We start from the raw sequence: 57,312 nt of genomic DNA on the forward strand, positions 1-57,312 counted from the left end.
GAAGGGCTGGAAGACCGAGCTGCTCGAGCGCAACGAGTCCGACCTCGGCGGCTACAAGGATGTCCAGGTCGCGATCAAGGGCACGTCGAGCGACCCCGCGCAGGGCGTCTGGGCGCACCTCAAGTACGAGGGCGGCGTGCACCGCGTGCAGCGCGTGCCCGCGACCGAGTCGCAGGGGCGCATCCACACCTCGACCACCGGCGTGCTGGTGTTCCCCGAGGTCGACGAGCCCGAAGAGATCCACATCGACCCGAACGACCTGAAGATCGATGTCTTCCGGTCGTCGGGTCCCGGCGGGCAGTCGGTCAACACGACCGACTCGGCGGTGCGCATCACCCACGTGCCGACCGGCATCGTGGTGTCGATGCAGAACGAGAAGTCGCAGCTGCAGAACCGCGAGGCCGGCATGCGTGTGCTCCGGGCACGCCTGCTCGCCAAGCAGCAGGAGGAGCTCGAGGCCGCGGCATCCGATGCCCGCAAGTCGCAGATCCGCGGCATGGACCGGTCCGAGCGCATCCGCACGTACAACTTCCCCGAGAACCGCATCGCCGACCACCGCACCGGGTACAAGGCGTACAACCTCGACCAGGTGATGGACGGCGCGCTCGAGCCGCTCATCGAGTCGGCGATCACCGCCGACGAAGAGGCGCGCCTCGCCGCCCTCGGCTCCGACGACTGACCGCCGCCTTCGTCCTCCGTCGCCCCGCGACCCACCCTCTCGAACCCTCGGCGCCGTTCCATTCCGTTCACTTGCGCTAGATGTACGCGTGAGCCGCCGTTCGACGTACATCCAGCGCAAGTGAACCGATTCAGCGCGAGGCGCGAGTGGAGGCTCGCGGGGCGGACCTGGGGATAACTCGACGGACGCCTGGCAGCGACCTGCGACAGTTCACGGGTGCCTACGAACGACGATTTCGCTTTCCGCGTCGCCGATGCCCGCCGTGCGGGGATGTCGCGTCGTGCGGTCGATGACAGCGCGCTCGACCGCCCGTTCAACGGGCTGCGCGCGCTTCGCGTCGAGGACGAGAACGAGAACGCGGGGCAGCGGCACCCGCTCGACCTGGCGCGGGATGCGCACGTCCGCGCCGCCCGCCAGTTCACGGTGCATATGCACGCCCACGAGTTCTTCTCCCACTCCACGGCCGCGCTGCTGTGGAACCTGCCTCTGCCCGCGCCGGTCCCTGATCGCATCGACGTGTCGGTCGCAGCCCCTCACCGGGCCCCGTCCGGCCGAGGCGTGCGAGGCCGCCAGCTCTCGGCTGCCCAGGTGTCGATCGTCGCGCACCCCGAAGGCTTCTCGATCACATCGCCGGCCTCGACATGGGCGCAACTGGGGACGGTGGTGAAGCATCCGTACGACCTCACCGCGATCGCTGACGCCGTCACCCGCACGCCCCGCATCGCCGGGCCGAATGGGCGCGTCCTCCGCCCGGCCTACGCGACGGTCGCGGAGCTCTCCGTCGAACTCCGACGCGGACGAAGGATCGGCGTCCGCGCCCTCGAAGAGGCTCTCCGCCGTACACGCGCCGGTTCGGCATCGCGTCCGGAGACGTGGACGCGGCTCACGATCGTCGACGCGGGGCTTCCTGAGCCCGTCCTCGACCATGATGTGTACGACGACCGTGGCAGGTTCATCGGCTGCGTCGATCTCGCTTACGTCGACCTCGAGATCGCGATCGAGTACGAGGGCGACCATCATCGTCTGGACACTGCGCAGTGGAACCGCGACATCCAGAAGCACGACGATCTGGCGGCCCTCGGGTGGCGGATCATCCGCGTCACCAAGGCGGAGCTCTTCGACAACCCCGGTGAGCTGATCCGCCGCGTCCGAGGAGCCCTGCGTTCACGCTCGTGACGCAGCGCGGCGCGTTGCGTTGTCGCCCTGCGCCCCCGGTTCACTTGCGCTAGATGTACGTCGATGTCGCGGATCGGCCTACATACAGCGCAAGTGAACCCTTTCAGGGAGGCGCTGCGCGGAGGACGGATGCTGCGCCGCTAGGCTTCGAGCGTGCTCACGCTGCTCATCCGCGCATTGATCTTCCTCGTGTCGGCGGCGCTCGGCCTCATCGTGGCCGACCTGGTCCTGGAGGGGTTCTACCTCCACTGGAACGACTGGTGGGGGATCGTGCTCGCGGTCGCTATATTCGCGGTGCTGCAGAGCGTGCTCGCGCCGTGGCTGTTCAAGATCACGCGGCGGCACGCCCACGCGCTCCTCGGCGGCATCGGACTGCTGTCGACGTTCGTGGCCCTGCTCATCGCGGTGCTCATCCCGGCGGCGGGCATCGGCATCGACGGGCCGGTGGCGTGGATCATCGGAACGCTCATCGTGTGGCTCGTGACCGCGCTCGCGACGTGGCTGCTGCCGCCGCTGTTCATCAAGAACAAGGTGCAGGACCGCCGCGGCTGACGTCCCGAACATAGGGATTCCTCCCGATCCGCGGCGACCGCCTCACCCCTGAGGCTGGTGGGATGATGGGCGGTATGCAGATCGGCCGGGTGCCCCTCGTCGGCCGCCAGGCGGACCTCGACGCGCTGCGCGACGAGGTCGACGCCGTCGGCGCGGAAGGTCGCGCCGTCGTCGTGTCGGGCGACGCGGGCATGGGCAAGACCCGACTCCTGCGGGACTTCACCGAGAGTCTCGACGACGCGGTGGTCGTGCGCGGCGCATGCGTCGACTCGGGGTCGGGCCCGGCGCCCCTGACGGCGATCACGGACCTCCTGCGCGACCTCGTCGACGCGCTCGGCGTCGACGCCGTGCGCGAGGCCGCAGGCCCCGGCGCCGATGCGCTCGGTGTGCTCGTGCCCGCTCTCGCCGACAGCCCCGGCGACGCCGAGCGCCTCGCCGACGTCGTGGTCGAGCTGTTCTCGCAGCTGGCCCGCACGCAGCGGCTCGTCGTCATCATCGAGGATCTCCACTGGGCCGACAGCACCACGTGCGACATCACCGCGCGGCTCGTGCGCCGGTCGGCGGCGCTGCCCCTCTTCGTTCTGCTGTCGTACCGCACCGACGACGTCGGGCGGGCCCACCCGCTGCGCCCCGTGCTCGCCGAGCTCGACCGCGCGCGCCTGCTCACGCATCGGCCGCTCGCACGCCTCAGCCCCGCCGAGGTCGGCGCGCTCGCCACCGCCGTGCACGGTGACACACTCGCACCGGGTGTGCTGAACGACATCGCCGCCCGCAGCGAGGGCATCCCGTTCTACGTCGAAGAGCTCGCGAGCTTCTCCGGTGCGCGGCTTCCGGTATCGCTGCGGGATGTCCTCCTGCTGAGATACGAGCGATTGGATGCTGAGACCCGCCGCTTCGCGCGCGTGCTGGCGACCGGCGGGGTCGAGGTGGCGCACCCCGTTCTCCGCGATGTGTTCGACGGCGACGAGGCGACCCTCGAGGACGCCGTGCGCAGCGCCGTCGACGCGCAGGTCGTCGTGATCCGCGACGATGCGTACGCGTTCCGCCACGCGCTCATGCAGGAGGCGGTGTACGCGGAGCTGCTGCCGACCGAGCGGACACGGCTGCACACGGCGTACGCCGTGGCCCTCGAGAACTCAGCCCCCTCCGCCCGCGTGCTCGCTGACGTCGCCCACCACTGGCGCGCGGCACGCGTGCCCGACCGGGCGCTGGCGGCGGGTGTCGCGGCGCAGCGCGCCGCGAGCGACGCGTCGGCGTGGTCGACGGCGGCCGAGGCGGGGGAGCGGGTGCTCGAACTGTGGGACTCTGTTCCCGACCCGGAGGGGATCTGCGGGATGCCGCGCGCCGAGGTGCTGCGACGGACCTCCGCCGCCCTGGTGTCAGCGAACCGGAATGATCGCGCCCTGGCGTTCGCGCGAGAGGCGGTGGCCCTGTGGCCCGAGGACGACGTCGTCGGGCGCGCGGCGATGCTCGGCGACCTCGCGACGATCGAGTTCCAGGCGGGAGTGTCGGACGGCGTCGCGAGCATCGAGCAGGCGCTCGCGATCCTCGGCGCCGACCCGCGCCACGACGTGCAGCGCGCCGGCCTCCTGCTCAGCTCCGCGCGCGTCCACATGCTGAACGGGCGGCAGGGACGCGGCGCCGAGGTCGCCGCCCAGACACGCGCGACCGCCGAGGCGGCGGCCGCCGCAGGAGACCCGGCCGCCCGCGAGATCCTCGCGCAGGCGCTGCTCATCGCCGCGACCTGCCGTGCGAGCGTCGGCGACGTCGGTGGCGTCGCGCTGTTCGAGGAGGCCCGTGCGCACTCGCTCGGCTTCGTCCGCGCCATGATGCGCTACTACATCAACTACTCGAACACTCTCATGCAGGTCGGCCGATACGACGATGCGCTGGCCGTGGCGCAAGAGGGCATGCAGTACGGGCGCACCCATGTGGCCGACCTCGGCCCCCTCGTCATGATCGAGGCCAACGTGATCGAGGCGCACATCTACGCTGGTCGGCTGAGGGAGGCCGAGGAGCTGGGTGGGCTGCTGCCGCTCGTCGAACCGGGTCTGTACTCGGCGTTCCTGAGGGAGCGGCTGGTGTGCCTCGCGATCTGGCGGGGCCGCATCGACGGCGCGGAGGCGGCCCTCGAGGCCGCCCGCCTCGAGCTCGACAGGTTCGGCGCCTACGAGTACCAAACGCGGTTCGGCATGGCCTACGACCTCGGCGAGCTGGCCCTCGCCCGCGGAGACGCGCACGAGGCGCTGTCGCACGCCCGCCTGGCGTGGGAGACGCCCGCCGGCGGCGTGCTCGCGCTGCCGCTCACCGGGATCGCGGCCCGGGCGGTCGCGATGCTGCGCGAACGCGGAGAGGACGCCGACATCGAGCCGTACCGCGCCGTGCTCGCCGGGTTCGACGGCTGGCCGGTGACGCCGCTCTGGGCTGCCGTCTTCGCCGCAGAACTCGGCGAGGGCCCATGGACCGTCGCGATCGATGCGGTGGGCCCCGCCTATGTCCGGGCATACGCCCGCGTGCGCCACGGCGAGTCGCTGCTGGCCGACGGCGACCGCACCGGCGCACGAGAGGCGCTCGCGGCCGCCGCGTCGTACGCCGAGGGTCTCGGCGCCGACGGCCTCGCCGCGCGCGCCCGCGCCGTGATGACGGATGCCGGACTCACCGGCGATGCGTCCCGCTCGGTGCTGACCGCCCGCGAGGAGCAGGTGCTCGAGCTGGTCGCCGAAGGGCTCAGCAACGGCCAGATCGCCGAACGGCTCTACATCAGCGTGAAGACCGTGTCGGTGCACGTGTCGGCGATCCTCCGCAAGCTGGAGGCGCCGTCACGGACGGCCGCGGCCGCGATCTACCGCCGCAGCGCGGCGTAGGCCCGGCCGGACCCGGGCAGCGACGTGCAGCCGCGGGCTGCAGCATCCGTGTCCGGACCGTCAGATGTGGTACTCGGGCGTCGTCAGCAGCGCACGGGTGTCGTCGCCCATGCGGCGGGCGCGCGGCTTCGCGGGCACCCCGACCAGCACGCTGTCGGCGGGGGCGTCCTTCGTGACGACCGCGTTCGCGCCGACGACCGATCCCGCGCCGATCGTGATCGGGCCGAGGATCTTGGCGCCGGCGCCGACCGCGACGCCGTCCTCGATCGTGGGGTGGCGCTTGCCGCCCTCGCGCTGCCGACCGCCGAGCGTGACGCCGTGGTAGAGCATGACGTCGTCGCCGACCTCGGCGGTCTCGCCGACCACGACGCCCATGCCGTGGTCGATGAAGAAGCGGCGGCCGATGGTCGCCCCAGGGTGGATCTCGATGCCGGTGAGCCAGCGGGTGATCTGCGATCCGGCGCGCGCCACGAAGCGGAAGTCCCGCGTCCACAGGGCGTGCCACACGCGATGCGCCCAGATCGCGTGGAGGCCCGGGTAGAGCACGGCGATCTCGAGGCCGCCGCGGGCGGCGGGGTCGCGCAGCTTCGCCGCGGCGACGTCCTCGCGGGCCCGGGCGAAGAAGCCGATGCGTTCGTCGGTCATTTGGTCTCGGCCTCCGGCTCGCGCAGGTGCTCGTACAGAGCGGTGGACAGGTAGCGCTCGCCCGAGTCGGGCACGATCACGACGATCCGCTGCCCTTCCGCCTCGGGGCGCGCCGCGATCTGGAGCGCTGCCCACACGGCGGCGCCGGCGGACATCCCGGCGAGGATGCCCTCGCGGGTGGCGAGCTCGCGCGCGACCGCGATGGCGTCGTCGAACTCGACGTCGAAGATCTCGTCGACGACCGAGCGGTCGAGCACCTCGGGGACGAAGTTCGGTCCGATGCCCTGGATGCGGTGGCCGCCGGCGCGGCCTTCGGTGAGGACGGGGGAGTCCTTCGGCTCGACGAGGACGATCTTGACGTCGGGGTTCCGCTCCTTGAGCACCTGGCCGACGCCGGTGATCGTGCCGCCGGTGCCCGAACCCGCGACGAACCAGTCGACGCGCCCCTCGGCGTCGCGCCAGATCTCCTCGGCGGTGGTCTTGCGGTGGATGGCGGCGTTCGCCTCGTGCTCGAACTGGCGCGCGAGGATGGCGCCGGGAGTCTCGGCGACGATGCGCCGGGCGGTCTCGACCGCCTCGGTCATGCCCTTGTAGGGGTCGGTGAGCACGAGCTCCGCGCCGAACGCCTTCAGCAGCGTGCGGCGCTCCTTGGACATCGAGGCGGGCATCGTCAGGATGACGCGGTACCCGCGTGCGGCGCCGATCAGCGCGAGCGAGATGCCGGTGTTCCCGCTCGTCGACTCGACGATCGTGCCGCCCGGCGCCAGCTCGCCGGCCGCCTCGGCGGCTTCCACGAGCGCGTAGCCCAGGCGGTCCTTGACCGACGAACCCGGGTTGTAGAACTCGAGCTTCGCGAGCACCTCCGCCCCGAGGCCCTCGGTGAGCGCGTTGAGCCGGACGAGCGGCGTCTCGCCGAAGGCGGTGGTGATGTCGGAATGGATGCCGGGCACGTGGTGCTCCCTCGATTCAGTCGGTACGGAAGACGACGGCGCGCCGGCGCCCGAACGGGATTGCCGGCGCGCCGTCGTGACGACTCAATCTTCGCGCAGATCCTCGTACAGAGCGGTCGACAGGTAGCGCTCGCCGAACGAAGGGACGATGACGACGATGTTCTTGCCCGCGGCCTCGGGGCGCGCGGCCACCTGCAGTGCCGCCCAGATGGCGGCACCCGACGAGATCCCCACGAGGATGCCGTCCTGCGCGCCGACGGCACGCGCGGTCGTGATCGCATCGGGGAACTCGACGTCGATGACCTCGTCGATGACGCCCTGGTCGAGGATCGCGGGAACGAAGTTCGGCCCGATGCCCTGGATCTTGTGGGGTCCGGGCGTGCCCTTCGTGAGCAGCGGCGAGTCGGCGGGCTCGACCGCGATGACCTTGGCGCCGGGGACGCGCTCCTTCAGCACCTGGCCGACACCGGTGATGGTGCCGCCCGTGCCGATGCCCGCCACGAAGTAGTCGATCTGGCCGTCGGTGTCGCGGATGATCTCCTCGGCCGTGGTCTTGCGGTGGATCTCGACGTTGGCCTGGTTCTCGAACTGGCGCGCGAGGACGGCGCCCGGGGTCTCGGCGAGGATCTCGTCGGCCTTGGCGAGCGCGCCCTTCATGCCGCCGGCGGGATCGGTGAGCACGAGCTCCGCGCCGTACGCCTTCAGCAGCAGGCGGCGCTCGATCGACATCGAGGACGGCATCGCGAGGATGACGCGGTAACCGCGCGCGGCCCCGACCATCGCGAGCGCGATGCCCGTGTTGCCGCTCGTCGCCTCGACGATGGTGCCGCCCGGCTTGAGCTCACCCGAGGCCTCGGCGGCGTCGACGATGGCGATGCCGAGACGGTCCTTCACGCTCGAGGCCGGGTTGTAGAACTCCAGCTTCGCCAGGACGTTCCCGCCGGCGCCGTTGGTGACGCGGTTCAGGCGCACCAGCGGCGTGTTGCCGAATGCGGACGTGATGTCGGGATGAATGCCGGTCATATCGGGCCTTTCGCGGGTTCTCGGCTGATCGAGCACCAGCCTAGGGTCAGCCTTTCGCTGTGAGTCCTTCTGTGACGAAGGCACGGCCGCCCCCCGGTACCCTGCCCGCCGCCGTGCCGGGCCTAAAGTGGATGCGGTCATGGCTTCTCCCGACAAGTCCCCCCTGCTCTCCGATGCCCTCCGCCGCGCCGCCGCGCGCCTCGCCGAGGGCGGTATCACCGACCCACCCGTCGACGCCGAGCTGCTGGCCGCGTTCGTGCTCGGCTCCGGGCGCGGGGGAGTCCAGGCGGCGGCGATCCGCGGCGACCGCCTCACCGCGCAGGACGCCGCTCGCCTCGACGAACTCGTCGCACGGCGGGTGACCCGTGAGCCGCTTCAGCACATCACAGGCACGGCGCCCTTCCGCCATCTCGAGCTGCGGGTCGGCCCCGGTGTCTTCGTGCCCCGCCCCGAGACCGAGATGGTCGCGCAGCTGGCGATCGACGCACTGCGGGCGGCAGCATCCGTGTCTCCCATCGCGGTGGATCTCGGCACCGGCAGCGGCGCGATCGCCCTCGCCATGGCGACCGAGGTGCCGCACGCCCGGGTGTTCGCGGCCGAGAACTCGGTCGACGCGTTCGTGTGGACGAAGGAGAACTTCGCGCACGTCGGCGCCGACAACGCGACGCTCGCCTTCATCGACCTGGCCCACGCCTTCCCCGAGCTCGACGGCACGGTCTCGGTCGTGGCATCGAATCCTCCGTATGTTCCGGATGCTGCGATCCCGCGCGATCCGGAGGTGCGGTTCTTCGACCCGCCCGCGGCGTTGTACGGGGGAGAGGACGGTCTCGACGTCGTCCGCATTCTGAGCGGGGTGGGGCTGCGCCTGGCGCACCCCGGCGGGATGATCGTGATCGAGCACGGCGAGTGGCAGGGCGAGGCGATCCGGGGGATCCTCGAGGCCGACGGATGGCGCGCCGCCGCGACGCACCCCGACCTCACGATGCGCGACCGCGCGACCACCGCGCTGCGGCCGTGACGCCGCCGCCGGTTCGGAGCGTTCGTCCGGGGCTTCACAACTAGACTGGCGGGCGACATGTCCCCCATCTACGACTGCCGTGACGAGGCGCAGCTGCTCACCGGCATGCGCCAGGCGCGCCAGGCCATCGGCCGCGGCGAGCTCGTCGTCATCCCCACCGACACCGTCTACGGCGTCGCCGCCGACGCCTTCGACCACGCCGCCGTCGCGCGCCTCCTCGCGGCGAAGGGCCGCGGCCGCCAGTCGCCGCCCCCCGTGCTCGTGGCCGGGCTCACGACGCTGCGCGCGCTCGTCGCCGAGGTCCCCGAGCCGATCGAGCGCCTCGTCGAGGCCTATTGGCCGGGCGGCCTCACCATCGTGCTGCCGTCGCAGCCGTCGCTGTCGTGGGACCTCGGCGAGACCCGCGGCACCGTCGCGGTGCGCATGCCCGCGCACCGCATCGCCCTCGAGCTCCTCGAAGAGACCGGGCCGCTCGCGGTCTCGAGCGCCAACCTCACCGGCATGGCGGCCGGCATCACCGCCGAGGACGCGGAAGGGATGCTGAAGGACAGCGTCGCCGTCTATCTCGGCGACGGGCCGTCGAAGACCGGCGTCCCCTCGACGATCATCGACGCGACCAGCCTCGTCGTCGGCGACGAGCCCCGCGTGCGCGTGCTGCGTGACGGCGCCGTGAGCCGCGAGCAGCTCCGGGACGTGCTGGGCGACCTCCTCGAGCCTGATCCTGTCGCGGAGCCCGAGGCTGAGCCCGACGCCGTGGCGACGGATGCGGCGGCGACGGATGCGGCGGCCGACGAGGCTGCGGCGTCCGGGGCGCCGGAACCCGACCGCTCGTGAAGCAGTACGTCTTCACGATCCTCCTCACGGCGGCCGTCACCTTCGTCCTGTCGTGGGCGGTGTGGCGGCTCAGCCTGAAGTACAAGCTGTATCCGGGCATCCGCGAGCGCGACGTCCACAAGACGCCCACGCCGCGCCTCGGCGGCATCGCCATGTTCATCGGCGTGCTCGCGGCGTTCGCGGTGTCGTCGCAGCATCCGTATTTCTCCATCGTCTGGGCGCAGCCTCAGCAGATGTACGCGCTGCTCGGCGCGACCGCGCTCATCGTCGTCATCGGCGTCCTCGACGACCTGTGGGACCTCGACTGGATGATCAAGCTCGGCGCGCAGTTCCTCGCCGCCGGCGTCATCGCGTGGTTCGGGCAGCTGCAGATCTACACGCTGCCGCTGGGCGGCATGACGATCTTCTCGAGCTGGGCGAGCTTCACGCTCACCGTGTTCTCGATCGTCGTCGTCATGAACGCTGTGAACTTCATCGACGGACTCGACGGGCTCGTCGCCGGGGTCTGCCTCATCGCGAACGGCGTGTTCTTCGCCTACTCCTACATGGTGTTCCGCGACATCGGCTCGAGCACCTACTTCACGCTGTCGTCGCTGATCGCCGCCGTGCTCATCGGCGCGTGCATCGGGTTCCTGCCGCTGAACTGGAGCCCCGCGCGCCTGTTCATGGGAGATGCGGGCGCGCTCATGCTCGGTCTCCTCATGGCGTGCTCGGCGATCTCGATCACCGGAAACTTCGACCCGGCGATGATCGCCGACAACGACGCGTTCGGCCGGTCCCAGCTGCTCGGTGCGTTCATCCCGATCCTCTTGCCGGTCGTCGTCGTCCTGCTGCCGCTGCTGGACTTCGGCCTCGCCGTCGTCAGGCGCATGAGCCGGGGGAAGTCGCCGTTCTCGCCCGACCGCAAGCACCTGCACCATCGCATGCTCGACATGGGCCACACCGACCGCGACGCGGTGCTCATCTTCTACGCGTGGACGGCGCTGGTGAGCCTGTCGGTGCTGCTGATGTACATCGGCACGACGCTGCAGTGGCCGGGAGACTACCTCTTCGGCGTGTTCTACGGCATCGTCGGCATCGCCGCATGCCTCGTCGTCACGCTCCTTCCCTCGCGCCGCCGCCCGGTCGCGGCGGCACCAGGCCCCACCGAACCCGAACCCGAACCCGAACCCGAACCCCAGCCCGATCCCGCGCCCGCACAGGAGGACGCCCGATGAGCCCGAGCCCGAACCCCCGCACCCCGATCTCCAGCACCCCGATCCTGCGCACCGTCCTGGTGTGGTCGGGCACGGTCACCGCGGTCCTCGCCGTCGTCGGCGCGATCGTCGGCTTCCTCGTCGCGGGGACGACAGGCCTGTGGAGCGCTCTGGCCGGCGTCCTGGTCGCCGCGGTGTTCCTCGGCATCACCGGCGCGAGCATCCTCATCGCGAACCGGTGGTTCGGCGACCCGCTCTACGTGCCGATCTTCTTCGGCATCGTGATGGGCGGGTGGATCCTGAAGTTCGTCGTGTTCATCGTGATCCTGCTCGTGCTGCGCGGTCAGCCCTGGGTCGAGCCCACCGTGTTCTTCGTCGCGGCGGTCGTGAGCGTGCTCGCGTCGCTGGCGGTCGACGTCATCGTGATGGTGCGGATGCGCGTCCCGCATGTGAGCGACGTGGAGCTTCCGACCGACCCCGACGCGGGGGACAAGCGCGACGACGCGTCCGACGGATCCTGATCCGCCGTCCCGCGGATTCAGCGACCTCACAAGTTTGATAGGCTGAACGAGCGCCCGCCCACTCGCTCAGCGAGTACTTGCGGAGTGACGCTCATCGACCATCGTCGCAACGGTTCTCGACCGGTGCCCCGAAGCTGGAGCCAGCGCTGTCTATTCATGCTGCGACCCTGATCGCCCCCTTTGCCACGGATGAACCGCCCGTTTTCCACGGGCCCTCGATCGATGAGTTCTTCCCTGAGGTCCTCTTCGATCTGGCCGGTGTTCCGATCACTCGGATCCACCTCATCCAGTTCCTCGCCACGATCGCCGTCGTCGTGATCTTCTGGCTCGGTACGCGCCGCATGCGCGTCGTCCCGGGCCGGTTCCAGAGCCTCGTCGAGATGGGGCTCGACTTCGTGCGCGTCAACATCGGCGAGGACCTGCTCGGCAAGAAGGACGCCCAGCGGTTCCTGCCGATCCTCACGACGCTGTTCTTCATGATCCTGTTCATGAACATCACGGGCATCATCCCGTTCCTGAACATCGCCGGCACGAGCATCATCGCGGTGCCGTTGACCCTCGCGATCGTGAGCTATGTCACGTTCATCTACGCCGGCATCAAGAAGAGCCCGAAGAACTTCTTCAAGAACTCGCTCTTCCCGTCGGGCGTGCCGTGGCCGATCTACATCATCGTCACGCCGATCGAGCTGATCTCGACGTTCATCATCCGCCCGGTGACGCTGACCCTCCGACTACTCATGAACATGATGGTCGGCCACCTGCTGCTGGTGCTGTTCTTCGCGGCCACGCAGTTCTTCATCTTCGACATGGGCGGCTGGTGGTCCATCCTCGGCGCCGGCAGCCTCGCGTTCGGCTTCGTCTTCACTCTGTTCGAAATCCTGGTGGCCGTCCTCCAGGCCTACGTCTTCGCCCTTCTCACCGCGGTCTACATCCAGCTCGCGGTCGCCGAAGAGCACTGAAAGCGGGACGGCCCTGCTTCTAAGACAACGCAGGGCCGCCCACAACTGAAAGGAAACACCCCCGTGGACGCAACTACGGTTCTCGCCGAGGTCTCCGGCTCCATCGCCACCGTCGGTTACGGCCTCGCCGCGATCGGCCCGGCCATCGGCGTGGGCATCGTCGTCGGCAAGACGATCGAGGGCGTCGCCCGTCAGCCCGAGCTGGCCGGCCGCCTCCAGGTGCTCATGTGGATCGGTATCGCCTTCACCGAGGCGCTCGCCTTCATCGGCATCGCGACCGGCTTCATCTTCGGCTTCTGATCGCCACACTCTCGTCTAAGGAGACAGGATGCTGAACGCTCTTGTCACGTACGCCGCGGAAGAGGGCGCAGAAGCGCACAACCCTCTGATCCCCGCGTGGTACGACATCATCTGGTCGTCGGTGTGCTTCATCGTCATCCTGATCATCTTCTGGAAGGTCGCCCTTCCGCGGATGAAGAAGCTGCTCGACGAGCGCTCCGCTGCCATCGAAGGCAACATCGCCAAGGCCGACGAGGCCCAGCGCAAGGCCGAGGCCGCCCTCGAGGAGTACACGGCGCAGCTCGCCGATGCCCGCAAGGAGGCCGGTGAGATCCGCGACGCCGCCCGCGAGGACGGCAAGAAGATCGTCGCCGAGGCCAAGGAGACCGCTTCGGCGGAGGCCGCGCGCCTGACCACGACCGCGCACGCGCAGATCGAGGCGGAGCGCCAGACGGCCCTCGTGTCGCTGCGCAGCGAGGTGGGCACGCTCGCCCTCGACCTCGCCGGCGGCGTGATCGGCGAGACGCTGTCCGACGACAAGAAGGCTCAGGCCGTCGTCGACCGCTTCCTGGCCGAGCTCGAAGAGTCCGAAGGGGCGAAGGCGTAATGGGCAGCGCGACCACTCAGGCCCTGGCGGCGACGACCGCGGCGCTGCGCGCCGCGTCGGGCGTCGACCTCGACGTGGCCGGCGAGCTGTTCGCCGTCGCGCGCGCCGTGGGCGACTCGTCGCAGCTGAGCGGCGCGCTCGCCGACTCCGCCGCGTCGGCCGAGGCCCGCCGCAAGGTCGTCGCCGACGTGTTCGGCAAGGCCGTGAAGCCCACGACGGCGTCGCTGCTGACGACCGCCGTCGCTCAGCGGTGGTCCTCGTCCGACGATCTCGTCGACGGCATCGAGGAGCTCGCGGTGCGTGCCGTCGCGGTCGCCGACGCGAAGGCCGACGTCGAGGCCGAGCTGTTCGCGTTCTCGCGGACCGTGGCCGACAACCCCGAGCTCGAGCTCGCGCTGGGCAGCCGGCTGGGCGACGCCACCGCGAAGGGCGCGCTCGTCGAGAAGCTCCTCGCGGGCCGCGCGAGCGCAGGGACGACGCTGATCGCATCCTCCCTGATCCGCCAGCCACGCGAGCGGCGCGTGCGTCAGCTGCTGTCGCGCGCGACCCGGCTCGTCGCCGACCAGCGCGACCGCGCGGTCGCGACCGTCGTGGCCGCGGCACCGCTCAGCGCGGCGCAGAGCGAGCGCCTCACCGCCGCTCTCACCAAGCGCTACGGCACGCCGGTCTCGCTCAACACCATCGTCGACCCGACCGTCGTCGGCGGCGTGCGCGTGCAGATCGCGGACGACGTGATCGACGCGAGCGTGTCGTCGCGCCTGGCCGACCTCCGTCAGCGGCTCGCCGGCTGACACAGACTTCCCGCCTACGCGGAGATTTCGGGGCCGAGGCCCCTTGAACGAAGGAAAACAATGGCAGATCTCACTATCAGCCCCGATGTCATCCGTGACGCGCTGAAGGACTTCGTCGCCGCCTACGAGCCCACCGGGGCTGCGGCCACCGAGGTCGGCACGGTCGTCGACGCCGCTGACGGCATCGCCCACGTCGAGGGCCTGCCCGGTGTCATGGCGAACGAGCTGGTGACGTTCGCGGACGGCACCCAGGGCCTCGCGCTGAACCTGGACGAACACGAGATCGGTGTGGTCGTCCTCGGCGACTTCGCCGGCATCGAGGCCGGGCAGCAGGTCACCCGCACCGGCGAGGTGCTCTCGGTGGCCGTCGGCGACGGCTACCTCGGCCGCGTCGTCGACCCGCTCGGCAACCCGATCGACGGTCTCGGCGAGATCGCCACGGTCGGTCGTCGTGCCCTCGAGCTGCAGGCGCCCGGCGTCATGCAGCGCAAGTCGGTGCACGAGCCGCTGCAGACCGGCATCAAGGCCATCGACGCGATGATCCCCGTCGGCCGCGGCCAGCGCCAGCTCATCATCGGCGACCGCCAGACCGGCAAGACGGCCATCGCGATCGACACGATCATCAACCAGAAGGCCAACTGGGAGTCGGGTGACGCCACCAAGCAGGTGCGCTGCATCTACGTCGCGATCGGCCAGAAGGGCTCGACGATCGCGGCCGTGAAGGGCGCCCTCGAGGACGCCGGCGCGCTGGAGTACACGACCATCGTCGCCGCTCCCGCCTCCGACCCCGCCGGCTTCAAGTACCTCGCCCCGTACACCGGCTCGGCCATCGGCCAGCACTGGATGTACGAGGGCAAGCACGTCCTGGTCATCTTCGACGACCTGTCGAAGCAGGCCGAGGCCTACCGCGCGGTGTCGCTGCTCCTGCGCCGCCCGCCGGGCCGCGAGGCATACCCGGGCGACGTCTTCTACCTGCACTCGCGTCTGCTCGAGCGTTGCGCGAAGCTGTCCGACGAGCTCGGCGCCGGCTCGATGACGGGTCTTCCGATCATCGAGACGAAGGCCAACGACGTGTCGGCGTACATCCCGACCAACGTGATCTCGATCACCGACGGCCAGATCTTCCTGCAGTCGGACCTCTTCAACGCCAACCAGCGTCCCGCGGTCGACGTCGGCATCTCGGTCTCGCGAGTCGGCGGTGACGCCCAGGTCAAGTCGATCAAGAAGGTCTCCGGCACGCTCAAGCTCGAGCTCGCCCAGTACCGCTCGCTCGAGGCGTTCGCGATGTTCGCCTCCGACCTGGACGCCGCCTCGCGTCGCCAGCTCGCCCGCGGTGCGCGCCTGACCGAGCTGCTCAAGCAGCCGCAGTACTCGCCGTACCCGGTCGAGGAGCAGGTCGTCTCGATCTGGGCCGGCACCAACGGCAAGCTCGACTCGATCGAGGTGGAGGACGTGCTGGCGTTCGAGCGCGAGCTGCTCGACTACCTGCGTCGCAACACCACGATCCTCGACACGCTGCGCGACACGAACGTCCTCGACGACGACACCGTGGCGGAGCTGACGAAGAAGACCGACGAGTTCATCCTCGAGTTCCAGGCCGGCAAGGGCCAGTCGATCGTCAAGCCCGGCCACGAAGAGGTCGCAGCTGCGCAGGCCGACGACGTGAACCAGGAGAAGATCGTCAAGGGTCGCCGCTAAGGCGGGCCTGGGCTAGCAGACATGGGCGCACAACTCCGGGTCTACAAGCAGAAGATCTCTTCTGCTCAGACGACCAAGAAGATCACGAAGGCGATGGAACTCATCGCGGCTTCGCGCATCCAGAAGGCGATGGCGCGTGTGCGCGCGTCGTCGCCCTTCGCGCGGGCCGTGACGCGTGCCGTCTCCGCCGTGGCGACGCACTCGAACGTCGACCACCCGCTGACCGTCGAACGAGAGACGATCCGCCGCTCCGCGGTCGTGATCTTCTCGTCCGACCGCGGTCTCGCGGGCGCGTTCAACTCGCAGATCCTCCGTGAAGGCCTCGAGCTCGCGCAGCTGCTGCGCGAGGAGGGCCGGGAGCCGGTGTTCTACCTCATCGGCCGCAAGGCCGTCGGGTACTTCCAGTTCCGTCGCATGGACAGCGCTGCGGAGTGGACCGGCGACACCGATACGCCGCACTTCACGACGGCGGAAGAGATCGCGGCGACCCTGCTCGACGCGTACGACCGTGGCGGGGAGGAGAACGGCGTCGACGAGATCCACCTCGTCTACAACCGCTTCGTCAGCATGATGACGCAGACGCCCGAGACGGTGCGCCTGCTTCCGCTCGAGGTCGTCGAGGCCGAGGAGGCCTCCTCGGCCGCGGTGTACCCGCTGTACGAGTTCGAGCCGGACGCGGAGACGGTGCTCGACGCGCTCCTGCCGGTGTACATCCAGAGCCGCGTCTTCAACGCCCTCCTGCAGTCGTCGGCAGCGAAGCACGCCGCGACACAGAAGGCGATGAAGTCCGCCAGCGACAACGCCGACAAGCTCATCACCGACTACACGCGCCTGCGCAACAACGCGCGCCAGGCCGAGATCACGCAGCAGATCGCCGAGATCGTCGGCGGCGCCGACGCCCTGTCCTCGGGCAAGTAGCCGGAACGCCCGCCGGGCGTCCGGCCCTACAAGCACTGCGCAGACAGACCACACGAAAGAGAAGAAGCCATGAGCCTCACCGCTGACAAGACCGAGACGGCGGTCGTCGGGCGCGTCGCCCGCGTCACCGGCCCCGTCGTCGACATCGAGTTCCCGCACGACTCGATCCCCGACATCTACAACGCGCTGAAGACGACGATCGTGATCGGCGACGACGCGTCCGAGATCACGCTCGAGGTCGCTCAGCACCTCGGTGACGACCTCGTCCGCGCCATCTCGCTCAAGCCGACCGACGGCATGGTCCGCGGCCAGGAGGTGCGCGACACCGGCGGCCCCATCACGGTCCCCGTCGGCGACGTCACCAAGGGCAAGGTGTTCAACGTCACGGGTGACGTCCTGAACGCCGCTCCGGGCGAGACCGTCGAGGTCACCGAGCGCTGGGGCATCCACCGCAAGGCGCCGTCGTTCGACCAGCTCGAGTCCAAGACCGAGATGTTCGAGACCGGCATCAAGAGCATCGACCTGCTCACCCCGTACGTGCAGGGTGGAAAGATCGGCCTGTTCGGCGGTGCCGGCGTCGGCAAGACCGTCCTCATCCAGGAGATGATCCAGCGCGTCGCGCAGGACCACGGCGGTGTGTCGGTGTTCGCCGGTGTCGGCGAGCGCACCCGTGAGGGCAACGACCTCATCGGCGAGATGGAGGAGGCGGGCGTCTTCGACAAGACCGCGCTCGTCTTCGGCCAGATGGATGAGCCGCCGGGGACGCGTCTGCGCGTGGCCCTGTCGGCCCTGACGATGGCGGAGTACTTCCGCGACGTGCAGAAGCAGGACGTGCTGCTGTTCATCGACAACATCTTCCGCTTCACACAGGCCGGTTCCGAGGTCTCGACGCTGCTCGGCCGCATGCCGTCCGCAGTGGGCTACCAGCCGAACCTCGCCGACGAGATGGGCGTCCTCCAGGAGCGCATCACCTCGACGCGCGGTCACTCGATCACGTCGCTCCAGGCGATCTACGTCCCCGCCGACGACTACACCGACCCGGCGCCGGCCACGACGTTCGCGCACCTCGACGCGACCACCGAGCTGTCGCGCGAGATCGCGTCGAAGGGTCTGTACCCCGCCATCGACCCGCTCACGTCGACGAGCCGCATCCTCGACCCGCGCTACATCGGTGAGGACCACTACCGCGTGGCCACGGCCGTCAAGCAGATCCTCCAGAAGAACAAGGAGCTGCAGGAGATCATCGCGATCCTCGGTGTCGACGAGCTCTCGGAAGAGGACAAGATCGTCGTCTCCCGCGCGCGCCGCATCCAGCAGTTCCTCTCGCAGAACACCTACATGGCGAAGAAGTTCACCGGTGTCGAGGGCTCGACGGTTCCGATCAAGGAGACCATCGAGTCGTTCGACGCCATCGTCAAGGGCGACTTCGACCACGTCGCCGAGCAGGCGTTCTTCAACGTCGGCGGCATCTCCGACGTCGAAGAGCAGTGGGCGCGCATCCAGAAGGAGAACGGCTGACATGCCGCTCAAGGTGAGCCTCGTCTCCGCGGACGCGGAGGTCTGGTCGGGGGAGGCGTCGCTCGTCGTCGCCAAGACCGTCGAGGGCGAGATCGGCTTCATGACCGGCCACGAGCCGGTGCTCGCGATCCTCGCCGAGGGTCAGGTGCGCATCACCGAGACGTCCGGCACGAAGATCATCGCCAACGCGCAGGACGGGTTCCTGTCGATGGAGGGCGACGATCTCACGATCGTGGCCGGAAACGCCGCACTGATCTCCTGATCGACCATCATTCGCACTCGGCCGGTCCCCTCGGGGATCGGCCGAGTCGTTTCATCCGGCGACGTCGCCCCGAGCCCCGCCACGGAGAGTCATGCTGATCCTGCTGCCACCGTCCGAGACGAAGCGCGTAGGCGGTCGCGGCACGCCGCTCGATGTGACGCGGCTCGCGCTGCCGCAGCTCGCGCCCCAGCGCGAGGCCGTCGTCTCCGCGCTGGTCGCCCTCTCGGCCGACGAGGACCACGCCGCACGCGTCCTCAAGCTCGGCCCGAAGCAGCGCGGCGAGGTCGCCGTGAACGCCGCGCTGCGCGACGGCCCGTCGATGGCCGCGATCGACCGTTACACCGGAGTGCTCTTCGACGCGCTGGATGCAGCATCCGTCTCCGCCGCCGGCCGGCGCTGGCTGGGAGCCCACGTCCTGGTGCACTCGGCCCCGTTCGGACCGGTCGGTGCGCTCGATCCGATCCCCGCCTACCGACTGGGCGCCGCGACGTCGCTTCCGGGCGTGCCCCCGCTCCGGCGCCTGTGGAGCGCCGACGTCACCGCTGCCCTCGCGGCACTCGAACCTCGTTTCGTGCTCGACCTGCGTTCCGAGGCGTACGTCGGGCTGGGCCCCGTGCCCGCGGAGGTCGCATCGCGGTACGTCCGCGTCGTGAGCGAGGGCGCCGACGGCGCCGTGCGCGCCCTCAACCACTTCAACAAGCACGCGAAGGGCGCGCTCGTTCGCCGGCTCGCCGAGGATCGCCCGCGTATCGGGTCTGCCGCGGCTTTCGTGACGTGGGCGGATGCTGAGGGCCTTCGTGTGCGCGAGACCGGCGCCGGCGAGCTCGAGCTCTTCGCCTGAGACCTATGCGGTCGGCGTGCGCACCGCCGAGAAGCGGTTGCGGCGGCCTCGTCAGTGCTTGGTGTGCTCCGCCGTTCGCTCGGTGTTCTCGGCGATCGCGATGAGGGCGACGACGGCTTCGATGATGAACCGGAGCAGGATGATCGCGAGGAAGGTCACCACCGGTACCACGATGATCGTCGCGATGAGCCCGGTGATGCCCGCCCCGACATTCAGCCACATCAGCGAGATCGCGTTCAGGATCCCGCCGACGAAGTAGACGATGAAGCCGATGGCGATCGCGATCAGCCCCACGAAGTAGAACACGCTCGCCAGCCGGCGCGTGATGAAGGTGCGGAACGAGAGGTCGAACAGCGCGGAGAAGAAGCCTCGGCCGATGTCATCGACCTCGCCCCGGACCGTCGGCACGCCCGTGTCGTCGGGGTCGGCCGCGCGCGCGGCGTCGGCGGCGGACTGCGGCGGGAGCGGCGGGGGAGTGGGGGAGGACGGAGTCTGGTCGGTCATGGCAGCCCTTCGGTCGGGAGTTCTGCTCAGGCTATCCACCCGACGTATCGGGAGGCCATCCCCCGGATAGCGGCGCCAATGCTGACAGTCGGCTGAGAGCGTCGCTAGCATGTGTCGAGCGGAGCAGGGGCTCCGCGGGCGCGTGCCGACGTGTCCGAACCGACTCTCTCGGAGGTCGCTCCAATGCTGATGGACTACTACGACGACGGCGGCGGAGCCGGGGCGCTCATCGCCTGGCTCGTCCTCGCACCGTTCTTCTTCCTGCTCGCGATCGCCGGATACGTCATCGGCTCGTGGTTCCTCATGAAGGTCTTCGACAAGGCCGGCGTGCAGGGCCGCTGGCGCGCATGGGTGCCGGTGTACAACACCCTGATCTTCGTCAAGCTCGGTGATCTCAACCCGTGGTGGCTGCTGGCGTTGTGGGGCGGCGCCCTCGTCCTCGGGTGGGTCCCGGTCCTCGGCTGGCTGATCGGGCTCGCCGCCTTCATCTACACGCTCCTGGCCGCGTGGCGCGTGGGCCTGAAGCTGCAGAAGGAGGCCGTCTGGCTGATCCTGTACTTCTTCCTTCCCATCGTCTGGCTGGGCATCAACGCGTTCGACCGCTCGCGGTGGAACCTCGCGATCCCCGCGGCGCCATGGGCCGGCAACTTCCTCGCCGACAAGACCGTGTGGTCGGGCGTTCCGGTCCAGGCGCCCGTCGGCGGCTACCCGGCGAACCCCGCTACGACGCCCGGCTACGGCGCCCCCGCGGGCTACCAGCCCCCGGCCGGGTACACCCCGCCGCCGGCGCCGCCCGCCGGCTACACGCCGCCGCCCGCGCCCTCGGCTGCGCCTGCTGCTCCGGTGCCGCCGCCCGCCGCGCAGCCTCCGGTGACGCCGCCGCCCGCGGCCGAGCCTCCGGCCGGGCAGCCTCCGGTGACGCCACCGCCCGCGGCCCAGCCCCCGGCCACGGAGCCGCCGGCGACCGAGCCGCCCACCACCGAGCCGCCGGCGCCCGACGCGCCCAAGCCGTAAGAACCGATCGACAGCCCCTCGCCGCGCGGCGAGGGGCTGTCGTGTGCCGCGGGGGCGATGCATGTTGCAGCGAGCGGGACCCCGGCCGACGCACTCCGGCGCCGCGGCTAACGTGGAGGCATGACCTCGACTGTCCCCCTCCGTCGCGTCGGCGCGTCCGGCCTCCTCGTGTCCGCTGTCGGCCTCGGCTGCAACAACTTCGGCCGCCCCGGCACCCGCACCGAGACGCTCGACGGGACGCGGGAGGTGCTCGACGCCGCGATCGAGGCGGGGGTGACCTTCCTCGACACCGCCGACATGTACGGCGGCGATCCCGGCCAGTCCGAGACGCTCATGGGGGAGGCGCTCCGGGATCGGCGGGACCAGGTCGTCCTCGCGACCAAGTTCGGTCACCCCGGTCGAGACATGGGCTACCCGCCGTCGGGTGCGAAGGGCTCGCGGTCGTACATCCGGCGTGCGGTCGAGGCATCCCTCACCCGTCTGCAGACCGAGTGGATCGACCTCTACCAGCTGCACGTGCCCGACAACGACACCCCGATGGAGGAGACGCTCGACGCGCTCGGCGACCTCGTCCGCGAGGGCAAGGTGCGCTACATCGGGCACACCAACTTCTCGGGCTGGCAGATCGCCGAGGGCCACTTCACCGCGCTGATGCGGCACGGCGTGCCGTTCGTGTCGGCACAGAGCGAGTACAGCCTGCTCGCCAGGGGAGCCGAGCGGAACGTGCTGCGGGCCGTCGAGCGCTACGGCCTCGGCTTCTTCCCGTACTTCCCGCTCCACAACGGGCTGCTGACCGGCAAGTTCACGCGGGATGCCGCGCCGGCCGACACCCGCATCATCCGCCAGCGCCGCCACATCTACGACGACGCGCCGTGGGACGCGCTCGAGGGGTATCAGGCGTTCTGCGACGAGCGGGGCATCACGATGCTCGAGGCGACCTTCGGGTGGCTGCTGTCGCGTCCGGCCCTGTCGAGCGTGATCGCCGGCGCGACAAGCCCCGACCAGGTGCGGGCGAACGCCGCGGCCGCCTCGGCGTGGACGCCCACGGCCGCGGATCTCGCGACGATCGACGCGCTGTTCCCGCCGCCCGAGGCGGCTCTCTGACGGCTCGCGGCCGAGCGCCGAGGAGTTCGCCGACGGCGTAGGCGCCGGGCTGTCGGCGGCGCGCACGCAGGCGTAGCGTCGCTATCCGTGCGCGGTCCGCGGGAGCGGACGACTCCGCGCGCCGGAAAGGACCGTCGTGCTCGGCAAGCTCCTGGTGCGGTATCTGAGTCCCGCGTGGCCGCTCATCGTGGCGGTGGTCGTCTTCCAGCTCGCGCAGTCGATCGCGTCGCTGTGGCTGCCGACCCTCAACGCCGACATCATCGACAACGGCGTGGTGACGGGCGACATCCCGTACATCTGGTCGACCGGCGGCGTGATGCTGATCGTGAGCCTCGTGCAGGTGGTGTGCGCGATCGTCGCGGTGTACTTCGGGTCGCGCCTCGCGATGGGCATGGGCCGCGACCTCCGCGGCGACCTGTTCCACCGTGTCGTGGCGTTCTCGCAGCGCGAGGTCGGTCAGTTCGGCGCGCCCTCGCTCATCACCCGCAACACGAACGACGTGCAGCAGGTGCAGATGCTGGTGCAGGTCTCGGCGACTCTCATGATCTCCGCACCGATGCTCGCGATCGGCGGCGTCATCATGGCGATCAGTCAGGACGTCGGGCTGTCGTGGCTGATGGCCGTCGCGATCCCGGTGCTGCTCATCATCGTCGGGCTCATCGTGTGGCGGATGGTCCCCGCGTTCACGCAGATGCAGAAGCGCATCGATCGCGTGAACCAGATCATGCGCGAGCAGCTGAGCGGCATCCGCGTCGTGCGGGCGTTCGTGCGCGAGCGCCAGGAGCGTGCCCGCTTCGAGGCCGCGAGCGACGACGTCAAGGCGACAGGGCTGCGCGCCGGCAACCTGATGGCCCTCATGTTCCCCGCTGTCATGCTGGTCATGAACCTGTCCAGTGTCGCGGTCATCTGGTTCGGCGCCTTCCAGGTGCAGAACAGCGGCGTTCAGATCGGCACGCTGTTCGCGTTCCTCACCTACCTGATGCAGATCCTCATGGGCGTGATGATGGCGACGTTCATGTTCGTCATGATCCCCCGCGCCGCCGTGTGCGCGAACCGCATCGGCGAGGTCCTCGAGACCGACCCCTCGGTGTCGGCGCCCGGGGCCGCAGCATCCGCTCCCGCTCCCACCGGCCGGATCGAGTTCGACCATGTCGACTTCGCCTACCCGGGTGCCGATGACGCGGTGCTGCACGACCTCACCTTCACGGTGGAGCCCGGCACCACGACGGCGGTCATCGGCTCGACGGGCGCCGGCAAGACGACGCTCGTGAGCCTCGTGCCGCGCTTGTTCGACGTGACCGCGGGCAGCGTCCGGGTCGACGGTGTCGACGTGCGCGAGTACGACCCCGACGAACTGTGGACGCGCGTGGGACTCGTGCCGCAGCGCGCGTTCCTGTTCTCGGGGACGATCGCGTCCAACCTGCGGTACGGCGATCACGACGCGACCGACGAGCAGCTGTGGACGGCGCTCGAACTCGCGCAGGCCGCCGACTTCGTCCGCGCGATGCCCGAGGGGCTCGAGGCGTCGATCGCGCAGGGCGGCACCAACGTCTCGGGCGGGCAGCGCCAGCGCCTGGCGATCGCCCGCGCGTTGGTGAAGCGGCCCGAGTCGTACATCTTCGACGACTCGTTCTCGGCTCTGGATCTGAGGACGGATGCTGCGCTCCGCCGCGCGCTCGATACGCACCTGCCCGACGCGACCCGGCTCGTCGTCGCGCAGCGCGTCTCGACGATCCAGCACGCCGATCAGATCCTCGTGCTCGATCACGGACGCATCGTCGGGATCGGCACCCACGACGAGCTCGTCGAGAGCAACGAGACGTACCGCGAGATCGTGGAATCCCAGCTCGCGGCGGAGGCGGCGGCATGAGCGGGCCGGGGCGGCCGGTGCAGCGGATGCCGCTCGGCCGCGGGCCGATGGGCCAGGCGACGGGCGGCGAGAAGGCGCAGAACTTCGGTCCGAGCGCGAAGCGCCTCCTTGCCACCCTGCGCCCGGACAGGCTGCTGCTGGTCGTGGTGCTCGTGTTCAGCATCCTGTCGGTCACCCTCTCGGTGATCGGCCCCAAGCTGCTCGGCGAGGGCACCAACGTGGTGTTCGCCGGCTTCATCTCGCTGCAGGTGCCGGCGGGCATGACCAAGCAGCAGGTCGTCGACCAGCTCGTCGCGTCGGGCAACCAGGACCAGGCGAACATGATCGCTGCGATGGACTTCGTGCCCGGCTCCGGCGTCGACTTCGACCTGCTCGCGCGGATCCTCACGCTCGTCCTCGTCGTGTACGTGCTTTCCAGCCTCTTCGGGTGGCTCCAGGCGCGCATCCTCAACGGGGTGGTCCAGCGCGCGATGCACCGGCTGCGCCTGCAGGTCGAAGACAAGGTGCACCGCCTGCCGCTGTCGTACTTCGACCGCGTGCAGCGCGGCGAGCTGCTCAGCCGCGTCACCAACGACGTCGACAACATCGGGCAGACGATGCAGCAGACGCTGTCGCAGGTCGTGATCTCGCTGCTGACCGTGATCGGCGTGCTGACGATGATGTTCCTCATCTCGCCGCTGCTGGCCGTCATCGCGCTCGTCACGATCCCGCTCACGATCCTCATCACGGTGCTCGTCGCGAAGCGCTCGCAGAAGCTCTTCGTTCAGCAGTGGAAGACGACCGGAGTGCTCAACGCCCGCGTCGAGGAGACGTTCTCGGGCCACTCGGTCGTGAAGGTGTTCGGCCACCAGAAGGAGGTCGAGGCGGACTTCCGCGCCGAGAACGACGAGCTGTACCGCTCGAGCTTCGGGGCGCAGTTCCTGTCGGGCGTGATCATGCCCGCGATGATGTTCGTCGGCAACCTCGTCTATGTCGCGATCGCGGTCGTCGGCGGGCTGCAGGTGGCCGCCGGGCTCATGTCGATCGGCGACGTGCAGGCGTTCATCCAGTACTCGCGCCAGTTCACGCAGCCGCTCAGCCAGTTGGGGTCCATGGCGAACCTGCTGCAGTCCGGTGTCGCCAGCGCGGAGCGCGTCTTCGAGCTCCTTGACGAGGAGGAGCAGACGCCTGACGACGACCCGGCCGAGTCCGCCCCGGACGCGGCGAGTCGCCTCGAATTCGAGGATGTCGCGTTCCGCTACGTGGCCGACAAGCCCCTCATCGACGGGCTGACGCTCGCGGCGCGGCCGGGCAGCACCGTCGCGATCGTCGGGCCCACCGGCGCCGGCAAGACGACGCTGGTGAACCTGATCATGCGCTTCTACGATGTCGACTCCGGCCGCATCGTGCTGGACGGCGTCGACACGCGCCGCATGACGCGCGACGACCTCCGCGCGCGCACCGGCATGGTGCTGCAGGACACATGGCTGTTCGCCGGAACGATCCGCGAGAACATCGCGTACGGGCGCCCGGAGGCGTCGGAGGAGGAGATCGTCGCCGCAGCGACGGCGGCCTACGTCGACCGCTTCGTGCACGCGCTGCCCGACGGCTACGACACGACGCTCGACGACGAGGCCACCAATCTCAGCGTCGGCGAGCGGCAGCTCGTGACGATCGCCCGCGCGTTCCTGGCGGACCCGCGCATCCTGATCCTGGACGAGGCGACCTCATCGGTGGACACCCGCACCGAGCTGCTCATCCAGCGCGCGATGTCGCGGCTGCGCGAGGACCGGACCGCGTTCGTGATCGCCCACCGGCTGTCGACGATCAGGGATGCCGACCTCATCCTCGTGATGGAGAACGGCGCGATCGTCGAGCAGGGTTCTCACGCCGAGCTGCTCGCGCAGAAGGGCGCGTACTGGCGTCTCTACAACGCGCAGTTCGAGGGCGCGGCCGAGGAGGAGGAGGTCGTCTCGGTGCCGAGCGTGCCGCTGGCGCCGCCCCCGACGACGGCGCAGATCGTGGTCGACGCCCTCGCCGAGACCGAGGACGCCGTCGAGTAACCCACTAGGATGTGAGGACGCGGGGGCGAAGGGCTCCGGCGTATTCCGACGGGGAGGACAGGGCGTGCCCGAAGTTTCCACCCAGTCTCTCGCCGTCCCGGTCCCCAATGGCGTGCTCGAGCTCTCGTGGGCCGCTGTGACCGACACCGGCCGCCGGCGCGAGGTGAACCAGGATGCGGTGTTCGCGTCGTATCCGCTGTTCGTCGTCGCCGACGGCATGGGCGGACACGTCGGCGGAGAGATCGCCAGCGCCAGCGCGATCGAACGCCTCCGCGCCGTCGCCGAAAGCGGCACGGTGACGCCGAAGACGATCGAGAAGGCACTCGCGCACGCGGTCAAAGACATCGCGTCGCACCCGGAGGCCACCGACGACGGAACCGGTACGACGGTGACCGGCGTCTTCCTCGACACATCGGGAGATGCGCCGCACTGGGTCACGCTGAACATCGGCGACTCGCGCGTATACCTCGTGCGCGACGGCGCCATCGTCCAGATCACCACCGACCACTCCGTCGTGCAGGAGCTCGTCGCTGCAGGACGACTGAGTCCGGAAGAAGCCGAGAACCACCCCTACGGCAACGTCATCACCCGCGCGGTGGGTCCGAGCGACGGCGTCACGCCCGACTACGTGCGGCTGGATGCGCTGGACGGCGACCGCTTCGTGATCTGCTCCGACGGACTGACGAAAGAGCTCACGGACTACGGTATCCGCCACTTCCTCGAGGAGAACGCCGACCCGGCCGACGCGGCCTCCGCCATGCTCGAGGCTGCGCTCGAGAACGGCGGCCGAGACAACATCACGATCATCGTGCTCGACGTGGGTCTACCTGCCGACGACGATTCCTCCACAGCCAAGGACTGACCCCGGCTCTCCACAGATCCGGGTCGCCGCGATCTGCCGCGCGCGGGTGCGCGCTGGACTGGGCGCATGCGTTCGCCCGTTCCTTCGACCATCGTGACCGGCGCTGTGCTCGACGACGAGCCGCTCGCCCTTCCGCCCGCCTGGACTCCTCCGCCTCGCCCGCCGCTGCCGATCGTGGCCGCCATCGTCCCGGTGGTCGGGGCCGTCGCGTTGTGGCTGGTCACAGGCTCGCTCTTCTCGCTCTGGTTCGCGCTCCTCGGCCCGCTGATCGCGGCGGCGACGATGCTCGACGCGCGACGTGCCGCCCGCCGGGACGGTCGGCGGGCCGCGGCCGACGCGGTGCGGGCACGCGACGAGGTCGCGGCGGCGGTGGCGGCGCGACATGACGGCGAACGAGCACAGCTGTGGGCGCGGCATCCCGATGTCGTCCGCCTCGTCACCAGAGAGGGCGAGATCTGGCGCGGCGGGCGCGACGCGCGGCTTGTGGTCGGAGAGGGCGAGCGGGCGAGCGTCGTCCGCGTGACCGGGGGAGACGGCGATCCGGATGCTGCGGGGCTGCGTCGCCGCGCGGCTCGCGTCTCGGGGGCACCGGTGACGCTCCCGCTCGCCGCGGGTGTCGTGGTCGTCGGCGGGGAGACTCTCGCGACCGCCGTCCAGCGGGCGCTCGTCCTGCAGGCGTGCCTCGCCTTCGCACCGGACGAGTTGCGCGTCGTCGGGCCGCTCGGCCGGGGCCTCGACTGGATGGAGGCGCTGCCACACCGGGAAGGTCAGGGCGGATCGGCGCTGGCGATCGTCGGACCCGGCGATCTGGTCCCGACCGACGCGGATCTCGTGATCGCACGGGCCCGTCCCGGCGAACCGCTGCCGCCGCGGTGCCAGGCCGTGCTCACGATCTCGTCCCCCGACGTCGCACGGCTCGAGCACGCCGGCGAGGTCGTGCCGGTGCGCGTCGAAGCGGTCTCCCGAGGTCAGGCGGAGGAGATCGCGGCCGAGCTCTCCGCTCGCGCCGAACACAGCCTCGGAGTGCAGCGCGGGGCGCCCGAGCCGATCGCGCTGGGTCCGCTCCTGGCCGCTGTGCCTGCGACCCCGGGCGGGATGCCCGCGGCCATCGGCGCGAGCCGCGGCGAGCCCGTGCTCGTCGACCTCGTCGCCGACGGACCCCACGCCGTCGTCGCGGGAGTCACGGGGTCCGGCAAGAGCGAGCTGCTCATCACGTGGATCCTCGCGCTCTGCGCGACGCACTCGACCGACGAGGTGACTTTTCTGCTCGCGGACTTCAAAGGCGGAACGGCTTTCGACGGGCTCGCCGGGGTGCCTCACGTCAGCGGGGTCATCACCGACCTGGACGGCTCGGGCGCCCGCCGCGCGATCGAGAGCCTGCGTGCCGAGCTCCGCCGCCGCGAGGCGGCCATTGCCGCGGCCGGCGCCCGCGACATCGGCGATCCCCGCGTGCGGCTGCCGCGGCTCGTCGTGGTGGTCGACGAGTTCGCCGCCCTGCTCGGCGACCACCCCGAGCTGCACGGGCTGTTCGCCGACCTCGCGGCGCGCGGGCGCGCCCTCGGCATCCATCTCATCCTCGGCACGCAGCGCGCCGCGGGGGTGATCCGCGACAATCTGCTGGCGAACTGCCCGCTGCGGATCAGTCTGCGCGTGACCGACGCGGCCGACAGCCGGGCGCTCCTCGGCACGGATGACGCCGCCCGCCTGCCGGGCGGGGTCTCGGGGCGCGGAACGGCGTTCGTCCGCCGCGCCGGCGACGCGAGCCCGCAGCAGGTGCGCATCGCGTTGTCCGGCCCAGACGATGTCGCGGCCGCGGCGCTGCGGATCGGACACGGCGCACCGAGCAGGCCCTGGCTGCCCGAGCTGCCGAGACTGCTGGCCCTCGACGAACTCACCGCGCACTCGACGGCGGAGCGGGAGGTGCCTCCCGCAGGCACGGTGCTGCTCGGCCTGGCAGACGAACCGGAGCGCCAGCGGCAGCCCATTGCCTTCCTGAGGGCGTCCGACCGCGGCCTGCTGGTGCTCGGCGGGCCGGCGTCCGGAGTGTCGAACGTGCTCGATCTCATCGCGGCCCAGTTGCGGGGGACGGCGCAACGCCTTCCGGCTCACCCCGAGGGGCTGTGGGACGCGGTGGCCGCGCTGCACGAGGAGCTGCCGCACGCCGGATCGGCCGTGCTCGTCGATGACCTCGACACGGTCGCGCTGCGTCTGCCCCCCGAATACGCGCACGTCGTCATGGAGCGGATCGAGGGGCTCGTTCGCCGTGCCGCCGCCGCAGGCGTGCTGGTGGTCGCGGGTGCACACCGGCTGACCGGGCCGGTATCCCGCGTCGCCGAGCTCTTCCCGCGACGGCTCGTGCTGCCCTATCCCACGCGCGTCGACCACGCGTCGGCCGGGGGAGACCCTTCGACGTTCGACGCCGCTGCGCCGGCCGGGCGCGGCCGACTCGACGGGCGGACGCTCCAGCTCGCGATCGCGCCCCTCGCGCCCCGTGAGCCGGCCGTGCCCGATCCCGAATGGATGCCGCTCGCCCCGCTCACGGGCGTCGTGGCCCGCAGGTCGCCGGCGGGACGGCGCGCGCTGGCCGCCTGGGAGGCGCACGGAGACCGGGTGCTCGCAGTGGACGACTACGTCGCGGATCCCGGTGTCGTCGCGACCGCGCGCCTGGTCGTCGTGGGGGAGCCCGACGACTGGCAGCGGCACTGGCGGCTGCTCGCCGATATGCGGGGCGACCACGACCTCGTGATCGACACGTCGTGCGCGTCGGAGCTCCGTGTCCTCGCGGGATTTCGCGGGGTGCCGCCCTACTGCGAACCGGGTGCCGCGCGCGCGTGGCTCATCTCGGCCGGAGCGGACCCCGTCCGCATTGTCCTCCCATCATGAGATGTCCGGTCTGACCGTCGGGCGGACGCCTTGACCGGCGCTTCTCGCACGCCATAACGTCGGCCTGTGGCTACAACCCCGATCGATATGCAACGGCCTGAGGGCAAGGGACTCGCCGCGGGCACGCTGGGACTGTGGGGTTCCACCGTCATCGGCCTCGCGTCGACCGCGCCCGTCTACTCGCTGGTGGCGACCCTCGGGTTCGTCGTTCTGGCGGTCGGTGCGCAGGCGCCCATCGCGTTCGTCATCGCGTTCGTCCCGATGCTCTTCATCGCATTCGCGTACCGCGAGCTCAACAACGACGTCCCTGATTGCGGCACCACCTTCACCTGGGGCACCAAGGCCTTCGGCCCGTGGGTCGGCTGGATGGGCGGATGGGGCGTCGCCGTCGCCGGCATGGTCGTGCTGGCGAACCTCGCGCAGATCGCGGGCATCTACTTCTGGGCGCTCGTCGACGGGATCGTGGGCAGTTCCGAGGGCGCACTGCTCGCCGACAACGTCCCCCTCGTGACCGCGACCGGAGTGGTGTTCATCGCGGCGATGACGTGGGTGAGCTGGCGAGGAGTCGAGATCGGCGAGCGCATCCAGAACGTGCTGCTCACGATCCAATACCTCGCCCTCGCGATCTTCGTGGTCGCCGCGCTCTGGCAGTTCTTCGCCGGCACCGCGCCGGACCCGACCCCGTTCGACTGGTCGTGGTTCAATCCGTTCGCGTTCACCGAGTGGGGAGGGTTCGTCGAGGCGATCCTGCTGGCGCTGTTCATCTACTGGGGCTGGGACACGTGCCTGGCCCTCAACGAGGAGACCAAGGACCCCAAGCGCATCCCCGGTCGTGCGGCGCTGCTGACGACGGTGATCCTCCTGTTCACCTACGTCGGCGTGACGGTGGCCGCGATGATGTACGCCGGCCTCGGCGAGACGGGCACGGGGCTGGGCAACGAGGCGAACGCCGACGACTTCTTCCTCGCCATCAAGGACGGCCTGCTCGGCCCGCTCGGATGGGTGCTGGTGGTGGCGGTCATGATCTCGGCCATCTCGTCGACGCAGACGACGATCCTGCCGACCGCCCGCGGCACCCTCTCGATGGCCGCGTACAAGGCGCTGCCGCGCCGGTTCGCGACCGTGCACCCGAGGTACAAGACGCCGTCGTTCTCGACCCTGGTCATGGGAGTGGTCGCGATCGTCTACTACGTCGGGATGACCCTGATCAGCGACAACATCCTGCAGGATTCCATCCTGTCGCTCGGTCTCGCGATCGCGTTCTACTACGCCATCACCGGCTACGCCTGCGTGTGGTACTTCCGCCGCGAGCTGTTCAACAGCGCGAGGAACTTCTTCTACCGGTTCCTCCTCCCACTGCTGGGAGCGCTGATGCTGACCTACGCGTTCGTGCAGTCCGCGATCGACATGTACGACATCGACTACGGCTACACCGTGCTGCTCGGCATCGGCGGCACGTTCGTGCTCGGCATCGGGTCGCTGGCGTTCGGCGTGCTGCTGATGCTCCTGTGGTTCCTGTTCCCCCGGGCGAAGGCGTTCTTCCGGGGCGAGAGCCTCAACCGCGACACGCCGGTGCTCGTCCCCGAAGACCCGGCCGACTACGCCAGGTCGATCGACGGCGGCCTCGCCTGAGCCGGACCCTGGGGTCGGGCGGGCTCCCGCATCGGGAGCGGCGACACCCGCACCGTTTCAGACACGCAGAAGCCCCGGACTCCCACAACAGCCCGGGACTTCTGCAGCGACGTCGCCGTCAGACCAGTGCGGTCTCCAGCGGGGCGAGTTCGAGTTCGTGCGCTGTCGCTACGCCCGCGTTGACCACGCGACCACCCACGGTGTTGAGACCCGCCGCGAGCGCGGCATCCGCTCGAAGTGCTTCTTTCCAGCCGCGTCGCGCGATCTGGCGGATGTAAGGGAGCGTGGCGTTGGTGAGCGCCGACGTCGAGGTGTTGGGCACCGCGCCCGGCATGTTCGCGACGCAGTAGAAGATGCTGCCGTGCACCGGGAAGGTGGGGTCGGCGTGGGTGGTCGGGTGCGTGTCCTCGAAGCAGCCGCCCTGGTCGACGGCGATGTCGACGAGCACGGAGCCGGGGCGCATGCGCGCGACCATGTCGTTGGTGACGAGCTTCGGCGCCTTGGCGCCGGGGATCAGCACCGAGCCGATGACGAGATCCGAGGCGGTGACCGCCCGGTCGAGGTCGAGCGGGTTCGACGCGGCAGTCTTGACCCGGCCCTGGAAGTGGTCGTCGAGGTAGCGCAGACGCTGCACGTTGGTGTCGAACACCGTGACATCCGCCCCCATGCCGACCGCGATCACGGCCGCGTTGGCGCCGGCGACACCGCCGCCGATGACGGTGACGGTCGCCGGGCGCGTGCCCGGCACGCCCGACATGAGCAACCCGAGGCCTCCCGCGGAGCGCATCAGCGTCGCGGCGCCGACGGTCGGGGCGAGACGCCCGGCGACCTCGCTCATCGGGGCGAGCAGCGGAAGCCCGCCGCCCGCCAGCTGGACGGTCTCGTACGCGATCGCGGTCACGCGGTCGGCGACGAGGCGCTCGGTGAGCGGGCGGTCGGCCGCGAGGTGGAGGTAGGTGAACAGCACGAGGTCATCGCGGAAGTAGCCGTACTCGCTCGCGATCGGCTCCTTCACCTTCAGGAGCAGCTCGGCTCGTGCCCACACCTCGGCGGCGTCGTCGAGGAGCACCGCGCCCGCATCCGCGTACTCGGCATCCGGCATCGACGAGCCCTCACCGGCGCCGCGCTGCACGAACACCTCGTGTCCGGAGGCGACCAGGTCGTGCACGCCCGCGGGAGTGAGGGCGACCCGGTACTCGTTGTTCTTCACCTCGGTGGGGACGCTGATCCGCATCGTGTGATCCTTTCCGCTCCGCCGTTGGAGCGCTCGGGCTCCTCGTGGGAGCGCCTCTAGAAGGCGGGGCGGATGGCCCCGACATCCTGTCCGCCGCCGGTGACGGCCAGCGGAAGCCTCGACATCGTGTCGGCCACGTCCGGTGCGGCCAGCGCGCCGTGCCGCTCGAGCAGCCGCAGTGCGACGGCGGTGGCGGCGCGGCCGCTGCCGTCCAGCATCTTGAGCGCCACCGTGGTGCCGTTCGGGGCGACCATCACCATGACGCCCTCGGCGCCGCCCTTGGCGAACACGCCCAGCCGCTCGATGGCGATCGTGTCGGCGCGGCCGGGACCGTCGATGGTCCACGGGTCGGCCCGCACCGCCTCGACGAGGGCGCCCGCGCTGCGGTGCAGCGCGAACGGGGACGTCGTCGACGAGTTTCCGATCCGTTGGATCGCTCGGGCGAGGCCGAAGAGGGTCATCGCGTACACCGGCGCGCCGCAGCCGTCGACGGCGGTCGCGGCGACCTTCTCGCCGATCAGTCGCTCGATGGTCTCGCGGACGAGGATCTGCACCGGATGCTCCGGCGCGAGGTAGCCCTCGGGGTCCCAGCCGTTCACCACGCTGGTCAGGAGCATGGTGGCGTGCTTGCCCGAGCAGTTCATGCGGATGCGCGACGGCTGACCCAGTTCGCGCACGATCTCGTCGCGGGTCGCGGTGTCGCCCGGCCAGGCGGCGGGGCACCCGAGGGCGTCCTCACCGAGCTCGGCGAGGGACAGGATGTCGCGGACCACGGCGACGTGACGGTCGGTGCCCGAGTGGCTCGCGGTGGCCAGGCCCAGTCGCTCGCCCTCGAGCGACACCCCGGCCGACAGGCACGCGAGCGCCTGCAGCGGCTTGAGGCTCGAGCGGGGGAGGATCAGCGCGGATGGATCGCCGAGCTTCTCGGCGATGGTGCCGTCTGCGGCGAGCACGATGGCGATGCCGGCGTGGCGCGACTCGACGAAACCGCTGCGTTCGACGACGGCGAGCTCGACGGCGTCGGTCGCGGCGAAGGTCTGCGGCACCCCGTCAGCCTACCGCCGGAGCGGCCTTCCGCCCGCATGACAGACTGTGCACATGTGGGGCGAGCATCGATACTCCGTCCGGACGACGTGGACCGGTGACCGTGGCACCGGCACCTCGGGTTACCGGGACTACGACCGGGCGACGACGATCGAGATCGACGGCAAGCCGGCGCTCGACGCCTCCTCCGACAAGCCGTTCCGCGGCGACCCGTCCCGCTGGAATCCCGAGGACATGCTCCTCGCGGCCCTCAGCCAGTGCCACCTGCTGTCGTACCTCCACGCGTGCGTGCAGGCGGGGGTGGTGGTGGTCGGCTACGAGGACGAGGCATCCGGACTCATGGTCGAGGACGGTCGCGGCGGCGGCGCGTTCCGCGAGGTGGTGCTGCGGCCGCGCGTGACCATCGCGGACGCATCGATGACGGATGCTGCGACCGCCGCGCACGCGCAGGCGAACGAGTGGTGCTTCATCGCGAACTCGGTGAACTTCCCGGTGCACCACGAGCCCACGATCCTCGTCAGCGGCGCTCGTGGGGCAGGACCTGCTTGATGCGGTCGATCGGGTTGTGCGCGGGAACCTCGTTGTAGGCGTTCGCGAGCTCCTGGCCCGAGAGGGCGTGGATCGCGGCCATGATCTCGTCGGTCGCGAGGCGGCGGGCCTTGCCCGACGAGGCCGGCCCGTGGTGGGCGAGATCGAGCGGCTCGCCGAACTTGACGGTGATGCGGTGCGTGAACGACGGCTTCTTGGCCCCGACGGGCATCACCTTGTCGGTGCCGATCAACCCCACCGGCACGACGCGCGCCCCGGCCTGCAGTGCGAGGAATGCCACACCGGTGCGGCCCTTGTAGAGACGGCCGTCGAGCGAGCGCGTGCCCTCCGGGTAGAGGGCGACGGCCTTGCCCTCGTCGAGCAGGGCGCGCTGCTGGTCGAGCGCGTCGAGCGCGGCCTGTCCGGCACCACGCTGGACCGGGATCGCGCCGATCGACGTGAAGAACCAGCGCGAGGCGGGCTTGTCAAAGTAGCTGGACTTCGCCAGGAAGTGGACGGGCCGCGGCGCGGCGACCGGGATCGCGATCGAGTCGATGAACGACAGATGGTTGCTCGCGAAGATCACCGGGCCGGACTTGGGGACGTTGGCCTTGCCCTCGATGTGGGGGCGGTACACGATGCGAGCGAGGGGGGTCAGGATGCCGCGCCCCAGCGCGTACGTGAAGCCCATACGGCGAGCGGGCGCAGCGGCAGATTCGGGTTCTTCCGCCGGCTCGTCGGCGGTGTCTTCGGCGCCGGGCACGAGGTCGGAAGTCACCCGTAGAGGGTACTCCCGATCGCATTCCGGTTTCGGCATGTCGTTTCCCAGCGCGGACAGAGGAAAGATGCGAAAGGATGGAGGCTTCCCTTCCCCTGACTCGAGGTTGTTCCGTGCGCATTCGCCCGTTCGCCGCCCTGTCCGTCGTCGCCGTGTCGACCCTCCTGCTGGCGGGGTGCTCCGGGTCGGCCGATCCGAACGCCACTCCCACGCCGACGTCGACCGCCTCTTCGGAGTGCCTGCTCGACGCACAGCCGGGAGCGGACTCCGACGCGATCGAGGTCACGGGCAGTGGTGCGGATCTCGCCGCGACCCTCCCCGACACCCTCGCCTTCGAGGACGTCGAGCGCACGATCGTGACCGAGGGCTCGGGCGAGGACGTCGTGTCGGGCGACCTCGTCAGCGGCTTCTACACCCTCTACGACGGCTCGACCGGTGAGATCCTGCAGGACTCCTCAGACACATCGGCCGACGATTCCGGCGCGGTCCCGATCATCATGGACCCGCAGCAGTACTCCCTGTTCGTCGCCGCCCTCGAGTGCGCGCCGATCGGCTCGACGGTCGCGATGTCCATCCCCGGCAGCGCCTTCGGCGAGGGCGCATCGCCCGTCGTGATCGTCGCCGCGACCACCGACTTCATCCCGACCAGCGCGGACGGTGCGGAGCAGGACGCGGTCGACGGCATGCCGACGGTCGAGCTCGACGACGACGGCGCGCCCACCATCACCGTGCCCGCCGAGGAGCCGCCGACCGAGGTGCAGATCGCGGAGCTGAAGAAGGGCGACGGCCCGGTCGTCGAGTCGGGCGACACCGTGTTCGTGCAGTACACCGGCGTGAAGTGGTCGGACGGCTCCGTCTTCGACTCGAGCTGGGACCGCGGCCAGCCGACGGCGTTCCAGACGACGGGTGTGGTCGCCGGCTTCCAGCAGGCGCTCGAGGGCCAGACGGTCGGCTCGCAGGTGCTCGTCGTGATCCCGCCGGAGTTCGGCTACGGCGCGAGCGAAGGCCACGAGTTGCAGGACGAGACCCTCGTCTTCGTGGTCGACATCCTCGGCGTGCAGCGCGCCGCCGCCCAGCAGTGACCCCGGGGCGGCAGCATCCGGCCCGGCGATAGGCTGGCCGGATGCGGCGCGTCCTCATCCTCGGCTCGACCGGCTCCATCGGCACGCAGGCGCTCGACGTCGTGCGGGCCAACCCGCGGCGGTTCGAGGTGGTGGGTCTCGCGGCGGGATCCGACCGTGAGACGCTCGAGGCGCAGGCGACCGAGTTCGGCGTCGAGAACAGCGCACTCGGCGCCGTCGAGGCCGAGCAGCTGGTGCGCGATGTCGAGGCCGACGTCGTGCTCAACGGCATCACCGGGTCCGTCGGCCTCGGGCCGACCCTGGCCGCGCTCGAGTCGGGCCGCACCCTCGCCCTCGCGAACAAGGAATCGCTGATCGTCGGCGGCGATCTCGTCACGGCGCTCGCACGCCCGGGGCAGATCGTCCCCGTCGACTCGGAGCACTCGGCCATCGCCCAGGCGCTCCGGTCGGGGGAGCGCAGCGAGGTCCGCCGGCTCGTGCTCACGGCATCCGGGGGTCCGTTCCGCGGCCGCAGCCGTGCGTCGCTCGAGAGTGTCACACCCGCGGAGGCCCTCGCGCACCCCACGTGGGACATGGGCCGGGTCGTCACCACCAACTCGGCGACCCTCGTCAACAAGGGGCTCGAGGTCATCGAGGCGCACCTGCTGTTCGCCGTGCCCTACTCCGAGATCGACGTCGTCGTGCACCCGCAGTCGATCGTGCACTCGATGGTCGAGTTCGTCGACGGCTCCACGATCGCGCAGGCCTCACCGCCTGACATGCGCCTGCCGATCTCTCTCGGCCTCGACTGGCCCAACCGCGTCGCCGGCGTCGGGCGGCCGCTCGACTGGACCACCGCGACCTCGTGGACCTTCGAGCCGCTCGACGATGCCGCCTTCCCCGCCGTGCGTCTGGCGAAGCAGGTCGGGCGCGCCGGCGGCACCTACCCCGCGGTGTTCAACGCGGCGAATGAGCAGGCCGTGGACGCGTTCCACGAGGGGCGCCTCAGCTTCCTCGGGATCATCGACGTGATCGAGCGGGTGGTCGACAAGCACGACGCGCCGGACGCCCTCACCCGGGAAGCCCTCGCCGACGCCGAGGACTGGGCACGCCGCAAGGCCGACAAGGTCATCGCCGCAGCATCCTGATCCGCTCCCGCGTCGCCCGCCGGCGTCGCGTTCGGCTGCTCCCCTGTCGCAATCTGCCGGTGTCGGCAGCCGTCTGTGACAGGTGAGCAGATGAGCTCGGAGGGCCCGACTGCTCGCCTGTCGCAGTGTGCCGCTGTGGGCAGCACTTCGTGGCAGGTGAGCGGGGGTGCGCTCAGGGCTCCGGGTAGACCGGGCGCAGGGGATCGGATGCCGGGGTCACGTCGTCCGGGTACGGGACCGGCCAGTGCGGCTCGGGCACGGGCCACCCGGCCTCCCGCAGCGCGCGACGGGCGAGCTCGCGGGCCGAGTAGGGGGTGCGTACGCCGCGGATGTCCCGGTAATCCTGGTGACCCGGGCCGGCCCACAGGATCGCGTCGCCGTCGCCGACGAGCGCTACGGCCTCGATGATCGCGCGCTCGGGCGGCGAGAACTCGTGGATCTCGGCATCCGGCCGTGCGCGTCGCGCACCCTCGACGAGGGTCGCGCGGATCGAGTCGGGGTCCTCGTGGCGGGGGTGGTGGTCGGTGACGACGAGGATGTCGCTGCCTTCCACGCCGGTGCGGCCCATGTCGTGGCGCTTCGTCGCGTCGCGGTCGCCGTCCGCGCCGAACAGCATGACGACCTTGCCCGGTGTGACGCGGCGCACCGCGGCGAGCGTCTTCTCGAAGGCGTCGGGGGAGTGGCCGAAGTCGACGTAGACCGCGGGTCCGGTCTCGCCCGAGACGAGCTCGGTGCGCCCGGGCAGATAGGCCTCGATGCGCTCGCCGTCGAGCGCCTCGACCAGGCGCTCCCACGCGTAGCCGCCCTCGAGGATCATGACGATCGCGAGCCCGGCGTTGGCCGCCATGTGCCGGCCGATCACGGGGACCAGCGTCGTCAGCGTGCGGCCGTCCCGCGCGGTGAGGCGGAACTGGGTGCCGACCTGGCGCTCGTCGAGGATCTCGACCACCCAGTCGGCGGCCGCCGCGGCGTCGGGGTCGGAGGCGAGGGCGGGCGTTCCCACGGTCACCGTCGGCACCTGGCTGCGCGCCACGACCTCGGCGCCGTTCTCGGAGTCGATGCACACCACGGCGCGGCGCGAGCGATCGGGCAGGAACAGCGGCAGCTTCGCCTCGAAGTACTCGCGCATGTCGGCGTAGTCGTCGAGGTGGTCATGGGTGAGGTTCGTGAAGCCGGCGACGTCGAACACGATGCCGTCGACACGGCGTCGGCTGAGCGCCTGCGCGCTCACCTCGACGGCGACCGCCTCCACGCCGCGTTCGCGCATGAGGGCGAGGAGGGCGTGCATCTCGTACGCCTCGGGGGTCGTGAGCCGCGACACGATGACCTGCCCGGCGATGTGGCGTTCGGCGGTCGACGACAGTCCTGTCGTGGCACCGAGCTGGCCGAGGATGCCCTCGAGCAGGTGCGACACGCTCGTCTTGCCGTTGGTGCCGGTCGTGCCGAACAGGATCGGCAGGTCGTCGTCGCGGCCCGTGCTGTAGACCCAGGCCGAGAGCTCGCCGAGGATCGCGCGGGGGTTCTCCACCAGCACCACGGGCAGCCCGCTGGCGGCCGCGGCGTCGGCTCCGGCAGCATCCGTCACCACCGCGACGGCGCCCTTCTCGGCGGCGGTCGACGCGAACTCGGCGCCGTGGCGATTGACGCCCTGCACCGCGACGAAGACGTCGCCGGGACGGAGATCGGCGGTCGCGAGGGTGAGACCCGTCAGCGTGGCGTCGGCGACGTCACCGCGGACGCCGACGGCGAAGCGTGCCGCGAGGTCAGCGAGCGAGTGTGTCGGCGGCGCGTCGGGACGGAGTACCGGGGGCAGGTTCGAAGGCGCGTCGGTCGGCATGGCGCATCCATCTTCGCACGGCGCCTGCATCACGCCGGCGGTCTCCGGTCGTTGAGCGAGCGAGGAACGAGCGAGTCGGAACGTCGCAGGGATCACCGACGACGTTTCGACTCGCGAGCTCGCTCAACGACCGGGCGCAAGCTCGCTCAACGACCGGGCGGAGGCGACCCTGCCGGACTCAGGCCCTGCGGCGTCCGCGCACCAGCACGACCACGAGCGCGGCGATCCCGGCGGCCAGTCCAACGGCGGCGAGCCAGCGGGCGACCGGGTCGGCAGCGGAGGCGGATGCTGCGTCCCCGGCGCCCGCGTCGGCAGCGGCCGCGTCCTCCGACGCGTGGGCCGACCCCTCGCCGTGCCCGGTGTCGGCATCGTCCGCGGCCGCGCCGACCGCCACCATCGGCGCGGGCGCGTCGAGGTCGTGCGGGTCCTCGCCGTCCTCGGCGATCTGGGTCCAGGCCGTCTCGCCCTCGGCGCACGTCTGCGTCACCGGGAAGGCCAACGTGGTGTCGGTGGTCCCCTCGGTGAAGAGCACGTCCATCGAGACGGCGGCCTTGAGTCCGTCCTCGACGGGCGCGTCCGCGGTGTACACGACGCGCGTCGGCACGCCGGTCGAGCCGAGCTCGCGCGTGATGGTCCAGCCGCCCTGCACGACCGGCGTCGCGTTGCCGACGCCCTCGGGGATGTCGATCGCGAGCGCGGTGGTGGGGGAGCCGTCGCACCCGTGCGAGAACGAGAACGTGAGCGTCTCGGTGCCGCCGGCCGACGCCGTCTCGGGCGTGACGTGCACGTGGGCGGACGCCGCGAGCGGCGCGCCGATGGCGAGTGCGAGGCCGGCGGTGACGCCGATCACGGCGCGGCGAGTGCGGGAGGGGCGGGAAATGGTGTCGGTCATTGCTGTCGTCTTTCGTCTGGGTCGCCGGCGGGGTCGCCGAGCGAGACGCGCCGGGGAGAGCCGGGTGCGCGAGAAGGTTCCGGCGCACGCATCGGGCGTGGGCCGGCGACGGGCGCGGCGCGAAGCGCCGCTCAGACGAGAGCGGGAGGACCGCGCCGCGAGACGTCCGACAGGACGATCCGCGCTGCGGCGAGCACAGAGCCGGCGGGCGGCGGCACGAACCGCGGCAGCGGTGCCCGGAGGGCCACGCCGCGCAGGCGCGAGAAGAGCGAACGGATGCCGCGGCCCAGGGCGCGCAGCATCCGCTCCCCGCCGTACAGCCCGGCGAGGGTTGCGAGCGCGGCCAGCACGTGCGCGGCGAGCATGGGGGTGTCGGGGACGACGACAGCGCTGAGGTCGCCGCCGAGGTGCGTCACGTGGTGGCCGTGGAGCGCGGCGGGATCGGCGTCGGCGGTCACGGCGAAGGCGACGTGGAACATCGCCTGGCTCGCGAGCACCGTGACGCCGATGCGCCAGGCCGAGAGCCGCCGGCCGATGAGCGCCACCGCGAACGGAGCGGCGAGGATGCCGACGGCGGTGACGAAGGCCGGTGACGGCGCACCGCCCCCGCCGAGGGTGTGCGCCGTGGCGGCGATGACGGTCGCGACCCACGCGGCAGCAGTGCCGCGCAGCGCGCGCACGTGGCGTGGGGTCACGGCTCCTCCTCGCGTCGAGCCTACGGGATGCGAGAGGCACCCCCCCCGGCGCGCTCGCGGCGCTGCGTCGTCACACCCAACTCAAAGGCTGGCGCGGGTACCGTGAGCGTGTGGAGATCCTCGCGTTCGTCATCGGTGTCGCCCTCATGGTCGTGGGCCTCGCCGTGTCGATCGCGCTGCACGAGCTCGGCCACCTCTGGCCGGCCAAGAAGTTCGGCGTGCGCGTCGGCCAGTACATGATCGGGTTCGGCCCGACGCTGTGGTCGAAGAGCTGGAGAGGCACCGAGTACGGGTTCAAGGCGATCCCGCTCGGCGGCTACATCTCCATGGCCGGGATGTACCCGCCGTCGCCGCAGGCCGCGAGACGCGACGGACGCGCCGCCGGCGGCTTCTTCGCGACGATGGTGCAGGACGCCCGCGACGCGAACGACGAGACGCTGCAGGGTGAGGAAGACACACATGTCTTCTACCGCCTGCCGATCCACAAGCGCATCGTCGTGATGCTCGGCGGGCCGCTGATGAACTTCTTCTTCGCCATCGTGCTCTTCACGATCCTGCTCAGCGGCATCGGCCTCCAGACGGCGACGACCGAGGTCGCGCGGCTGTCGGAGTGCGTCCCGACCACGAGCTCCGCCGAGTGCACCGACTCCTCGCCCTCCGCTCCGGCGGAGGCGGCGGGCATCCAGCCGGGCGACGTCATCGTCTCGATCGACGGGGAGCCGGTCGCCGACTTCACCGAGGCATCCGCGATCATCCGCTCGTCGCCCGGCGAGCAGCTCACCTTCGTCGTCGAGCGCGACGGCGGACAGCAGACGCTGCAGGTCACGCCCGCGACGATCCAGACCGAGGTCACGGCCGCCGACGGCACGACCACCACCCAGGAGGTCGGATTCGTGGGCGTCGGCCCCACCGTCGAGTACGTGCAGCAGCCGATCTGGGCAGGACCCCAGATGGCCGTGCAGAACGTGGGCGCGGTCGCGGGGATCATCTGGCAGCTGCCCGCCAAGGTGTGGCAGACCGGCGTCGACCTCGTCACGGGCCAGGAGCGCGACCCGAACGGGCCCCTCAGCATCGTGGGCGCCAGCCGCCTCTCCGGCGAGGTCGCCGCGGCCGACTCGCCCGTGCTCAACCGTGTCGCGGGGTTCCTGTCGCTGCTCGCCTCGCTGAACATCGCCCTGTTCGTGTTCAACCTCATCCCGCTGCTCCCGCTGGACGGCGGCCACATCGCGGTGGCGCTGTGGGAGGGGATCAAGCGGGTGTGGGCCAAGCTCTTCCGTCGGCCGCCGCCGAAGCCGGTCGACGCGACCAAGCTCGTGCCGCTCACGTTCGCCGTGTTCGTGGCGCTGCTCGTGATGGGCGGCATCCTGATCCTGGCCGACCTGTTCAACCCGGTCACGCTCTTCTGAACAACCACGCACCGGCCGCGAAGAATCTTCGCGGGTCGTGTCGAAATCGGTCTTGTCCGTTCGCTGTAGGGATGCAACGGTTCCACTGACGAAAGGACACGACCGTGAAGTACGTGATCATGTTCACCTCCACCCCCGAGCTCGACGCCGCGGTGCCCGAAGAGCGCCGGCAGGAGGTCTACGGGCGGATCTACGAGTGGTTCGGCACGAACGCCGACAAGATCGACGACTCGGGTGCGGAGCTGCACCCGGTCAGCACGGCGACGACGGTGCGCTCGGGCGACGACGGTCCGGTCGTCGCGGACGGACCCTTCTCGGAGGCCAAGGAGGTCATCGGCGGGTTCAGCGTCATCGACGTTCCTGATCTCGACGCGGCGATCGATCTCGTCAAGACCTGGCCCTCGCTGGAGTTCCCGGGTGTGGCCGTCGAGATCCGGCCGATGGTCGTCGACTACAGCCAATTCGAGTGATGTCCGGAACGGATGCTGCGGCCCCGCGCGACCCGGAACCTCCGGGCACGGCCGGCGCCGCAGCATCCGCTTCGACACCCGCCGCAGCATCCGATCGCCTCCTCGCCGGCGTCGTGCGCGAGGAGTCCGCCCGCATCACGGCTGCGCTGACCGTCTCGTTCGGCAGCTTCGACGTGGCCGAGGAGGCCGTCGCCGAGGCGGTGGAGGAGGCCCTGCGTGCGTGGCGGGGCCGCGGGATCCCGCCGAGGCCGGGCGCCTGGCTCATGCAGGCTGCGCGGCACAACGCGCTCGACCGGGTGCGGCGCGAGCGGGTGCTCCGCGACCGTGTTCTCAAAGACCGTGTCGCGCTGCCCGAATCGCAGCCGACGGCCGACGGCGCGCCCGCGGATGAGCGGCTTCCCCTGCTCTTCGGATGCTGCCACCCGGCGCTCGCGCCCGACGCCCAGCTCGCCCTCACCCTGCGGGCGGTGTGCGGCCTGACGACCGAACAGATCGCCCGCGCGACCTTCTCGACCGAGCCCGCGACGGGGCAGCGCATCTCGCGCGCGAAGCGCAAGATCGCCGACAGCGGCATTCCGCTGCGCGTGCCGGAGGGAGCGGACGCCGCGGCGCGTCTCGACCTCGTGCTGACGATCGTTTCGGTCATGTACAGCGAGGCCCACTTCGTGGCGGGGGCGGATGCCGCGGCCGACCGCGATCTCGCCGACGACGCGCTGTGGCTGGCCCAGGTGGTCGCCGAGGCGCTTCCCCGCGCCGCGGAGGCCTGGGGGCTGCTGGCGCTGTTGCGCTTCCACCGGGCACGCGAGCCGGCGCGGTCGGTCGACGGGGAGCTCGTGCTGCTCGCCGAGCAGGACCGCACGCGGTGGGACGCGACGCTGCTCGCCGGCGCGCGCGAAGCGCTGGAACGGGCGGCGCGGCTCCGGCGACCCGGACGGTGGCAGCTGCACGCGGCGATCGCTGCCTGCCACGCGGATGCCGCGGACGCGGCGTCCACCGACTGGCTGCAGGTGCTGACGCTCTACGACATGCTCCTCGCGTATGACCGGTCCCCGGTGGTGCGGCTCAACCGCGCGGTGGCGCTGGCGCGGGTCGACGGGGCGGCGGTCGCGCTCGCCGAGGTGGACGCGCTCGAGGGACCGCTCGCGCGTTCGCACCTGTGGCACGCCGTGCGAGCGTCCCTCCTGCGCGACCTCGGCCGCGACGACGAGGCGCTCGTCGCGGACCTGCGCGCCCTCGAGCTCACCGCGAACGAGGCCGAGCGGCGCCTGCTCGCCGCCCGCGCCGGCTCGGCCCCCGGTCGTTGAGCGAGCTTGCGAGTCGAAACGCTCCGAACCCGGCGCAGACCGGATTCGCGAGTCGGGCGCGCTCCGCTCGACAAGCGGATCGGCGTCAGGCGGGGACGGGCGCCAGAGCCTGCTCGACCAGGCGCTGGAGCGTCGTCATGCCGTCGCGCGACAGGATCGACTCGAGGTGACCCTGCACCGACGCGAAGCCGGGGCCGCGCAGCGCGTACACGTCCCCGGATGCGTCGGCCGCGATCTCGGCCTCGCCCACGTGCGTCGTGCCGGCCGGAACGCGCGCGGTGAAGGTGTTGTAGAAGCCGATGGACGCCGGGATGCCGAACACGTCGACCGACTTCTGCAGGCCCTGGTGCGGCGCGTCGAGGGGCGCGAGGTCGATGCCGAACGTGTCGGCGAGGATCTGGTGGCTGAGGCAGACCGCGAGGAGCGGCCGGCCGGCGGCACGACGGCGCGCGACGATCTCACGCATGCGACGGATGCGGGGGCTCGAGGTATCGCGCGGGTCGCCCGGACCCGGTCCGGTCACGAGGAGCTCCGCCTGATCGATCTGCGCGTCGGTGACCTCGCTCCAGGGCGAGATCTCGACGTCGAGCCCGAGGTGGCGCAGCTGGTGGGCGAGCATCGTCGTGAAGCGGTCCTCGGCGTCGACGACGAGCGCCGAGCGCGCCTCGAACCGGCCGGGCTCGCTCGAGCCCTGCGGCTTGAGCCAGAACTCGGCGAGGCGGCCGTTGCGCGACGCCAGGAGCTCCGCGATCGCCGGGTCGTCGGCGAGGCGCCGTGGGGCTGCTGCGGGCGCGTCCTCGTCGATGACGGCGGCGTCGGCGGCCGCCGACTCGGCGGCCGTGTCACGGGGCACGGCGCCGATCGCGCCGAGCACGCCGGCCGCCTTGCCGTGGGTCTCGCCGACCTCGCCGTACGGGTCGGAGTGGCGCACGAGCGTCGCCCCCACCGGCACGCGGAGTCGGCCGTCCTGCAGATAGGCGGTGCGGATGAGGATCGGCGCGTCGAGGTCGTGGCTCGCCTCGCCCGCCGCGAGCGTGTCGCGAGGCGTGAAGAGGGCCGCGACGCCCGAGTAGTAGCCGCGCGGGGTCGTCTCGTGGCGCGTGATGACGGTGCACGCGTTCTGCATGGGCGAGCCGGTCACCGTCGGGGCGAACATCGTCTCTCGCAGGATGTCGCGCGGGTCGAGCCTGCTGCGGCCCCGCAGCACGTACTCGGTGTGCGTGAGCCGCGACATCTCCTTGAGATGCGGGCCCGTGATGCGACCGCCGTCCGAGCAGACGGCGCTCATCATCTTGAGCTCCTCGTCGACGACCATGAAGAGCTCCTCGGTCTCCTTGGTTGAGCGGAGGAACTCGGTGAGGGTCTCGGGGGTCGCGCCGCCGGCCGGGTGGCGGAAGGTGCCCGAGATCGGATTCATGGTCACGACGCCGTCGCGCGCGCTGACGTGCGCCTCCGGGCTCGCGCCGACCGCGACGTGTCCGGGCGTGACGACGGCGAACGTCCAGTACGCGCCACGCTCGTGCTCGAGGAGAGCTCGGAACCACGTCAGAGCGGCGGTGGCGGCATCCGTCGTCACGCCCGCGGTGAAGTCGCGACGGATGACGAAGTTCGCACCCTCGCCGCGGCCGATCTCGTCGGCGATCACGCGCCGCACGATCTCGGCGTAGTCCTCGTCGGCGATGTCGAAGCGGGGGCTCTCGAGCGCGACCGCGTCGGTCGGGAGCTGGGCGAGCGCCTCGTCGCGGGGGAGCGACGCGCGGTCCCGCACGATGAGGCACCGCAGCGGCGCGCCGTCGTCGTGGCACTCGAAACCGCGCTCGCGCACCTGCCGGAACGGCACCAGGGCGAGCACCTCGAGCGGCGCGCCGGAGGCGTCGGTCAACGGGATGTCGGCGAGCAGCTCGACGTCGACGACATCGCCGGTGAGCACCTCGACGGTGCGGTCGTCACGCGCGATGAGCGCGAACGGGAGGCCGCTCGCGGCGAGGTCGGGAAGGGACGGGGAAGCGGGCCCGGACATGTGAGTCGTCTTTCGTCGTGGGGCGGAGTCCCGTACGAAAAAGAAGACCGCCCCGTGGGCGGTCTGAGGTCACGCGAACCCACCGCCTATGCGGTGAGCCACCAGGAGAGGTGCGCGGACATGCGCCGAACCTACCACACGCCCGTTCGGGCGATCGGCCCCTCGGTGCTGCGTTACGGACCATACTGGGGCGAGCCCGTCTCCTCCCATCCCCGCGCCGCGGAGGTACGCCATGACCCAGCTGACGATGACCGAGCGCTCGCGCGAACCCGAACGGCCGACGCGCCCGCGCCGACGCGGTCCGTCGATCGCCGACCGCATCCGCAACATGGGGGAGCAGCGCACCGGCGCGCTCCTGCTCGTGCTCGCGACTCTCCTCGCGATCGTGTGGGCGAACATCTCCGCGACGTCGTACCACGACTTCTGGGAGACCGAGCTGACCATCGGGTTCGGCGACATCCACCTCGAGTTCACGCTGCATGCGCTCGTCAACGACGCGCTCATGGCGATCTTCTTCTTCACCGTCGGCCTCGAGGTGCGCCGCGAGTTCGCGATCGGCGAGCTCACGAGCTGGTCGCGCGCGATGATCCCTGTGGTGGCCGCGGTCGCGGGGCTGCTCGTGCCGGCGGGGCTCTTCCTCGCGATCGCCGCGGGGTCCGGCCATGAGCACGCGTGGGGCGTCGTGATCTCGACCGACACCGCGTTCCTCGTCGGCGCGCTCGCTCTCATCGGGCCACGCGCCTCCGGGCGGCTGCGCGTGTTCCTCCTCGCCCTCGCCGTCGTCGACGACATCGGTGCGCTGAGCATCATCGCGCTCTTCTACACCGACAACTTCACGCCGATGCCGCTCCTGATCGCGGCGGTCGGGCTCGCGGGCATCTACTTCACGCGGTACGTGCGCCGCGGCCGCGGCCCGATCTACGCGACGCTGTCGATCATCGTGTGGCTGGCGTTCCTCGCGTCCGGTGTGCACCCGACGCTCGCCGGCGTCGCCATCGCCCTGCTGATCCCGGTCTATCGGCCCAACCGTCGCGACGTCGAGCAGGCACTCGAGCTCGCCCGTATGTTCCGACAGTCGCCGAACACCGAGTACGCGCGTCAGGCGGCGAACAGCCTGCGCGAATCGATCTCGATCAACGAGCGACTGCAGTCGGCGTACTCCCCGTACGTCGCCTACGTCATCCTGCCGCTGTTCGCGCTCGCCAACGCGGGGGTCGAGATCTCGGGGCCGATCCTCGCGGCGGCCGCACAATCGCCGGTCACATGGGCCATCATCGTGGGTCTCGTCGTCGGCAAGTTCGTCGGCGTCTTCGGCGCGGCCGCGATCATGAAGGCGTTCAAGCTCGGCGAGTTCGGTCTCGGCCTCACCCTCGACCGCATCGCCGGCGGCGCGATGCTCTGCGGCATCGGGTTCACGATCTCGCTCTTCATCATCGATCTCGCCATCGACGACCCCGATGTGCAGAACGAGGCGCGCGTGGGCGTGCTCGCAGCATCCGTCCTCGCCTTCCTCCTCGCCGCGATCATGTTCCGCATCTCCGACGCCCGGCGGCCCGACGACGACGGCGGACGCACCCTGGTGCGTCCGGTCGATCCGAAGCGGGACCACATCTACGGCGACGTGAACGCCCCGCTCACGATCGTCGAGTACGGCGACTTCCAGTGCCCGTTCTGCCTCAAGGCGTCCGGCTCGATCGAGGAGGTGCGCCGCGAGCTCGGCGACCGGCTGCGATACGTCTGGCGGCACGCGCCGCTCGAGCGGCAGCATCCGAACGCGCTCGCCGCAGCGGAAGCCGCCGAAGCGGCGAACCTGCAGGGCAAGCTCCCGGAGTTCTCGCGCAGCCTGTTCGCCGACCAGGATCACCAGCTGCCGTCCGACATCATCCGCCGGGCGCGCGAACTCGGCCTCGACGTCGAGCGCTTCGAGGAGGACCTCAGCTCGCCGAAGGTCACCGAGCGGGTGCGCGACGACATGCTGGACGCCGAGGCGATGGACATCACGTCGGTCCCGACGTTCTTCATCAACGGCGTGCGGCACGCGGGGCCGTACGACGCGCGCACGCTCGTCCGCGCGCTCACGGGCTCGGAGGCGGACGGGGCCGACACCCAGCCTGGGGCCCGCGCCGACGCGTAGTCGCGCCTGCGGCGCTCCACGCTGCTCGCTCGGCCCCGTCCGCAAGCGGCCGGGCCTCACTCGCTGCGCGTAGGCTGTCAGACGTGCCAGCCGTCAACATCGGGATGCCCAAGGTCCCCGAAACGCTCGCCCCCCGTCGCAAGACCCGTCAGATCAAGGTGGGCAAGGTGCTGGTGGGCGGCGACGCCCCCGTGAGCGTCCAGTCGATGACCACGACGCCGACCACGAACATCAACGCGACGCTGCAGCAGATCGCCGAGCTCACCGCCTCGGGCTGCGAGATCGTGCGCGTGGCCGTGCCCTCGCAGGACGACGCCGACGTGCTGCACATCATCGCGGCGAAGAGCCAGATCCCGGTGATCGCCGACATCCACTTCCAGCCGAAGTACGTCTTCCAGGCGATCGACGCGGGCTGCGGCGCCGTGCGCGTGAACCCGGGCAACATCCGCAAGTTCGACGATCAGGTCGGCGCGATCGCCGCCGCCGCGAAGGCCGCCGGAGTGTCGCTCCGCATCGGCGTCAACGCCGGCTCACTCGACCGGCGCCTGCTCGAGAAGTACGGCAAGGCGACGCCCGAGGCACTCGTCGAGAGCGCCGTGTGGGAGGCCTCGCTCTTCGAGGAGCACGACTTCCACGACTTCAAGATCTCGGTCAAGCACAACGACCCGATCGTCATGGTCAAGGCCTACCGGCTGCTCGCCGAGCGGGGCGACTGGCCGCTGCACCTGGGCGTGACCGAGGCGGGCCCGGCGTTCCAGGGCACCATCAAGTCGGCGACGGCGTTCGGCATCCTGCTCGCCGAGGGCATCGGCGACACGATCCGCGTCTCGCTGTCGGCCCCGCCGGCCGAAGAGGTCAAGGTCGGCCACCAGATCCTGCAGTCGCTGAACCTCCGCGAGCGCAAGCTCGAGATCGTCTCGTGCCCCTCGTGCGGCCGTGCCCAGGTCGACGTGTACACGCTCGCCGACAACGTGACCGAGGGCCTCAAGGACATGACCGTCCCGCTGCGCGTCGCGGTCATGGGCTGCGTCGTGAACGGACCGGGCGAGGCCCGCGAGGCCGACCTCGGCGTGGCGTCGGGCAACGGCAAGGGGCAGATCTTCGTGAAGGGCCAGGTCATCAAGACCGTGCCCGAGGCCGACATCGTCGCGACCCTCATCGAAGAGGCGAACCGCATCGCCGACGAGATGGGTCCCGACGCCCCCGTCGGCACCGCGCAGGTCCTCACGTCCTGAGGCCGGCTACGGCCGCACTCGACGCTCGCGGTCGAAATCTGCCTTCGCGGCCGCACTCCGCGGGTGGCGTCGCGCTCGCGCGGTCGAAATCTGCATCCGCGGCCGTCGTGTCGTGGCGCGCATCCATGAAACGACAGCGCGAGCGAACGGATGCCGCCGCAGAGCGTCGCGCGAGAGAGAGCGTGGGCACGAGCCGACGCACAACCCGATCCGCGGGCACGGGCGCCCATGGCAGGATCCAAGGGTGCCCCAGCCCGCGACGCCCCGCGCCGACACCGGTCTCGCCCGTCTGTCGCCGCGGCAGCGTGCCCTCGTCGGCGGCTGGCTCCCCGGCGCCCGGGTCGTGGCCGACCTCAGCTGGAACCAGGTGGAGACCGTCGTGCTGCACGTGCGTCACGACGAGCGCACGCTCATCGTCAAGGCGGCAGGCGACGCCGATCACCACCTCGGCCGCGAACTCGACGCCCACGAGGGCGGGTATGTCTCGCCCTGGGCAGGGTCTGGTAACGCTGCGAGACTGCAGTTCGCCGACCGCGACGCGCGCGTCCTGGTGCTCGACCTGCTGCCGGGCCGGCTGGCGTATCGCACGGCCTCCGGCATCGATCCCGGGGTGCACCGTCGCGCGGGCACGCTGCTGCGAGCCTTCCACAACCTGGCGGCACGACCGTCGCAGGGGACGGATGCTGCCGCCACTCGCCGTGCGATCGCCTGGCTCGACTCGACCCACGCGATCGCCCCGGACGTCGAGGGTCGGCTGCGGACGGCGCTCGCCGCGCTGCCGCCGGTGGAGGCGGACCGCGTGCCGACCCACGGCGACTGGCAGCCGCGCAACTGGCTGGTCGACGGCGACGAGGTGCGGGTCATCGACTTCGGCCGCTTCGCCTTCCGCCCCGCTGCGACGGACTTCGTGCGACTGGCCGCGCAGGAGTGGCGTCAGAACCCCGCGTGCGAGACGGCGTTCTTCGACGGCTACGGCGGCGATCCGCGGCATCCGTCCCACTGGATCCTGATGCGCGTGCGCGAGGCCATCGGCACCGCCTGCTGGGCGCACCAGGTGGGCGACACCGAGTTCGAGGCGCAGGGCCATCGCATGATCAGCGACGTGCTCGAGGAGTTCGAGGGCTGATCCCTCGCGATCGCCGAGCCAGGGGATTCGCCGCCAGATCGGGGTCGTGGGCACGTGTGTCGGCGAGGATCCCCGGTTTCAGCGCCGGGCCCTGACACGACCCGACCCGGAGGCGTGGCATGATCCGAGGGTGTCCCCGCCCGCCGCACCCGCCCCGCCGGAGGCGGCCGCACCGCTGTCGCGGCCCATCGTCGCGGGGATCGTGACGTCGCTGGTCGGCGTGACGAGCTCGTTCGCCGTGGTGCTGACGGGGCTCGACGCCGTCGGCGCCACTCGCGCCCAGGCGGCGAGCGGCCTCCTCGTGCTGTGTCTCACGATGGGGGCGTCGGCGATCCTCCTGGCGTGGCGGTACCGGATGCCGATCACGGTCGCGTGGTCCACGCCCGGTGCCGCCGTGCTCGCCGCCACAGGAGCGGTCGAGGGCGGCTGGCCGGCGGCGGTCGGCGCGTTCCTCGTGACCGCCGGCCTGATCCTGCTGACGGCGCTGTGGCCGCAGCTCGGCCGGCTCATCGCACGGATCCCGCCCTCCATCGCGCAGGCGATGCTCGCCGGCGTGCTGCTCCCGCTGTGCCTCGCCCCGATCACCGGGCTGGTGCTGAATCCGTGGGGCGTCGTCCCCGTGCTGCTCACGTGGCTGGTGTTCGTGCGGGTCGCCCCGCGGTGGGCGGTGCCGCTCGCGTTCGTCGCGGCATCGGTCGTGGTGGCGGTGGATGTCGCGGTGACGGGCGCGACGATCGACCCGGCCCTGCTCGTTCCCCGACTCGAGTTCACGGCGCCGACGCTCACCTTCGGCGCGGTCGTCGGGCTCGCGCTGCCGCTCTTCCTCGTGACGATGGCATCGCAGAACGTGCCCGGTATCGCGATCATGCGCAGTTTCGGCTATCAGGTGCCCTGGCGTCCGGCGATGCTCGTGACGGGCGTCGGCACCGCGCTCGGCGCGACGGCCGGCGGACACGCGATCAACCTCGCCGCGATCAGCGCCGCGCTCGCCGCGGCGCCCGACGCCGACCCCGATCCGAAACGTCGCTGGGTCGCCGGCGTCTCGACGGGTGCGAGCGGCATGGTGCTCGGGGGGCTGTCGGCCGCACTCGTCGCGCTGGTCGTGGTGGCGCCCGAGGCCGTCATACCGGCGGTCGCCGGCATCGCGCTGTTCGGAGCGTTCGGCTCAGCCGTGCAGCAGGCGATCGACGATCCGGGGGAGCGGCTGCCGGCCGTGGTGACCTTCCTCGTCGCAGCGTCGGGCGTGGCGATCGCGGGCGTGAGCGCCGCGTTCTGGGCGCTCGTGGCCGGGCTCGTCGTGCGAGAGGTCATGCATTTCGGGCGTCGCTCGCGCTGAGGCACGCGGCCGAGGATCCGTCAGCTCCGAACGCGGCGCACGGCGCGACGGCGGAGCGCGCCGTACGCGCCGAGGAGACGTGGCACGACGACATACACCGCGAGGGGAACGACGACTGCGGTGAGCACCAGCGCCCGGAGAACCGGGTGCCACGACTCCGACACCGGACCCAGCAGCAGCATCCCCACCGAGACCAGCGGGAAGATCGCGAGCCACGTCACGACCGCGCGCACATGCACCGACGGCGGCGCGACGACAGGCGGCGCGGGCATCGGCGCAGCCGCGGCGGTCTCGTCGACGGCGGTCGTGTCGGTCGCGATGTCAGTCATGGCACTCCTTGGTGGCGGCGAGGCGATGCAGAGGTGCAAGCCTTCCCGCGCGCCGGGTATTCCGCGGTCGAGTCAGTGCAGCGCGCCGCCCGGCACCGCCGTGTCGGTCGTGACGTCGAGGCTCGTCCGCACCGCGATCTCGAGGGCACGGGCGATGTCCGACAACGGCAGGGCGGCAGCATCCGTCGACGGCGCGTGCTCGGCAGACCAGGGAACGTGCACGAATCCGGCACGGGTTCCGGATGCTGCGGCCTCGAGCGCCGTGAAGAACACGTGGTTGCAGACGAAGGTGCCGGCCGAGTAAGAGATCTCGGCGGGGATGCCCGCGGCGGTGATGCGCCGCGCGATCTCTTTGACCGGGAGCGTCGCGAAATGAGCCGGCGCGGCACCGGGAACGCTCGGCGCGTCCACCGGCTGATCGCCGTCGTTGTCGGGGATCCGGGCGTCGACGAGGTTGACCGCCACGCGCTCGACACCGATCGCGGCGCGACCCCCGGCGAGACCGGCAGCGATCACGACATCGGGCCGATGCTCGGCCAGCAGTTCGCGCAGGCGATCCGCCGCCCCCGCGAACGTGACGGGCAGCACGGCGGTGATGAGCGCCTCCTGCCCTTCCCACCGCGAGGCCACGAGGGTGACGGCTGCTCCGGAGGGGTTGGCGGCATCGCCGCCGAACGGCTCGAACCCGGTGAGCAGCACAGTCGTCACAGAACCACGCTAGGCGGTCGGTTCGAGCACGACGGTGCCCGAGGCGATGTCGACCGTCTCGAGGCGCAGCCGCACCGTCGTCCCCGCGGCCGCGTCGAGTCCGGGGACCTTCGCGGTGACGGGGGGATCGGTCACCTGCACGCGCGCACCATCCCCTCGCAGGCCCAGCACCACGGCCTCGAACACGCTTCCCTCGTGCCCCGAGAGCAGCGCCGCTTCGACGCGATCGAGGGTGGCCGCATCCAGCCGGTTCGCGAGGCCGTCGCTGCGCGCCATGATCTTCGGCAGCGACGCGAGGCTGTGGCGCGCCCACGCGGGGACCTCCCGTCCGTTCGCGAGCGCTTCGCAGATCACCAGCGACCAGCGGTCGACGAGCCGCCGCAGCGGCGCGGTGGCGTGGGCGTACGGCCCGCCGATCGCCGCCTGCAGCGGGTCGGCGGGCGGGGTCCCGTCGAACGTCACGTATCCGGCGCCGCGGAACAGGCCGGCCGCCGCGTTGAGGATCGCCAGAGCCGCGGGCGAGTCGCGTTCGAGACCGCGCAGGTAGTCGCCGTACGGGACGTCGGCGGGCCACGGGATGCCGAGCGCCACCGTCTGTGCGCGGAACGCGGCGAGATCGTCGGCCTCGGCGGCAGGCATCGTGCGGAGGATCCCGACACGACCGCGCAGCATGATGTCGGCCGCGGTCATCCCGGTGAGGAGCGAGACCTGGGCGTTCCATTCCTCGATAGCGAGCGGAGCGTCGCGCTCCAGGCGGTAGCCGCCGTCCTCGGCGACGATGCGGGTCTCGGGCACGTTCAGGCTCGCGCCACCGCGCTCGGCTTCGCGCGCGAGCCGGAGCGGGCCGAACCATGAGAGCGCCTCGAGGCTCGGCGGCGCCGTGCCGACATCGATCGCGGCCTGCGCGTCGACGTAGCTCCACTGCTCGCGCGAGCGGATGACCGCACGGCGCAGCGTCGCCTGCACGAGCCGCGCCCCGTCGTCGAGCACGAACCGCCACACGAACGCCCGCCGGTCGCGCCCGGGCAGGAGAGACGCGGCGTCCTCACTGATGACGATGGGATGCAGCGGAATCCGGCCGTCGGCCGCGAACAGCGTCTGCCCGCGCAGCCGCGCCTCGGCGTCGACCGCGCCGCCCGGTGCGACGAATGCGGGCAGGTCGGCGATCGCGTAGTGCAGCACCGCCCCCGTCGGGGTGCGCTCGAGGTGGAGCGCCTGGTCGAGATCCGTGGAGCCCTCCGGATCGATCGTCAGGAATTCGATCTCGCGCAGATCGTCGAGCTCGGCGGCCGCAGGGTCGACAGACACGGTGATCGCCGCCTGCTGCGCCTCGGTCTCCACTTCGGCGGGGAGCTCCGCCGGAAGATCCAGTTCCCCGCGCAGCTGGGCGAACGATTCGACGAGCTCGTCGTGGGCGCGTGCGGGAGCGAGTCGAGGTCGGCGTGCGGGCACCCGATCAGTGTAGGCACCGGGTGTGAACCGTTCGGACGATCGCGGACACTACAAGATATGAGCGATGAGCAGGACGTCTCTCTCTGGGGGCGGGTGTGCGAGGGAGACGAGGCCGCGCTGGGAAGCCTGTTCGACCGGCATGAGGCGCGGCTGTTCCGCCACGCACGACGCCTGCTCACCAACCGCGAGGACGCGAAGGATGCTGTCACCATCGCGTTCTTCGAACTCTGGCGCAAGCGGGAGACGGTTCGCCTGGTGGACGGATCGCCGCTGCCCTGGCTATTGAACACCGTCTCGAATTCCGCACGGAACCTCGAGCGATCGAGCCGGCGTTATCGTACGCTCCTCGCCCGGACGCCCGTGGCGCAGGACGTCCCTTCACCGTCTGCCACGGACGAGACCGGCGTGCTGGCGGCGCTCCGGCGCCTGCCGGCGCGCGAGCAGAGCGTGGTCGTGCTGACCGTTCTCGAGGGATACCCGGATCGTGCGGCCGCGGAGACGCTCGGCATCCCGGTGGGGACCGTGAAGTCCCGGCTTGCGCGAGCCAAGGCGAAGCTGCGAGATGAGCTCGCAGCGATCGAAGGGGCGTGGACATGAACGAGGGACTCTCGCCTCGTGAGCACGACGAGATGCGCGATCTGGTGCTGGCCGGCACTCAGCGGGTGAAGCCCGTGGGTCGCCACCGCGTCCCGGTCGTCGCGGGGGCCATCGCGCTCGTGATGGTGGGGGCGGTGACAGGGGGCGCCCTCACGACTGCAGCGTTGCTGAGCTCGGACTCTACGCCGACTCCCGTGTCGACGCCGAGCGTGACAGCGTCGACACCCGAGCTGACGCCGACGCCCACATCGCCGTCGCCCGCGCCGACTCCCCAGGAACCCGAGCCCGCTCCGATCCCGGACGCGGTGCCCGCCTTCGGCGGAGACTGCAGCGCTACCCTCACCGACGAGGAGGTCGACGGGCTGCGCGGCGTCGGCATGATGCGATCGGACTACCGCTGGCGGACGGGTGCGAACGACGTCCTCGGCGGCATCGACTGCGTCTGGGTCTCGGAAGAGGCATATCTGGCCGCGACGGTGCACCTCTTCGCCTACCCGGAGTCCGTCGTGCCCTCGGCCGTGCGTGATGCGATTGCCCCCGGCTGTGTCGACTCGGGCAACGGCCCGGCCGTCGAGTGCGCGAGCTCCGGCACCGTGGACGGAACGTGGCTTCTGGTTCGCGCCTACGGCCCCACGGTCCAGGTCTCCGCGTCGGGAGTGGACGCGTTGTACGCGGCCGCGGCCGCCCGGATCGGTGAACACCCCCGCGCGACACCCGCGACGAGGACCGCCCAGTGGTGGTCGCAGCCGGACTGCCCCGCGCTGGCGGCGCAGATCGATCCCGGAGTGTACGGGTACGAGCGGGTGGCGCAGCTCGAGCCGACGACCTCGGACCCGGGAGCGCGGGCCGAGGCGATCGTGTCGCTGGCCGGGGCGGCGTTCTCGTGCGAGCTGCACTTCACATCGGGAAGCGGTGACACCTCCACCGGAGAAGTCGTGCGGGTCGACGTCGTCCCGGGCGGTGCTCTGACATTCCCGACCGCGGTCGCTGCGGAGGGCGCGGCCGCGGTGACCGTGAGTGGCGCACAGGCGGCGGTCATCGTTCCGGGTCTCGACCGGTATGAGGGCTCGGGCGAGGTCATCGTCGCGACCGACGGAGTGAACACGCTCATGGTCACGCCCGACATCGTCCGCGAGACCTCTGAAGCAGCACCGCTGGCTGAGGTAGTCTTCGCCGCGATGCATCCGTGACGCGGGGGCGCAGCATCCATTCGCACTGAACGTGTCCCTCGGGATCACCCGTCTGTGTCACGTCTTCCTCGGCACGCTCCGTGAAGACCCCGCTGACGCGGAGGTCACGAGTCAGCAGTTCACGGCGCTCGTGAGCGGATGACTGCTCTGCGCAGCGTCGTCTCGACGGCCCCGTCGTCGAGTACGAACCGCCAGACGAACGCTCGCCGGTCGCGCTCAGGCGGCAGGGACGCAGCGTCCTCGCTGCTCCCCGCGGAGCCGGGCGACCGATTCGACGAGCTCGTCGTGGATGCGACCTGGACTCACCGGGCGGCACTGGCGGTCATCACCGAGGGAGCCTCGTCGAGAGTGCGGATGAGGCGCGCGGGCACCCCTCCGTACACCGCGCCTGCGGCGAGGTCGCGGGTCACGACGGCGCCCGCGGCGACCACCACATCATCCCCGACGGTCACACCGGGGAGGACGGTGACATGCGCACCCAGCCACACCCGGTCGCCGATCGTCACGGGCGCGCTGCGGCGGCGATGGGTCACCCCGGCCGGCCCGACCTCATGGGAACTGGTGATGATCGTCGTGAACATCGCGATGTGGCAGTCCACGCCGATGCGGATCGGGGCCACGGCCTCGAAGTAGCACCACACGTTCACCGAGGTGCGCGCTCCGATGCGGATGTCCCGGCCGCCCGTGAAGGTGCAGCGGGACTGGAGCTTCGGGGTCTGCACGTCGAATCCCCGCATGCGCAGGATCGCATAGCGCAACGCCCGGGGGCACAGCGGCGAGCCGGCGACGCTGTTCGTGATGAACGACTTCCACCCCCACGACAGATCCTGCGCGACGCTCCGGGCCAGGTCCCGGACGGTCGCCCCCTCCGCCATGATGTTGTCGCCGGTCACGGAGTCACCTCTCCGGTCGAGCCGATCGGGGTGTCGCCGAGCTGATCCTCGGGGGTGAAGGACATCCAGTCGATCACCATCTCGTTGACCGCCGGTGTGGATGCGTCGGGGTCGCCCGGCCAGTTTCCGCCCACCGCGAGGCTGAACAGCGCGTGGGTCGGAGCATCGAACACCCAGCGACCGGGTATGGGCACGTCCCACTCCTCGACATCCATCACGATCTGGTCGTCGATCGCCATGATGATCCGGCCCTCGTGCTTCTCGACCGTGTAGACGTGGAAGTCGTCCGCGAGGGGTACCGGCAGGTCGTAGCCCTCGTCGAGTGACCACCTGTCCGCGATCCCGGTAGGGCCATGGAGGTGATGGGCACTGCGTCTCGTGGTGTTGGGCGTCTCGACGATGTCGACCTCTCCCGCAGCAGGCCAGCCGACCCGGTCGACGTTGTCGCCCAGCAGCCAGAAGGCGGGAAGAAGCCCCTGCCCCTCCGGCAGCTTGATGCGCGCCGAAAGTCGCCCATAGGTGAACGACCACTTGCCATGGGTGGTGATGCGGCCCGAGGTCGGCTGGCTGCCGTCCTCGGGCACGGTGGCGGTGATCACCAGGTTGCCGTCGCCGTCGAGAGCGACCGCGTCCTCGGTGTACTCCTGCAGCTC

General features: G+C 70.8%; 52 protein-coding genes (2 of these 52 only partly in view). 36 read left to right on the top strand and 16 right to left on the bottom strand.

Going from position 1 to position 57,312, the window contains the following annotated elements:
• From prfA to ACEYYH_RS07180, 4 genes are all read left to right on the top strand, one after another.
• Positions 1–679, top strand: partial view of a peptide chain release factor 1 gene (gene prfA / locus ACEYYH_RS07165; RefSeq protein ID WP_374977543.1) — the 3' portion only. The gene continues 401 nt to the left of window position 1, outside the view; 679 of the gene's 1,080 nt are visible here — the last part of the coding sequence; the start codon falls outside the window, past its left edge; its stop codon occupies positions 677–679.
• Positions 680–895: 216 nt separating this feature from the next.
• A complete protein-coding gene (locus ACEYYH_RS07170) occupies positions 896–1,855 on the top strand; it encodes an endonuclease domain-containing protein (RefSeq protein WP_374977544.1) in 960 nt (319 codons plus the stop codon).
• A 153-nt stretch (positions 1,856–2,008) separates the two neighbouring features.
• Complete coding sequence (locus tag ACEYYH_RS07175; protein WP_374977545.1) at positions 2,009–2,407, top strand: hypothetical protein; 399 nt, start codon at positions 2,009–2,011, stop codon at positions 2,405–2,407.
• A 74-nt stretch (positions 2,408–2,481) separates the two neighbouring features.
• Positions 2,482–5,271: a helix-turn-helix transcriptional regulator gene (locus ACEYYH_RS07180; RefSeq protein WP_374977546.1), complete on the top strand. Its 2,790-nt coding sequence runs from the start codon at positions 2,482–2,484 to the stop codon at positions 5,269–5,271.
• Between the two features lie 60 nt (positions 5,272–5,331).
• On the opposite strand, the gene epsC is transcribed toward ACEYYH_RS07180, so the two are convergent.
• The 3 genes from epsC to cysK (ACEYYH_RS07195) form a co-directional block, all read right to left on the bottom strand.
• A complete protein-coding gene (gene epsC, locus ACEYYH_RS07185; protein ID WP_374977547.1) occupies positions 5,332–5,916 on the bottom strand; it encodes a serine O-acetyltransferase EpsC in 585 nt (194 codons plus the stop codon).
• The gene (gene cysK, locus ACEYYH_RS07190; protein ID WP_374977548.1) at positions 5,913–6,866 is read right to left on the bottom strand and encodes a cysteine synthase A; all 954 of its coding nucleotides are present in this window, start codon (positions 6,864–6,866) and stop codon (positions 5,913–5,915) included. Before cysK (ACEYYH_RS07190) ends, epsC begins: the two co-directional genes overlap by 4 nt.
• A gap of 84 nt (positions 6,867–6,950) precedes the next feature.
• Positions 6,951–7,889 (bottom strand): cysteine synthase A, encoded by a 939-nt coding sequence (gene cysK, locus ACEYYH_RS07195; protein ID WP_374977549.1) that lies wholly within the window; start codon positions 7,887–7,889, stop codon positions 6,951–6,953.
• Between the two features lie 139 nt (positions 7,890–8,028).
• Here cysK (ACEYYH_RS07195) and prmC point away from each other — a divergent pair, with 139 nt between their 5' ends.
• From prmC to ACEYYH_RS07260, 13 genes are all read left to right on the top strand, one after another.
• Complete coding sequence (gene prmC / locus ACEYYH_RS07200; protein ID WP_374977550.1) at positions 8,029–8,907, top strand: peptide chain release factor N(5)-glutamine methyltransferase; 879 nt, start codon at positions 8,029–8,031, stop codon at positions 8,905–8,907.
• A gap of 57 nt (positions 8,908–8,964) precedes the next feature.
• Entirely contained in the window at positions 8,965–9,741 is a 777-nt protein-coding gene (locus tag ACEYYH_RS07205; protein WP_374977551.1) for an L-threonylcarbamoyladenylate synthase, read from the top strand.
• On the top strand, positions 9,738–10,958 hold the full coding sequence (locus ACEYYH_RS07210; RefSeq protein WP_374977552.1) for an MraY family glycosyltransferase: 1,221 nt from the start codon (positions 9,738–9,740) through the stop codon (positions 10,956–10,958). Before ACEYYH_RS07205 ends, ACEYYH_RS07210 begins: the two co-directional genes overlap by 4 nt.
• Positions 10,955–11,458 (top strand): hypothetical protein, encoded by a 504-nt coding sequence (locus tag ACEYYH_RS07215; protein ID WP_374977553.1) that lies wholly within the window; start codon positions 10,955–10,957, stop codon positions 11,456–11,458. Before ACEYYH_RS07210 ends, ACEYYH_RS07215 begins: the two co-directional genes overlap by 4 nt.
• A 167-nt stretch (positions 11,459–11,625) precedes the next feature.
• Complete coding sequence (atpB, locus tag ACEYYH_RS07220) at positions 11,626–12,417, top strand: F0F1 ATP synthase subunit A (protein WP_374978179.1); 792 nt, start codon at positions 11,626–11,628, stop codon at positions 12,415–12,417.
• 63 nt (positions 12,418–12,480) lie between these two features.
• Positions 12,481–12,717 carry an ATP synthase F0 subunit C gene (gene atpE, locus ACEYYH_RS07225; RefSeq protein WP_159845304.1) on the top strand — a complete coding sequence of 79 codons (237 nt, stop codon included), beginning with the start codon at positions 12,481–12,483 and terminating at the stop codon, positions 12,715–12,717.
• 28 nt (positions 12,718–12,745) lie between these two features.
• Positions 12,746–13,303, top strand: coding sequence for a F0F1 ATP synthase subunit B (locus tag ACEYYH_RS07230; protein ID WP_374977554.1), 558 nt, complete (start codon positions 12,746–12,748; stop codon positions 13,301–13,303).
• The gene (locus tag ACEYYH_RS07235; protein WP_374977555.1) at positions 13,303–14,094 is read left to right on the top strand and encodes a F0F1 ATP synthase subunit delta; all 792 of its coding nucleotides are present in this window, start codon (positions 13,303–13,305) and stop codon (positions 14,092–14,094) included. The genes ACEYYH_RS07230 and ACEYYH_RS07235 overlap by 1 nt, the downstream gene beginning before the upstream one ends.
• A 60-nt stretch (positions 14,095–14,154) precedes the next feature.
• A complete protein-coding gene (gene atpA / locus ACEYYH_RS07240) occupies positions 14,155–15,792 on the top strand; it encodes a F0F1 ATP synthase subunit alpha (protein WP_374977556.1) in 1,638 nt (545 codons plus the stop codon).
• Between the two features lie 21 nt (positions 15,793–15,813).
• Positions 15,814–16,710, top strand: a complete 897-nt coding sequence (locus ACEYYH_RS07245; protein WP_116193930.1) for a F0F1 ATP synthase subunit gamma — start codon at positions 15,814–15,816, stop codon at positions 16,708–16,710.
• Positions 16,711–16,779: 69 nt separating this feature from the next.
• Complete coding sequence (atpD, locus tag ACEYYH_RS07250) at positions 16,780–18,228, top strand: F0F1 ATP synthase subunit beta (protein WP_374977557.1); 1,449 nt, start codon at positions 16,780–16,782, stop codon at positions 18,226–18,228.
• A 1-nt stretch (position 18,229) separates the two neighbouring features.
• Positions 18,230–18,490, top strand: coding sequence for a F0F1 ATP synthase subunit epsilon (locus ACEYYH_RS07255; protein ID WP_045297537.1), 261 nt, complete (start codon positions 18,230–18,232; stop codon positions 18,488–18,490).
• A gap of 91 nt (positions 18,491–18,581) precedes the next feature.
• Complete coding sequence (locus tag ACEYYH_RS07260; protein ID WP_374977558.1) at positions 18,582–19,331, top strand: YaaA family protein; 750 nt, start codon at positions 18,582–18,584, stop codon at positions 19,329–19,331.
• Positions 19,332–19,382: 51 nt separating this feature from the next.
• Here ACEYYH_RS07260 and ACEYYH_RS07265 read toward each other — a convergent pair whose 3' ends face one another.
• The gene (locus ACEYYH_RS07265; protein WP_374977559.1) at positions 19,383–19,835 is read right to left on the bottom strand and encodes a DUF4282 domain-containing protein; all 453 of its coding nucleotides are present in this window, start codon (positions 19,833–19,835) and stop codon (positions 19,383–19,385) included.
• Positions 19,836–19,985: 150 nt separating this feature from the next.
• On the opposite strand from ACEYYH_RS07265, the gene ACEYYH_RS07270 reads away from it, so the two are divergent.
• The 7 genes from ACEYYH_RS07270 to ACEYYH_RS07300 all read left to right on the top strand — a co-directional run bounded on the left by ACEYYH_RS07270 (position 19,986) and on the right by ACEYYH_RS07300 (position 31,242).
• Complete coding sequence (locus ACEYYH_RS07270; RefSeq protein ID WP_374977560.1) at positions 19,986–20,849, top strand: large exoprotein; 864 nt, start codon at positions 19,986–19,988, stop codon at positions 20,847–20,849.
• Between the two features lie 120 nt (positions 20,850–20,969).
• Positions 20,970–21,953: an aldo/keto reductase gene (locus tag ACEYYH_RS07275; protein WP_374977561.1), complete on the top strand. Its 984-nt coding sequence runs from the start codon at positions 20,970–20,972 to the stop codon at positions 21,951–21,953.
• A gap of 136 nt (positions 21,954–22,089) precedes the next feature.
• The gene (locus ACEYYH_RS07280; protein ID WP_374977562.1) at positions 22,090–23,823 is read left to right on the top strand and encodes an ABC transporter ATP-binding protein; all 1,734 of its coding nucleotides are present in this window, start codon (positions 22,090–22,092) and stop codon (positions 23,821–23,823) included.
• Positions 23,820–25,865, top strand: coding sequence for an ABC transporter ATP-binding protein (locus ACEYYH_RS07285; RefSeq protein ID WP_374977563.1), 2,046 nt, complete (start codon positions 23,820–23,822; stop codon positions 25,863–25,865). Before ACEYYH_RS07280 ends, ACEYYH_RS07285 begins: the two co-directional genes overlap by 4 nt.
• A gap of 64 nt (positions 25,866–25,929) precedes the next feature.
• A complete protein-coding gene (locus ACEYYH_RS07290) occupies positions 25,930–26,727 on the top strand; it encodes a PP2C family protein-serine/threonine phosphatase (RefSeq protein WP_374977564.1) in 798 nt (265 codons plus the stop codon).
• A gap of 66 nt (positions 26,728–26,793) precedes the next feature.
• Entirely contained in the window at positions 26,794–29,610 is a 2,817-nt protein-coding gene (locus ACEYYH_RS07295) for an FtsK/SpoIIIE domain-containing protein (RefSeq protein ID WP_374977565.1), read from the top strand.
• A gap of 66 nt (positions 29,611–29,676) precedes the next feature.
• Positions 29,677–31,242 (top strand): APC family permease, encoded by a 1,566-nt coding sequence (locus ACEYYH_RS07300; protein WP_374977566.1) that lies wholly within the window; start codon positions 29,677–29,679, stop codon positions 31,240–31,242.
• Between the two features lie 118 nt (positions 31,243–31,360).
• Here ACEYYH_RS07300 and ald read toward each other — a convergent pair whose 3' ends face one another.
• Both ald and ACEYYH_RS07310 read right to left on the bottom strand, forming a co-directional pair.
• Positions 31,361–32,476, bottom strand: coding sequence for an alanine dehydrogenase (gene ald, locus ACEYYH_RS07305; protein ID WP_374977567.1), 1,116 nt, complete (start codon positions 32,474–32,476; stop codon positions 31,361–31,363).
• Positions 32,477–32,532: 56 nt separating this feature from the next.
• The gene (locus tag ACEYYH_RS07310) at positions 32,533–33,522 is read right to left on the bottom strand and encodes an asparaginase (RefSeq protein WP_374977568.1); all 990 of its coding nucleotides are present in this window, start codon (positions 33,520–33,522) and stop codon (positions 32,533–32,535) included.
• A 52-nt stretch (positions 33,523–33,574) separates the two neighbouring features.
• Here ACEYYH_RS07310 and ACEYYH_RS07315 point away from each other — a divergent pair, with 52 nt between their 5' ends.
• On the top strand, positions 33,575–34,069 hold the full coding sequence (locus tag ACEYYH_RS07315) for an OsmC family protein (RefSeq protein WP_374977569.1): 495 nt from the start codon (positions 33,575–33,577) through the stop codon (positions 34,067–34,069).
• Here the strand turns inward: ACEYYH_RS07315 and ACEYYH_RS07320 are convergent.
• Complete coding sequence (locus ACEYYH_RS07320; protein WP_374978180.1) at positions 34,038–34,739, bottom strand: lysophospholipid acyltransferase family protein; 702 nt, start codon at positions 34,737–34,739, stop codon at positions 34,038–34,040. The two genes, ACEYYH_RS07315 and ACEYYH_RS07320, sit on opposite strands and share 32 nt — an antisense overlap.
• Before the next feature lie 200 nt (positions 34,740–34,939).
• Here ACEYYH_RS07320 and ACEYYH_RS07325 point away from each other — a divergent pair, with 200 nt between their 5' ends.
• Together ACEYYH_RS07325 and dxr are read left to right on the top strand one after the other, a co-directional pair.
• A complete protein-coding gene (locus ACEYYH_RS07325) occupies positions 34,940–35,908 on the top strand; it encodes an FKBP-type peptidyl-prolyl cis-trans isomerase (protein WP_374977570.1) in 969 nt (322 codons plus the stop codon).
• Positions 35,909–35,949: 41 nt separating this feature from the next.
• On the top strand, positions 35,950–37,035 hold the full coding sequence (gene dxr / locus ACEYYH_RS07330; RefSeq protein ID WP_374977571.1) for a 1-deoxy-D-xylulose-5-phosphate reductoisomerase: 1,086 nt from the start codon (positions 35,950–35,952) through the stop codon (positions 37,033–37,035).
• Positions 37,036–37,207: 172 nt separating this feature from the next.
• On the opposite strand, the gene ACEYYH_RS07335 is transcribed toward dxr, so the two are convergent.
• The 3 genes from ACEYYH_RS07335 to ACEYYH_RS07345 form a co-directional block, all read right to left on the bottom strand.
• A complete protein-coding gene (locus ACEYYH_RS07335; protein ID WP_374977572.1) occupies positions 37,208–38,872 on the bottom strand; it encodes a Mur ligase family protein in 1,665 nt (554 codons plus the stop codon).
• 178 nt (positions 38,873–39,050) lie between these two features.
• The gene (locus ACEYYH_RS07340; RefSeq protein ID WP_374977573.1) at positions 39,051–39,764 is read right to left on the bottom strand and encodes a YcnI family protein; all 714 of its coding nucleotides are present in this window, start codon (positions 39,762–39,764) and stop codon (positions 39,051–39,053) included.
• 131 nt (positions 39,765–39,895) lie between these two features.
• The gene (locus tag ACEYYH_RS07345) at positions 39,896–40,459 is read right to left on the bottom strand and encodes a hypothetical protein (RefSeq protein WP_374977574.1); all 564 of its coding nucleotides are present in this window, start codon (positions 40,457–40,459) and stop codon (positions 39,896–39,898) included.
• Between the two features lie 110 nt (positions 40,460–40,569).
• Here ACEYYH_RS07345 and ACEYYH_RS07350 point away from each other — a divergent pair, with 110 nt between their 5' ends.
• From ACEYYH_RS07350 to ACEYYH_RS07360, 3 genes are all read left to right on the top strand, one after another.
• Entirely contained in the window at positions 40,570–41,865 is a 1,296-nt protein-coding gene (locus ACEYYH_RS07350; protein WP_374977575.1) for an RIP metalloprotease, read from the top strand.
• A 104-nt stretch (positions 41,866–41,969) separates the two neighbouring features.
• Positions 41,970–42,335, top strand: coding sequence for a YciI family protein (locus ACEYYH_RS07355; protein WP_374977576.1), 366 nt, complete (start codon positions 41,970–41,972; stop codon positions 42,333–42,335).
• A complete protein-coding gene (locus tag ACEYYH_RS07360) occupies positions 42,335–43,639 on the top strand; it encodes an RNA polymerase sigma factor (protein WP_374978181.1) in 1,305 nt (434 codons plus the stop codon). The genes ACEYYH_RS07355 and ACEYYH_RS07360 overlap by 1 nt, the downstream gene beginning before the upstream one ends.
• A gap of 85 nt (positions 43,640–43,724) precedes the next feature.
• Here ACEYYH_RS07360 and ACEYYH_RS07365 read toward each other — a convergent pair whose 3' ends face one another.
• The gene (locus ACEYYH_RS07365) at positions 43,725–45,659 is read right to left on the bottom strand and encodes an anthranilate synthase family protein (RefSeq protein WP_374977577.1); all 1,935 of its coding nucleotides are present in this window, start codon (positions 45,657–45,659) and stop codon (positions 43,725–43,727) included.
• 232 nt (positions 45,660–45,891) lie between these two features.
• Between ACEYYH_RS07365 and nhaA the strand changes: the two genes are divergently transcribed.
• From nhaA to ACEYYH_RS07385, 4 genes are all read left to right on the top strand, one after another.
• Positions 45,892–47,793: a Na+/H+ antiporter NhaA gene (gene nhaA / locus ACEYYH_RS07370; RefSeq protein WP_374977578.1), complete on the top strand. Its 1,902-nt coding sequence runs from the start codon at positions 45,892–45,894 to the stop codon at positions 47,791–47,793.
• 83 nt (positions 47,794–47,876) lie between these two features.
• Complete coding sequence (ispG, locus tag ACEYYH_RS07375; protein ID WP_181911659.1) at positions 47,877–49,028, top strand: flavodoxin-dependent (E)-4-hydroxy-3-methylbut-2-enyl-diphosphate synthase; 1,152 nt, start codon at positions 47,877–47,879, stop codon at positions 49,026–49,028.
• 244 nt (positions 49,029–49,272) lie between these two features.
• Entirely contained in the window at positions 49,273–50,154 is an 882-nt protein-coding gene (locus ACEYYH_RS07380) for a phosphotransferase family protein (RefSeq protein WP_374977579.1), read from the top strand.
• Positions 50,155–50,284: 130 nt separating this feature from the next.
• Positions 50,285–51,490 (top strand): benzoate/H(+) symporter BenE family transporter, encoded by a 1,206-nt coding sequence (locus tag ACEYYH_RS07385; RefSeq protein WP_374977580.1) that lies wholly within the window; start codon positions 50,285–50,287, stop codon positions 51,488–51,490.
• A gap of 20 nt (positions 51,491–51,510) precedes the next feature.
• Here ACEYYH_RS07385 and ACEYYH_RS07390 read toward each other — a convergent pair whose 3' ends face one another.
• The 3 genes from ACEYYH_RS07390 to ACEYYH_RS07400 all read right to left on the bottom strand — a co-directional run bounded on the left by ACEYYH_RS07390 (position 51,511) and on the right by ACEYYH_RS07400 (position 53,979).
• Positions 51,511–51,819, bottom strand: coding sequence for a hypothetical protein (locus tag ACEYYH_RS07390; protein ID WP_374977581.1), 309 nt, complete (start codon positions 51,817–51,819; stop codon positions 51,511–51,513).
• Positions 51,820–51,891: 72 nt separating this feature from the next.
• On the bottom strand, positions 51,892–52,527 hold the full coding sequence (pcp, locus tag ACEYYH_RS07395; RefSeq protein ID WP_374977582.1) for a pyroglutamyl-peptidase I: 636 nt from the start codon (positions 52,525–52,527) through the stop codon (positions 51,892–51,894).
• A gap of 9 nt (positions 52,528–52,536) precedes the next feature.
• Entirely contained in the window at positions 52,537–53,979 is a 1,443-nt protein-coding gene (locus ACEYYH_RS07400; RefSeq protein ID WP_374977583.1) for an RNB domain-containing ribonuclease, read from the bottom strand.
• A 57-nt stretch (positions 53,980–54,036) separates the two neighbouring features.
• On the opposite strand from ACEYYH_RS07400, the gene ACEYYH_RS07405 reads away from it, so the two are divergent.
• Together ACEYYH_RS07405 and ACEYYH_RS07410 are read left to right on the top strand one after the other, a co-directional pair.
• Entirely contained in the window at positions 54,037–54,576 is a 540-nt protein-coding gene (locus ACEYYH_RS07405; RefSeq protein ID WP_374977584.1) for an RNA polymerase sigma factor, read from the top strand.
• Complete coding sequence (locus ACEYYH_RS07410; RefSeq protein ID WP_374977585.1) at positions 54,573–55,766, top strand: hypothetical protein; 1,194 nt, start codon at positions 54,573–54,575, stop codon at positions 55,764–55,766. Before ACEYYH_RS07405 ends, ACEYYH_RS07410 begins: the two co-directional genes overlap by 4 nt.
• Positions 55,767–56,068: 302 nt before the next feature.
• Here ACEYYH_RS07410 and ACEYYH_RS07415 read toward each other — a convergent pair whose 3' ends face one another.
• Together ACEYYH_RS07415 and ACEYYH_RS07420 are read right to left on the bottom strand one after the other, a co-directional pair.
• Entirely contained in the window at positions 56,069–56,659 is a 591-nt protein-coding gene (locus tag ACEYYH_RS07415; RefSeq protein ID WP_374977586.1) for an acyltransferase, read from the bottom strand.
• Positions 56,656–57,312, bottom strand: partial view of a family 16 glycosylhydrolase gene (locus tag ACEYYH_RS07420; protein WP_374977587.1) — the 3' portion only. It continues 276 nt past the right edge of the window; the window shows 657 of its 933 coding nt (coding positions 277–933); its start codon lies beyond the right edge, outside the window; the stop codon is at positions 56,656–56,658. The genes ACEYYH_RS07415 and ACEYYH_RS07420 overlap by 4 nt, the downstream gene beginning before the upstream one ends.

Origin of the sequence: Microbacterium trichothecenolyticum (genome assembly GCF_041938625.1) — a bacterium.
GTDB classification, from domain to species: domain Bacteria; phylum Actinomycetota; class Actinomycetes; order Actinomycetales; family Microbacteriaceae; genus Microbacterium; species Microbacterium trichothecenolyticum_D.

Bases quoted from the DNA above. Each gene is read 5' to 3' on its own strand.
- ACEYYH_RS07180 (WP_374977546.1), top strand. From the start codon at position 2,482: ATGCAGATCGGCCGGGTGCCCCTCGTCGGCCGCCAGGCGGACCTCGAC.
- epsC (WP_374977547.1), bottom strand. From the start codon at position 5,916: ATGACCGACGAACGCATCGGCTTCTTCGCCCGGGCCCGCGAGGACGTC.
- cysK (WP_374977549.1), bottom strand. From the start codon at position 7,889: ATGACCGGCATTCATCCCGACATCACGTCCGCATTCGGCAACACGCCG.
- prmC (WP_374977550.1), top strand. From the start codon at position 8,029: ATGGCTTCTCCCGACAAGTCCCCCCTGCTCTCCGATGCCCTCCGCCGC.
- ACEYYH_RS07205 (WP_374977551.1), top strand. From the start codon at position 8,965: ATGTCCCCCATCTACGACTGCCGTGACGAGGCGCAGCTGCTCACCGGC.
- ACEYYH_RS07215 (WP_374977553.1), top strand. From the start codon at position 10,955: ATGAGCCCGAGCCCGAACCCCCGCACCCCGATCTCCAGCACCCCGATC.
- ACEYYH_RS07230 (WP_374977554.1), top strand. From the start codon at position 12,746: ATGCTGAACGCTCTTGTCACGTACGCCGCGGAAGAGGGCGCAGAAGCG.
- ACEYYH_RS07235 (WP_374977555.1), top strand. From the start codon at position 13,303: ATGGGCAGCGCGACCACTCAGGCCCTGGCGGCGACGACCGCGGCGCTG.
- atpA (WP_374977556.1), top strand. From the start codon at position 14,155: ATGGCAGATCTCACTATCAGCCCCGATGTCATCCGTGACGCGCTGAAG.
- ACEYYH_RS07245 (WP_116193930.1), top strand. From the start codon at position 15,814: ATGGGCGCACAACTCCGGGTCTACAAGCAGAAGATCTCTTCTGCTCAG.
- atpD (WP_374977557.1), top strand. From the start codon at position 16,780: ATGAGCCTCACCGCTGACAAGACCGAGACGGCGGTCGTCGGGCGCGTC.
- ACEYYH_RS07255 (WP_045297537.1), top strand. From the start codon at position 18,230: ATGCCGCTCAAGGTGAGCCTCGTCTCCGCGGACGCGGAGGTCTGGTCG.
- ACEYYH_RS07260 (WP_374977558.1), top strand. From the start codon at position 18,582: ATGCTGATCCTGCTGCCACCGTCCGAGACGAAGCGCGTAGGCGGTCGC.
- ACEYYH_RS07265 (WP_374977559.1), bottom strand. From the start codon at position 19,835: ATGACCGACCAGACTCCGTCCTCCCCCACTCCCCCGCCGCTCCCGCCG.
- ACEYYH_RS07275 (WP_374977561.1), top strand. From the start codon at position 20,970: ATGACCTCGACTGTCCCCCTCCGTCGCGTCGGCGCGTCCGGCCTCCTC.
- ACEYYH_RS07285 (WP_374977563.1), top strand. From the start codon at position 23,820: ATGAGCGGGCCGGGGCGGCCGGTGCAGCGGATGCCGCTCGGCCGCGGG.
- ACEYYH_RS07295 (WP_374977565.1), top strand. From the start codon at position 26,794: ATGCGTTCGCCCGTTCCTTCGACCATCGTGACCGGCGCTGTGCTCGAC.
- ald (WP_374977567.1), bottom strand. From the start codon at position 32,476: ATGCGGATCAGCGTCCCCACCGAGGTGAAGAACAACGAGTACCGGGTC.
- ACEYYH_RS07315 (WP_374977569.1), top strand. From the start codon at position 33,575: ATGTGGGGCGAGCATCGATACTCCGTCCGGACGACGTGGACCGGTGAC.
- ACEYYH_RS07320 (WP_374978180.1), bottom strand. From the start codon at position 34,739: ATGGGCTTCACGTACGCGCTGGGGCGCGGCATCCTGACCCCCCTCGCT.
- dxr (WP_374977571.1), top strand. From the start codon at position 35,950: ATGCGGCGCGTCCTCATCCTCGGCTCGACCGGCTCCATCGGCACGCAG.
- ACEYYH_RS07335 (WP_374977572.1), bottom strand. From the start codon at position 38,872: ATGCCGACCGACGCGCCTTCGAACCTGCCCCCGGTACTCCGTCCCGAC.
- ACEYYH_RS07340 (WP_374977573.1), bottom strand. From the start codon at position 39,764: ATGACCGACACCATTTCCCGCCCCTCCCGCACTCGCCGCGCCGTGATC.
- ACEYYH_RS07360 (WP_374978181.1), top strand. From the start codon at position 42,335: ATGTCCGGAACGGATGCTGCGGCCCCGCGCGACCCGGAACCTCCGGGC.
- ACEYYH_RS07365 (WP_374977577.1), bottom strand. From the start codon at position 45,659: ATGTCCGGGCCCGCTTCCCCGTCCCTTCCCGACCTCGCCGCGAGCGGC.
- nhaA (WP_374977578.1), top strand. From the start codon at position 45,892: ATGACCCAGCTGACGATGACCGAGCGCTCGCGCGAACCCGAACGGCCG.
- ACEYYH_RS07390 (WP_374977581.1), bottom strand. From the start codon at position 51,819: ATGACTGACATCGCGACCGACACGACCGCCGTCGACGAGACCGCCGCG.
- ACEYYH_RS07405 (WP_374977584.1), top strand. From the start codon at position 54,037: ATGAGCGATGAGCAGGACGTCTCTCTCTGGGGGCGGGTGTGCGAGGGA.
- ACEYYH_RS07410 (WP_374977585.1), top strand. From the start codon at position 54,573: ATGAACGAGGGACTCTCGCCTCGTGAGCACGACGAGATGCGCGATCTG.